Below are 57,284 nucleotides of genomic sequence, written 5' to 3'. Positions count from 1 at the left end.
TTTGGACGAGTATGATAATTTTGAGTGTATCAATACCACAAGCAACCCTTCTGATGGGTTAAACGATATTTTAAAGTATGCTCCTGATATTGTTTTTATCAATTTAAACAATGATTATGCTTCTGTATTTTTAATGATAACAGAAATGCATCAATACCTAAAAGAGCTGCCAATTTTTATTGGTATTGCCTCAACAAAAAACTACGCTTATGATGCTATAAAAAATGGCTTTTTTGATTATTGGCTACAACCCTTTAATGAATTTGAAATTCGCAAATCATTGTTAAAGCTTCAAAAAAAAATTCCAAAATCAAAGAAACCAATCACATTGTGTTTAAAATCTTACAATGATTTTCAGTATTTAAATACAAATGACATACTTTATTTAAAAGCGGATAATAATACCACAGAATTTTTCATGAAAGATGATACAATTATCAACGCCTATAAAACGTTAAAGACTTTTGAAAAATCGCTACCTGAAAACTTTATGCGTATTCACCAAAGCTATATTGTGAACACCAATTATGTTTCTCGTATAAACTTTGGCAAATCTATATGTACTATTAAAGCGGTTAAAGAAAATATTCCTTTCTCTAAATCTTACCGTGAGAATATGGAAAACCTTAAAGCTATCCTCTCAAAAAATACACTTTCTTCATTAAACTAAAGAATTCTCTCAAAACTAGGTCATATACTCATAGAACCTACTCAATTACTTAAACTTTAAAATACTGTACTCGCAACTCACGTAGCGATAGTACTTTGGTACTATAATAAACCAAAAACCCCTAAAAACACACAGTATGAAAAAAGTAACAAGTATTTTAGCAGTAGCAATAATGGCATTAGGTATGGCTACAGTAGCAATCGAAAACACAGCTGACGAGTTTGAATTTATGAACGATATTTCAAATGCATTGACATGTAACGATTGCGACGCTCCTCTAGGAGATAGAATTCCACCGAAAAAAATTGCATAGAGATAAAAAAAAATTAAATACAAAAAAAGCCTTTAACGTAAACGTTAAAGGCTTTTTTTATACCTTGGTTTTATTATAATATTAAAACACATTTTTGAATAAGTACTATTTATCATTAATATCATCTTTCCTACTACTAAGCCTTAGTTGTTCTAAAACTGAACCCGCAAAACAGCCTATAGAAGAAAAACAAGAAAATGACAGTATATCTATTTGGATAGATGAAAGTTATAATGCTAATCCAAAAAGAAAATTAGAATTACAAAATAAAGCCTTTCAACTAGTTAAGCATACGTCTAATGACACATTGAAATCCAGATATTTTTCAAGCCTTTCATTCAACCAACAATTTATTTCAGATAGTTTAATATTTCGTAAAATAAATAAAGAAGCCATATTAGTCAATAAGCAAATCAAAGATTCTACCGCTATAGGATATGCCTATTGGGACCTAGCGTATTTTTTTGATAACCATGTTGTAAAAGATAGTGCATTTTATTATTACTCAGAGGCACTCAACATTTTTACCGGTATTGGAGACAAAGCACTTATTGGTCGTATGTATTTATACATGGCCGGCATTCAAATGAAAATTAAAGATTATGTAGGCAGCGAAGCAAATACCATAAAAGCTATTGAACATTTTAAATCGATAAAGGACGAAAAACAAATATTCAGCAGTTATAATCTTTTAGGTATCGTTTTGAATGATTTAAAGGAATATGATAAATCCTTAGCTTATTACAACGAAGCCTTATTTTATCTAAAAAAGACTTCCTATTCCAATATTGACGAAGCCAGTCTAATTAATAACATTGGAGTTACCTATAGGAACAACAAACAGTACCCACAAGCAATTGAAAATTTTGAGAAAGTTTTAAGTACAAATAACTTGTTTGCTGAAAACCCCAATCTATACGGCAAGGCAATAAGCAACCTTGCAACTTCAAAATTGTATAACAAAGACACCATAGATGTTGAAAACCTTTTAATCAAAGCAATTGACATTAAAAAGAAAGAAAATGATTTAGGTAGTTTATCTACAAGTTATTATAATTACGCAGAATATAAGGCTTTTGCCAATGACACTTTAAGCGCTATAATTAAAGCCAAAGAATCTGAAAACTTAGCTTATGCCGGAAATTCAAATCAGCAGCTATTAAAAACTTGGCAATACTTAGCAATTTTAGACAAGCAAAATGCTTCAGAATATTTCAAAAAATTTACAGCGTTAAATGACAGTCTACAAACAGAAGAACGTAAACAACAAAATAAATTTGCACGTATACGTTTTGAAACAGATGAATTCATTGCAGAAAACATAGAACTTGAAAGTGAAAAAGAAACTTTATCAAAACAAAAACAAATTTGGATAGGCATAGCAACCGGTTTCTTTCTACTTGGTCTATCTATTTACATTATTATCAATCAGCGAGCAAAAAACCAAAAGCTTCGTTTTGACCAACAACAGCAGGCAAACAATCAAGAAATCTTCAACTTAATGTTAACGCAAAAACAAAAAGTAGACGAAGTTAAACGCCTAGAACAAAAGCGAATTTCAGAAGAGTTACATGATGGTGTTCTTGGCAAGATGCTTGGCGCCCGCATGATTTTAACCGGTTTAAATAAGCGGGCTACAGAAGAAGCTATACTAGAGAAATCAAAAGCACTTGGATCGTTACAAGAAATTGAGAATGAGATCAGATCTATTTCTCACGAGTTAAGTCATAGTGCATATCAAAAAATAAATAATTTTACCGATTCTGTCGAAACACTTCTTGCAAACAATAAAAACAAAGCAATTAAAACCTATTTCCATTTTAATGAAGACGAAAATTGGGATAGTTTAGCTGGTGATATAAAAATTAATGTTTACCGTATTATTCAAGAAACTTTTCAAAACGCTATAAAACACTCAAAATGCTCTTATTTTGAGGTTACTTTTTATAGAAATGAAGATGATTTTAATGTTATTATGAGCGATAATGGAATTGGATATAACGTAAACAAAGGAAAAAAAGGCATAGGCATAAGAAATATCACTTCTAGAATTAACAAGTTAAAGGGTACCTTTCATATTGATTCTAACGAAGGAAAAGGCACCACCATAACCTTAAATATTCCCATTAAAATAGATATTAAAGTAACTAGCAATAATAATCACTAGTTTCTAAACGTTTAGTAAATTACATTAGAATCGTAAACTATGAACACTGTACGAATTTTAGCGGTAGATGACCACGAAATGACAGCTTTAGGATATAAATATATCCTTGAAGACTCTGACTTTTCAGATTTTAATGTCAAGGTAGAAATTGCCACCAATTTTGAAAAAGGCAAAACAAAAATTGAAAATTCTAAGCGCGCAGTGCCTTATGATATTATTCTTCTGGATATTCAATTATTCTCACCAGAATCAAAAGACACAAGAACAGGAATTGATTTAGGAATTGTTGCACGAGCAGAAGTACCTAAATCTAAAGTTGTTTTCATGTCTTCTTATAGCGATAATTACAGAATCAACAATATTTTCAAAACCGTAAATCCTGATGGGTATATGGTTAAATCCGAAATTGATGAAATGTCTCTAAAAGCTATGGTAGAAACCATAGTAAACGAATCTCCATATTATACTGCAAGTGCTCTATCTGCTATACGCCGTAGAATGTCTACAGATATTGTTATTGATGAGCAAGATCAAAAAATTCTTTATCATCTCTCTCAAGGTATTCATACTAGGGATATTGCCCCACTTATTGGTTCTGCAAATACGACAGTTGAAGCAAGAAAAAGACAGCTTAAAGCTTTATTTGACGTTAAAAATGGTAACGATTTAGCTCTAATCAACGAAGCCAAAACTAGAGGTTTCCTTTAAAAACTGTTATTTTCAATTATTTGATTATCAGTAAATTACTAAAATAATTTTCATTTTATCATAATATCCTCCGAAATTCTAAGGTTTTCCTAGGTTAGATTGCGAAGTTAGAAAAGTATCTTTATGTAAAAGAATGCTATAAATTTCCACCTATATGCCTTTTAATTACGAAAATTTCATCAATAATTCAAAATTAGAATATACCAAGGATATTGTTGGTATAGATGAATTTCTAAGCTCAATTGGATTTCATTATTTCTCTAGCGTAAAGCTGAATAATAAACACATCACCTTCAATTCTATAAGTTTAGTTTTAGAGGTATCTTGTAATTTAGATTTACTGGAATTACTATCTCATTTTAATACGGGTAGATGGGGAAATAACGGAAGAGAAGAATCTCCATTACAAAGCGCCTTAGATATACTAGATTTAAATAATCAACACAATATTGATATCGAAGAACTTACATTCTTTTTAAATGACACAAGCATTGTTATAAAGCGCATCTACGATAAAAGTATACCATCTCAATTAAATGATATTCTAAAGCAGATCGCATTTAATTATGTGTTTTTAACAAGAGGTCTTACTCAAAAACCATACGAGATTTTCGTTCCTATATTTGAAGATATTATTGAGAATATAGATGCAAATGAAAATCAACTAAATACAGCTCCAAAATCTTATTCTGAATTTTGGGGAGTTTACCTTGATAAGGATGATGAAGCATCTATTTATGATGTTAATAAAAACACTTACGTAAGTGGAGATTTAGAGTTTTTATCAGAATAAAAACTCTAAATCTACTTTCAATTTTTAATTAAGCATTAAAAATTGGTCTTGTATTCATCATTGCATTTACTTTACCCCTAACTTCTTTTATTACAGTTTCATTTTCAGGATTTGAAATTACCTGATCTATGAAATCTACTACTTTTTCCATATCACTTTCAACCAATCCTCTGGTTGTAATAGCTGCAGTTCCAAAACGGATACCCGAAGTTACAAACGGCGATTTATCATCAAACGGCACCATATTCTTATTCGCTGTAATATCTGCTAAAACCAATGCTTTCTCAGCATCTTTTCCTGAAATGTCTTTATTTCTAAGATCAATTAGCATCATATGATTATCGGTACCATCTGAAATAATGTTGTAACCACGCTTTACAAAAGACTTAGCCATTGCATCGGCGTTTTTCTTTACCTGTGCAATATAAGTTGCATAAGAATCTGTTAAGGCTTCACCAAAAGCAATTGCTTTACCAGCAATAACATGCTCTAAAGGACCTCCTTGATTTCCTGGGAAAACTGCCAAATCCAATAAAGCGGACATTTTTCTTAAGTTTCCATTTTTCAACTTAATGCCAAATGGATTTTCAAAATCCGTACCCATTAATATTAAACCACCTCTTGGTCCTCTCAATGTTTTATGTGTAGTTGTCGTTACAATATGACAGTGAGGAATTGGGTTATTTAAAAGTCCTTTTGCTATTAATCCAGCAGGATGAGATATATCTGCAAGCAATATAGCATTTACACTATCCGCTATTTTTCGAAAACGCTCAAAATCCATATCCCTTGAATATGCAGATGCACCAGCGATTATTAATTTTGGTTGTTCTTTGGTAGCTACTTCTTGAATTTTATCATAATTTAATCTCCCGGTCTCCTTATCAACACCATAAAATACCGGAGTATACAATCTTCCCGAAAAATTAACAGGAGATCCATGCGTTAAGTGACCTCCGTGAGAAAGATCAAAACCTAAAATTTTATCACCTGGCTTTAAACATGCATGGTATACAGCTGCATTAGCCTGAGACCCAGAATGTGGTTGCACATTTGCATACGCTGCCCCAAATAACTCCTTAGCCCTATCTATAGCTAATTGCTCAACTTTATCTACTACTTCACACCCACCGTAATATCTTTTTCCAGGATATCCTTCGGCATATTTATTTGTAAGCACAGAGCCTTGAGCCTCCATTACTTGCGGACTAGTAAAATTTTCAGAGGCAATTAATTCAATTCCGTTGATTTGACGTTGCTTCTCTTCTTCAATTAGATTAAAAATTGTGGTATCGCGTTGCATGGTACTATATCTTTTAAATAAGTGGCAAAAATACAAATAGCGCACTTAATGAAATATAAAAAAGAACACAAACACATAACTTATTTATTAAAATAAGTTAATAACTATATCCTTTTTAGATGCTTATGATTTACTTGTATTGCGCAAGTCATCGAAAATATACTATTCCTCATCGCTTTACGTTTAATAAAAACCCTTTTATGGCACGGCTGTTGAATAGCTATTATAAATTCTAAAAATAATAGACATGAAAAAATTTCTACTATTTAGTTTTATCGGACTTCTACTATCGTGTAGTGGTGTCAAAAAAACGCAGGAGGCGCTTAACTCTGGTAACTACCAAACTGCTATAAATAAAGCAGTAATGAATATTGCGGAAAATAAGACCAAAAAAAGCAATCAGCAATACATAATTCTTTTAGAGGAAGGTTATAAAAAAAATACTGAGAGGGAGCTGCAGCATATTAAGTTTCTTAAAAAAGAAGGTAATGCCGCAAACTATGAGGAAATATATAATAGCTATAATAGATTACAATCTATTCAAGAGCGTATTCGCCCTTTATTGCCATTATATATTCAAGATGAAGGCAGAGATGCCAATTTCACCTTCAAGAATTATGATGATGATTTACTTGCTGCCAAATCTGAGTTGTCTGATTTTTTATACTCAAACGCTACTGCGTTATTGAAAGACGCCAATTATAAAACCGATTATAGAAAAGCTTACAACGACCTTAATTATTTAGACGAAATCAACCCAAATTATAAGGATGTTGCTTCTAAAATAAACGAAGCCTATCAAAAAGGGTTAGATTACATCATCGTAGAAATGATAAATAATACGGATCAAATTATACCTAAAAGATTAGAAGATGAGCTTTTAAATTTAAATACTTACGGATTAAATTCTAATTGGACGGAATACCACACCAATAGAATACAAAATCAATTGTATGACTACCAAATGGAAGTTTCTTTTCAAGACATCAATATTTCTCCAGAACAAATTAGCGAGAAACAAATAAGCAAGGAAAGACAAATAAAGGATGGTTATACTTTTGTTGAAGATCGTAATGGCAATGTAGTATCAGATAGTCTTGGTAATAGTATTAAGGTAGATAAGTTTAAAACCGTACGATGTGATTTCTATCAATTTACACAATTTAAAAGTGCACAAGTAACCGGAGTTGTAAGCTTCATTGATTTGAAGAAACAACAAAAGGTAAATCAATACCCATTATCAAGTCAATTCGTTTTTGAGCATGTCTATGCAAATTATGATGGTGATAAAAGAGCGCTTGACAATGAGTTGGTATCCCTTTTACAACTTGCAAGAGTACCATTTCCTAGCAATGAACAAATGGTTTATGATGCCGGAGAAGATTTAAAGAACAATCTCAAAAATATATTGAACAATCAACGTTTTAATTAAAAAAAAGCCCCGTAATAACGGGGCTTTTTTTATACATATTGTTCTAGCTGAATATCTGAAATGGCACTATGTGAATCATGTAAGACCACTACCCCATTTTTAATAATCAAAAGCTGAGGAGATTGGTGTACTACTCCAAATTCTGAAGCTACCGCATTAGACACATCTCTATTCGCCAACAAATCTAAAAAGTATAGATCTATTTGTCCATCTTCCAGACCATAACTGCTTTTAAACATATTTAGTACCATTCTACTTATACCACATGAGGTGGAATGCTTAAATATTACTTGAGGTCTACCATTAGACGCTGCTTTAATAGTACTTAATTGATCTACAGAATTTAAAGCCACCCAAGGAATGCCCGAAGAACTACCTTCATCTTCACTTTTAGAACCAAATAAACCACCAAATATTCCCATAAAATTCTTAATTTAATATTATCATTTCAACAAACCGAACCTGACTAATTGTCATTATATTTTTCTGATTTACAGCCATTATGTCTTGTAAATTCAATTGGTAAGATTGTTGACTAATACATATCAAAAGTATTACAATTAACTAAATCCGAAAGAATATGAATATAAATAATTTCACTATAAAATCACAGGAGGCTATTCAACAAGCCCAACTGATTGCCCAAAATAACGGACATCAGCAAATTGAGAACGAACATATATTTAAAGCACTTACCGAAGTTGAAGAGAATGTAATGCCCTTTTTGATTAAAAAACTAGGGATTAACTTTTCATTGGTTCAACAAATTGTAGAAAAAGAATTGTCAAGCTTTCCAAAAGTTGAAGGTGGAGATATTCAATTCTCTAGAGAAGCCGGTAAAACTTTGAACGAAGCAAGTATTATTGCTAAAAACATGGAAGATGAATATGTTTCCATAGAACACCTCTTTTTAGCCATTTTAAAATCTAAAAGCAAAATAGCCCAGATTTTAAAAGACCAAGGAGCTACAGAAAAGCATTTAATAGCAGCTATAAACGAATTGCGCAATGGCGAAAAGGTAACTTCACAAAGTGCCGAAGACAGTTATAACTCACTTAAAAAATACGCAAAGAACTTAAACGAACTGGCAGATAGTGGTAAACTTGACCCGGTTATTGGGCGTGATGAGGAAATTCGTAGAATCCTACAGATTTTATCAAGACGTACAAAAAACAATCCTATACTTGTAGGTGAGCCCGGCGTTGGTAAAACCGCTATTGTAGAAGGTTTAGCGCATAGAATTATTCAAGGCGACATTCCTGAAAACCTAAAGGATAAAGTAATTTATTCTTTAGATATGGGTGCTTTAATTGCAGGCGCAAAATATAAAGGAGAATTTGAAGAACGCCTAAAAGCCGTTATCAAAGAAGTTGTCAGCGCAGATGGCAACATTATCTTATTTATTGATGAGATACACACCTTAGTTGGTGCGGGTGGCGGTCAAGGAGCAATGGACGCAGCTAATATTCTTAAACCCGCTTTAGCAAGAGGTGAACTAAGATCAATTGGTGCAACTACATTGGATGAATACCAAAAGTATTTTGAAAAAGATAAAGCTCTTGAAAGAAGGTTTCAAAAAGTGGTTGTAGACCAGCCAGATACCGAAAGTGCCATCTCTATTCTTAGAGGTATTAAAGAGAAATACGAAGCGCACCATAAGGTTCGTATAAAAGATGAGGCGGTTATTTCCGCGGTAGAACTATCTCAACGCTATATCACCAATAGATTTTTACCGGACAAGGCTATTGACCTTATGGATGAAGCTGCTTCCAAACTTAGAATGGAAATTAATTCTAAACCTGAAGAGCTAGATGTTCTAGATCGTAAGATTATGCAGATTGAAATAGAAATTGAAGCGATAAAACGTGAAAATGACAAACAAAAACTTAAAATCTTAAATCTAGATTTAGCCAATATCAAAGAAGAGCGAAACGAAATTTTCGCTCAATGGGAAAGTGAAAAATCTGTTGTCGACAATATTCAGCAGACCAAACTAGATATTGAAAACTTTAAAGCTGAAGCCGAACGTGCCGAAAGAAATGGTGATTATGGTAAAGTAGCAGAAATTAGATATGGAAAAATTAAAGAAGCCCAAGAAAACCTTACTAAGTTACAAGATAATCTAGCTGAGCAACAACATGCGGGCACTTTAATCAAAGAAGAAGTTACAAGTGATGATATTGCCGAAGTTGTTGCTAAATGGACCGGTATACCTGTAACAAAAATGTTGCAGAGTGAACGCGAAAAATTGTTGAAGCTTGAAGAAGTACTGCATAAACGTGTTGTAGGTCAAGAAGAAGCTATTGAAGCGGTTTCAGACGCTATACGAAGAAGCAGAGCCGGACTGCAAGATTCTAAAAAACCTATTGGCTCATTTCTTTTCTTAGGAACAACCGGAGTGGGCAAAACAGAGCTTGCAAAAACATTGGCATCATATTTATTTGATGATGAAAATGCAATGACAAGAATAGACATGAGCGAATATCAAGAAAGACATTCGGTCAGTAGACTTGTAGGTGCACCTCCAGGATATGTAGGCTATGACGAAGGCGGACAATTAACAGAAGCTGTACGTAGAAGACCTTATTCTGTAGTGCTTTTAGATGAGATTGAAAAAGCACACCCAGATACGTTCAATATTTTATTGCAGGTATTAGACGAAGGTAGATTAACAGACAACAAAGGTCGTGTTGCAGACTTTAAGAATACAATTATCATTATGACTAGTAATATGGGAAGTGATATTATTCAGGATACTTTTGAAAATGCCGTAGATGTTTATAGCGCTACTGAAGCTGCAAGAGTTGAAGTGTTAGGTCTTTTAAAGAAGACAGTAAGACCAGAGTTTATAAATAGAATTGATGACATTGTCATGTTTACACCTTTAACCAAGGAAGACATCAAAGAAATAGTAAAACTTCAAATAGAGAGTTTAAAGAAAATGCTGGATAATCAGCAAATTACTTTAGATGCTACAGAAGAAGCTATAGCTTATTTGGCAGATAAAGGTTACGACCCACAATTTGGTGCCAGACCTGTAAAAAGAACTATCCAGAAAGAGGTTCTTAACAATATGTCCAAAGCATTGTTAAGCGGTGAAATTAAAGCGGATAGCGTTGTTTTACTAGATGCCTTCGATAATGGTTTAGTTTTTAGAAATCAAGAAGAAATAACAGTTTAATTTTTAAAAAATTGTTAGAAAAGCGTTCATATTAAATATATGGACGCTTTTTTTTATAAACAATATATACCATACAGTATAGATTATTTATATTCGCATTAAAACAGTCTATTATGTCAACCAAAGCCGAAAGAACAACCGCATTCATTATTGAGACTGTCGCGCCTGTATTCAACAAACACGGGTATGTAGGTACTAGTATGAGTGATTTAACCGATGCTACCAATTTAACCAAGGGTGCACTTTATGGTAATTTTGAAAACAAAGAAGCGCTGGCTTTAGCTGCATTCGAATTCAATAGAAGCTTATTGCTTACTGCTGTTGACGAGCATTTATCAATTGAAGGAAAGGCTATTGCTAAAATTGAAAATCTACTTGACTTTTATAAAAAATACGACATCTTTACTATGAAAATGGGTGGTTGCCCCATTTTAAATGTTGGTATAGATGCTCAACACAACAACAAGCTACTTGCTGCCGCAGCTAAAGAAACAATTAAGGAAATTGAAGGAAAAATAGCCTTAGTCTTTGAAAACGGCATAAATAACGGAGAGTTTAAACTACCAGTATCTCCATTACAATTTTCAAAACAATTATTTACGATTATTCAAGGTGCAATTTCAATGGCTACTATTACCAAGGATCGTAAATACTTATTGAATACGGTAACGTACTTAGATGTTCTAATTAAAAGAGAATTGAAGTAAACATTCTTATAGTAGTTTATTACTTATTAAGAAAAAGCCAAATACCGAAAAAGTATATTATTCGCCCGTTACCCTGAATATCCATAATTTATCAGTGTATTTTCCTCCAAGCTTAGAGTCCCTAGCTTCTCTGGCTTCTTTTATGAAATTGTATTTAGCCAAATACACATAATTATATTTATTCTTTTGTCTTAAGAACGATTTAGCATTGATTCCACGCTTTTGCATATCTGCAATAAAAGCGTTTAAGTACTTTTTAGTACCAAACACATTTGCTATCAAATAATACCCTGGTTCTAAAGAGCCTTCTTTGGTTACCTCCTCATACTTTTCACCAGCTCTAACTTTTACGACTTCATTTTTCATTGCCAATGCTTGACTTTGAGCAATAGAATCTTGTCTTCGTTGTTGAGCCAAGGCTAAAGCCGCTGCTTTATTTTTCTCTACTGTCGCTATAGAATCTTGCGTTTTTTGTTGCTTTAAAGCCTTAGCTGATGCCATAGCCTGTTCTGCTCTTGCATTTTCTATAGAGTCTCTTCGTCTTCTAATATCTCTTCTTGATTCTTTTACGACCAGTTTAGATGTACTTGTGGCATTTTGAATGGAATCTTTTATTCTATTACTTTCTATTAAAGCTAAACGCTCCTGCTTCTTTGATTCCCTTTTAAGAGCCAACTTTTCTGCCTTAGTCAGTTCGTTAGATACGATAACATTCTCCTCTTGCTTTACAAGGGCTTCTTCCTTTTGCTTTTTCTCCTCCGCAAGTAATTGCTCTTCAAGTTTTTCTTCTGGCGTTTGTAGTGTTCCCAATTTATAAGATGTCACCAATTCAAATGACGGGTCTTGACCTTTTAAATCTGAACTTGTACCCACTTCAACTAAGGCACCAAAAGATAATCTCTTAAAGAAACGTCCACCAACACCACCGGAGAATCCATAAAAACTATTATAGCCCGCTTGTGCCCAATATTTGTTTGTTGTCAACAATGTTGTCAACCCTATCTGATTATCCAACCCAGGAATGGTCTTATAATACAACATAGGTCTTAATACAGAACTATCATCTGAACTTAAAATACTAACTGGAATATCATAACTTACCAATGCTTGAAACATTCTATCCTCAGGACTTGTGTTGCGCTCATTGGAAGAGAAATTATAATCAAATAGATTTTCTGAAACCAAACCTATATTAAACCTATCAATACTCAAATTAACACCCGGTGCCATTTGCAAAATAAAATCATTTTCTGCGGAAGTCTGTATTGGGTTAGGTATAAAAAAACGATCGTCTGCCAACTTCTGTTGAAAAGCAAATACGTTTAAACCAACTCCTAAAATAACTCCCTCACTTAATTCTATAGTATGAGCATAATTAAGAGCTGCACCGGTATTTAAGAAAACACCTGTATTATGCTGAAAAAAACCAACACCTGCAGCAGATACATCATTTAATCTTGCTGTATAATTTAAAAATAGAGAAGTTGGGTCTGCATCATAAGATTGCCATTGCCACCTTGCCCACAATGCCACTGAAGAAGCATTATTACGGTCTAAGCTATAAGCAGGATTGATTAGACTACTATTATATTCAGTAATATTTTGCTGCCTAAAATCAGTAGGAAGTATGACCTCTTGGGCCTTAATACCTAGAACTACAAAACCAATAAGAAGCGCCCCACAAAATTTTTTCATATGCAAAAAAACAAAAAATAGACTATTTATAGTACTATTTTGAACTAATTTTAGTTATTAAATTAATACACCAAACAAAATTTCATGAAAGCATTAAAAATTGTTCTTTTAATTTTTCTGGCAATCAATCTTTCTTGCAAAGATGAGCCAGTAGTTGAAACATCGCAAGAAGAAACTTCAATTTCGACTTTTTATCTTATCAGACATGCTGAAAAAAATAGAAATAATCCTGATGATTCTGACCCTGAACTCAACCAAAAAGGCTTGGGAAGAGCTATGCATTGGGCAGAAATTCTAGCCGACACAGAATTAAACGCTATTTATTCTACAGACTATAACAGAACCGCAATGACCGCTGCACCTACCTCGGTAAAGCAAAACATTGATGTACAGTATTATGACCCTAGCACCATTGACATCGCCCAGTTTAAAAGCGATAACTTAAACAGTAATGTTTTAATTGTTGGACACAGTAACACTACTCCTGAATTTGTTAATAAACTAATCGACGAACAAAAGTATTTTGATATTGATGATAGCGAAAACGGAACTTTGTTTATCGTTAAAATCATAAACGGCATATCATCCGTAGAAAAACTTATTTTCAATTGTAACTGCCCAGATTAAAAAATCAGTAAACAATATCGTTAGCAATAACTTTTAAAAGGCTAAGACATTCATTGAAATGTTCTTACTTTTGCCTGTAATGCAGAATACTATAAACATTAAGAACAAAAGAGCTCGTTTTGAATACGAGCTTTTGGATAAATATACAGCCGGTATCGTTTTGGCAGGTACCGAGATTAAGGCTATAAGAGAAGGACGAGCTTCTATATCAGAAAGTTTTTGTGAATTTAACGATAGAGATGAGCTATTTGTTATCAATATGCAGATAGATGAATATTCTCATGCATCATACTTTAACCACAAACCAAAAGCTGCTCGTAAATTACTTTTACAAAGAAGAGAACTTAAAAAACTTAGCAAAGAAGTAAATACCTCTGGTTTAACTATTGTACCGCTTCGTGTATTTGTAAACGAAAGAGGTTTTGCAAAAATGCAAATTGCATTGGCCAAAGGTAAAAAGCTTTACGATAAAAGAGAGTCCATTAAAGATCGCGACAACAAGAGGGACCTTGATCGTATTAAAAAGAATTTCAACGGCTAGTTTTTATTTTCCAGCAAGGGCACAAACCTGAATGAACCGTATTCTGTCTTTGAAAATTCTTTTTCAGTAGTTCTCACGAACAATGTCATTATTTGTTCTTCAAAACCAATAGGTATAACTAACCTACCCCCTACTTTTAATTGCGATAACAAAGCCTTAGGTACTGCCGGCGCCCCGGCCGTTACTATTATACGATCAAAAGGAGCTTCTTTAGGTAAACCTTTATAACCATCACCAAAGATTACTTGCTTAGGTCTGTACCCCATTTTTTTAAAAAAGATACTGGTCTTTTTAAATAATTCTAACTGTCTTTCAACTGTATAAACCTTAACTTTTAATTTTAAAAGTACTGCTGTTTGGTAGCCGCTACCAGTACCAATTTCTAATACTTTCTGCCCTTGTTCAAGTTCTAATAATTCAGTTTGAAATGCAACGGTGTACGGGTGAGAAATTGTTTGGTTTGCAGCAATGGGAAATGCTTTGTTTTGATAGGCATGCCCCTCAAAACTACTATCCATAAACAAATGTCTAGGTATTTCTCTAACGGCATCCAGAACGTTTTTATCAGCTATTCCTTTGTCTATCAATACTTGCGCTAAATGGTTGCGCATGCCCCTGTGTTTTAAGGTATCTTTCAATGGTAGTCGGTTTGTCCTTCAAAGTTAATAAAGTTCTTTAAACGACGGAAGAACCAACAAAAACTTATCCTTATTTTTTCTAAAATTGAAATCCTGCATAGGATAAAACTACCTAACTATGCGTATTTTTGGGAAAAACGAAACAAATGTTAAAAGTTGGTGTTTTGGGAGCTGGGCATCTAGGTAAGATACACCTTAGACTTCTAAACGAATCTAAAAAATATGAACTAGTTGGTTTCTACGATGCCGATAGTTCTAATGGAGAAAAAGTTAGTTCTGAATTTGGATATACATATTTCAAAAGTCTAGACGAATTAATTGATGCTGTAGACGTTGTTGATATTGTTACCCCTACTCTTTCTCATTACGATTGTGCAAAAAAAGCAATTGAAAAAAGTAAACATATATTTATAGAAAAACCTATTACTCACACTCTTGAAGAAGCTAATTCCTTACTTGATTTAGAAGAGAAACATGGAGTAAAAGGACAGGTAGGACATGTTGAACGTTTTAACCCTGCATTCACTTCTGTTAAACACGCAATAAAAGAGCCTATGTTTATTGAGGCCCATAGATTAGCCGAGTTTAATCCCAGAGGTACTGATGTTCCTGTTGTATTAGATTTAATGATTCATGATATCGATGCTATTTTAAGTGTAGTAAATTCTGAAGTTATACAAGTAAATGCTAGCGGAGTATCTGTAATAAGTCAATCTCCAGATATTGCAAATGCTAGATTAGAATTTGCCAACGGATGCGTAGCAAATTTAACGGCCAGTAGAATTTCTTTAAAGAACATGAGAAAATCACGCTTCTTTCAAAAAGACGCGTATATATCCGTAGATTTTCTTGAAAAGAAAGTTGAAGTTGTTAAGATGAAAGATGCCCCTAAAGAACCTGGAGATTTTGACATGATACTACAAAACGCCGAGGGTATAAAAAAACAGATTTATTTTGAAAACCCGTCTATTGAGACGAACAATGCCATTTTAGATGAGCTAGAATCTTTTGCAGACGCAATCAATGACAACACAACTCCGGTAGTAAGTTTAAAACAAGGTACTCAAGCACTAAAAGTTGCATTACAAATTATTGCAGCCTTTAATCCAAATAAAATATGAAAACAATTGCAGTTATAGGTGCAGGTACAATGGGTAACGGAATTGCCCACGTATTTGCCCAAAACGGATTTCAAGTCCACCTAATAGATGTTTCTAAAGAATCCTTAGATAAAGGTCTTGCTACCATATCAAAGAATCTTGACCGTATGGTGGCAAAAGAAAAAATAAGTGAATCGGACAAAGAAGGCACACTTAATAATATTACGTCTTTTACAGCATTGAAATCTGGTGTTTCAAAAGTAGACCTTGCTATTGAAGCCGCCACAGAAAATGTAACGATTAAGCTTAAAATTTTTAAAGAGTTAGATGAGGTTTGTGATGCAAATACCATTTTAGCCTCTAACACTTCTTCAATATCTATTACACAAATTGCCGCAGCTACCAGTAGACCTGAAAAGGTTATTGGAATGCACTTTATGAATCCGGTACCGATAATGAAATTGGTTGAAATAATTCGTGGTTATAGCACCTCTAACGAGACTACAGATGCAATTATGGAACTTTCCAAAAAATTAGGAAAGACCCCTACTGAAGTCAATGATTACCCTGGTTTTGTGGCAAATAGAATTTTAATGCCCATGATTAATGAAGCTATTGAAACGTTACATCATGGCGTTGCAGGTGTTGAAGAAATAGACACGGTAATGAAATTAGGCATGGCACACCCTATGGGACCATTACAATTAGCTGATTTTATTGGGTTAGACGTTTGCCTTTCTATACTGAACGTAATGTATGACGGATTCAAAAATCCGAAATACGCTCCATCACCATTACTTGTAAATATGGTTATGGCAGGTAAGAAGGGAGTAAAATCTGGAGAAGGGTTTTATGATTATTCAGAAAGTAGAAAGGCGGAAGTAGTATCTGACCAGTTCACTAAATAAAGCATATTAGAATTGAAATTTATATGTCTATAAAAGAAAATCTATTAGCCATTAATAAAACCATCCATGATACAGTAACCCTAGTTGCCGTTTCTAAGACAAAACCTATGTCATATATTCAAGAAGCATATGATGAAGGACAGCGTATTTTTGGAGAGAACAGGGTTCAAGAAATGACAGAAAAGTGGGAGAATTTGCCAAAAGACATAGAGTGGCATATGATTGGTCACTTACAGCGTAATAAAGTCAAATATATGGCTGAGTACGTTTCTTTGGTTCATGGTGTTGACAGCCCAAGGTTATTGGCAGAAATAAATAAACAAGCGGAAAAACATAATCGTATTATTTCATGTTTGCTTCAGGTGCATATTGCCGAAGAAGACACAAAATTTGGGTTTAATGAAGAAGAACTACTTGAATTGGTAGACAACGAACAATTTAAGGCTTACAAAAATGTAAAAATTGTTGGCCTCATGGGTATGGCTACCTTTACCGATAACCTTGAACAGATTCGTAAAGAGTTTAGCGGTTTAAAATCGCTTTTTACAAAACTTAAAAGTAACTATACTGATTTTACTACGCTCTCTATGGGTATGAGCGGTGATTATAAAATCGCAATTGAAGAAGGCAGTACCATGGTACGTATAGGAAGTAGTATCTTTGGGTCTAGAAATTAATATCTAAAACACTACCACCCCATAAATTATATTATAATACATGTACGCAATTTTAGATATTGAAACTACTGGAGGAAAATTCAATGAAGAGGGAATCACTGAAATTGCTATTCACAAATTTGATGGACAAAAAGTCGTTGATAAATTTATAAGTTTAGTAAATCCTGAAAGGGAAATACAACCGTTCGTGGTCAAACTTACTGGTATTAATAGTAAAATGCTTAGAACGGCACCTAAATTTTATGAGGTAGCCAAACGAATAATAGAAATTACGGAAGACACCGTCATTGTAGCCCATAATGCCCAGTTCGATTATAGAATTCTAAGAACCGAATTTAGGCGTTTAGGATATAATTTTGAACGCAAAACCCTTTGTACCGTAGACTTATCAAAGCTTCTTTTACCAGATGCGGAATCGTACAGTTTAGGTAAATTGGTACGATCTCTAGGCATACCGGTAAGCGATAGACACCGCGCCAATGGAGATGCCTTGGCAACCATAAAACTTTTTAAATTATTGCTTGCCAAAGATTCTGAAAAAATAATCATCAAAGACACTATCAGAAAAGAAACTCAAGGTGAACTTTCTGAAAAGCAATTGGATATCGTACGAGACTTACCGAACAAAACCGGAGTCTTTTACATGCATAATAAAGATGGAGACATTATTCACCTTAGCAAATCCAGCGATATAAAAAAGAGGGTCAACCAGATTTTTACCAAGACCAATGATAAGTCTAGAAAATTAACCAAAGACACTAAAAAAGTTACTTTTGAACTTACAGGCAATGAACTTGTTGCAATTTTAAAGGAACACGAAGAGCTCTTAAAGCTCAGACCTAAATACAGCTCCATTCCTAAAAAAAGAATGTATAGTCACGCTATATGCAAAAGCGTTAACGAGAATGGTTATTTTTCTTTAGATATTAAACCTTACAGAGAATGTAAAGATCCCATAGGGCTTTTTAACGGTGTTTTCAGTGCTAAGAATTATTTATATAAAATTACCAAGGAATTTGAACTATGCGAGAAAGTAAACGGTATTAGTGAAGCTCGTAATAATTGTTCTAGCTATGATGATGGCAAATGCAAAGGCGCCTGTGTCAATAAAGAAGAAGTACAAGAATACAATAAACGCGTGATAGCTGCAACTACTCAAAATAGTATTAAAGCCAACAAAGTTGTTGTCGTAGACAAGGGTAGGGAAATTGGCGAGCAAAGCGCAATTTTACTTAAAAATGGCTCTTTAGTAGGCTTTGGTTTCTATGATTTAAACTATCAAATAAATAATATTCATATCTTAGAAAGTATTATTACACCAATGAACGGTACTCATGATGCTAATTACCTTATTGAATCTTATTTAAGAAAGAAACGTGTACTTAAAATAATTGAAATAAACGATTAGTTTGAAGGAAGACGAAAAACTATCACCTTGGAAGCATAAAATTCATGAAATAATTTATGAAGCAGATACCCCTATGGGTAAATTGTTTGATATTATTCTCTTCATAATAATCATTTTCAGTGTTATTCTTATCATGCTAGAAAGCGTTAAAGCTATTGACGCAGAATATCATGAAATTCTATTTGTACTTGAATGGATTGTTACTATTTTCTTTACCATTGAATATATAGCACGAATTATATCCATAAGAAAACCAAGTGCCTATATTTTCAGTTTTTATGGTATCATAGATTTTTTATCAACTATTCCATTATATATCTCCTATATTTTTGCAGGTTCACAAGTACTATTAGCCGTCCGCGCATTTAGATTATTACGTGTTTTCCGTATTTTAAAATTAGCACGTTTTCTTGGTGAAGCATCTCAATTAAAAAGAGCCTTAAAAGCTAGTAGGGCAAAAATTACGGTATTCTTATTTGCCGTACTCATTGCCTCTGTAATGATGGGAACACTTATGTATTTAGTAGAAGGTGACGAAGCAGGATTTACAAGCATACCTACAAGCATATACTGGACTATTGTTACACTTACTACGGTTGGTTACGGTGATATTGCTCCTATAACACCACAAGGTCAAGCCATTGCTACAATTATTATGCTATTAGGTTATGGTATCATTGCCGTACCAACAGGTATGGTTACCGCTGAATTTTCAAAACAAAACAGGGACAATGCCTCAAATCTAAAAGAATCTGGCAGTTACGTTCATGTTAATACGCAATGCTGCCCTACTTGCAGCAAAGAAGGTCATAGAGATGATGCTACCCATTGTTATAACTGTGGATCTATATTAAATGAATAAAACTCTTATATCCGTAGTTGGGCCAACTGCCATTGGCAAGACCAAATTGGCAATAATTTTAGCTCAACATTATAATACCGAGATCATTTCAGCCGATTCAAGGCAGTTTTTTAAAGAAATGAATATTGGTACCGCAGTACCCAGTTTAGAAGAGCTATCGCAAGCAAAACACCATTTTATACAGCATAAAAGTATTACGGAAGAATATACCGTAGGTGATTTTGAAAGAGAAGCCATTCATAAATTATCAGAGCTATTCAAAGTTCATGATATTGTAATTATGGTTGGTGGCAGCGGTCTTTATGTTAATGCCGTTACGGACGGACTTAATAATTTCCCAACTGTTGACCCATCTATTCGTGAAGATTTAAACGCCGAACTAGCAGATAAAGGCATGGAAGTTTTACAAAATAAATTAAAACAATTGGACCCTACATATTTTGAAAAGGTGGATATCTTTAATCCTCAGAGAGTAATCAGAGCATTAGAGGTTACCATTGGTAGCGGTACACCCTATTCATCGTTTTTAAACAAACCAAAAGCAAAAAGAGAATTTAAAGTTCTTTCTGTTGGACTGAAAGCTGAACGTCCATTAATCTATGAACGCATTAACCAACGTGTAGATCTTATGGTCAAAGCAGGACTCTTAGACGAAGCCAAAAACTTGATTGAGTACAAAGACTATAATGCTTTACAAACAGTTGGCTACAAAGAGCTTTTTAAGTATTTTGATGGCGAATGGACTTTGGATTTTGCCGTATCTGAAATTAAGAAAAATACACGAAGATTTGCCAAAAGACAACTCACCTGGTTTTTAAGAAATAAGGATACCAAATGGGTTGAATATGATTATAACCCTAAGACCCTTTTACCAGAAATTGATAATGAAATTGTAAATTTAAAACATGGTTAAAAAACAAATCTTATACTTAATGGGTGTTTCCGGAAGTGGTAAATCTACCATTGGTCAACTGTTAGCAGAGAAATTACAATTTCCTTTTTTTGATGGAGACAGTTTTCATCCAGAAGCGAATGTCAAGAAAATGAGGGAAGGTCACCCATTAAACGATGATGACCGCCAAGGCTGGTTAGAAAAGCTTAATGAGGTAGGTATAGAAAATTTAGCTACCGGAGCTGTAATTGTTTGCTCGTCCTTAAAAGAAAAATATAGAACCATACTAGGTAAAAATTTAGAAGATAAACATCAATTTGTTTATTTAGAAGGCAGTTTTGAACTTATTGAATCTCGACTTAACAAACGAGAAAATCATTATATGCCTAAGGGTTTATTGCAATCTCAATTTGATGATCTTGAAACTCCAAAAGATGCGCTAACAGTTTCTATAGACCAAACTCCTGATAATATTGTAAAGGATATTATCGGAAAATTATAAAGCAAAAAAAGCATCCCGGTAGGATGCTTTTTTATATATAGTTCTTAGGAAAATTATTCTCCTTCAGTCTTTACAACTAAACGGAAACCTTCACCATGTATGTTCAAAATTTCAACGGTATCATCAACTTTAAGATACTTACGTAATTTAGCAATGTAAACATCCATACTACGAGATGTAAAGTAGTTATCATCTCTCCATATCTTCGTCAACGCTAGTTCTCTTGGCATCAAATCATTTTCATGTAAAGCCAATAGACGCAATAACTCATTCTCTTTTGGAGAAAGTTTAATTGATTCCTCTTCTTTATATTTCAAGAATCTTAATTTAGAATTCAAGTGAAAACCACCAATTGTAAATTCAAATTTCTTACTATCCGCCAATCCGTTAGATGCTTTTCTTTGAAGAATTGCTTTTAATTTCATAAGTAAAACTTCAGAATCAAAAGGCTTGTTCAAATAATCATCTGCACCAGCTTTATATCCTTTAAGAACATCTTCCTTCATTGTTTTTGCCGTCAAAAATACTATGGGAACATTCTCATTCTTTTCACGTATTTCTTTCGCTAACGTGAAGCCGTCCTTGTAAGGCATCATAACATCTAAAATGCAAATGTCATAATTATCCTTCTTGAACTTCTCAAAACCTTCCATTCCATTCTTTGCCAAAGTGACGTCAAAGTCATTCATTGACAAATAATCCTTCAATACAATCCCAAAATTTGGGTCATCCTCTACTAAAAGTATTTTCTTGTTTATTGTTTCCATATATTTTTATATTAATGGCAGTTTTATGTAAAATGTACTTCCTTTTCCTTTTTCACTTTCGGCATATACTTCGCCTTGGTGGTCTTCTACTATTTTTTTAACGTATGACAATCCTAATCCATGCCCTTTAACGTTGTGCAAATCTCCTGTGTGTTCTCGATAGAATTTTTCAAATACTTTCTTGACCACAGCCTTACTCATACCAGCACCTTGATCTCTTACTTTTATAATGATATAATTCTTAGCTCTTTCTGTAAACACATCAATTTTGGGTGCCTCTTCAGAATACTTAATTGCATTATCCAACATATTTACAACTACATTGGTAAAATGCATTTCATTTGCCAATACCTCACATCTTTCAGCATCTAAATGTGTATGTATATATCCTCCCCTATCATCTACTATTAATTGTACGTGAGTAATAGCATCTTCTATAATGTCGTGAACATTAACCCTATCCTTACTAATATCAAGCTGATTTTTTTCAAGTTTAGAAATTCTTAATACATTCTCTACTTGAGCATGCATTCTTTTATTCTCATCTCTAATCATCTGTAAATACCGTAAAACCTTTTCTTGATCTGTTATTATCTTCGGGTTTCTAATCGCTTCAACAGCAAGATTAATAGTCGCAATGGGAGTTTTGAACTCATGTGTCATATTATTAATGAAATCTGTTTTTATTTCAGATATCTGCTTTTGTCGTATCAACTGATAAATTGCACCCGCATAGGCTACCACTATAATAATGGTAAACAATAACGACAACAGTGCCAGACCTAAAATGGACTGTACCAAGAATCGTTTTTTCTTCGGAAAGGAAATTAATAAATCGAAATTTGAAACTCCCTCAAAGTCTACAAACATTGGAGATTTGTAAATATTTGATTCAGCATACTTGAATTTAGAGGATTTTACCTTGGTCGGCAGGCCATTACTATATACCCCATATTCAAATGCAATATCAACACCTCTATTCTCTAACTCTCTTTTTAAAAGTAATTCTATTTCTTGCTTGGAAACACGCTTATGTATAGGTACACGCTTGGCATGAACCATAAACATTTCTTCCATGGCAGCCTTTTCCATTTTGTTAAGACCTCCAATCTTTTCAATCCTTTGAATAGGATTAAAACGAGGCGTATTAGTTTCTAGATCAAAATCTTTTCTAAAAATTGAGGTTGTTCGTTTACTGGTAAAATTTTTAATGATAGTGGTATCCGCACCATCACTACTATCAAAGAACGTAGACGAAATACCATAATCTTCTTCTAATATACCGTGTTCATACAGTAATATTTCATTAGAATTGATATCCCTATCAATAAAGAAAAAATTAGTGAGCTGAGCACCTTTGAGCTCTCCTCCAATACTATCCTTTGCATGTAAATACCTATCAAAGTAGTTTTTAGATTCTCTTTCGGTAATTTTATTGGTGACACTGTTTAATGCTTCTGAAACACTGCTAGAGAATTGTTCTTCTCCGCTATCTATGGATTTACTGATCCAGAAACTTTGAACGAAAATCAGACCAATAAGTGAAAGGCTCATTAAAACCACTAAGAGCACAAATAACTTTTTGTTCATTGGGTGTTAAAATTAAAGATTTAACAGTTAGAGGTTAGTACGTTTAACCTAACCTTAACAAAAATGTTAAAATTGCTAAATAACTAGCAGTCAGCAAGGATAGATGCATGAACTTTAAGAACTTTTTCCCTGGTTCTATCTAAGTCTATATTTTCAATTACAATATTGGTCAGTTTCAATTTAGTTTCGTCATCAAGTTGATTGCTCATGCGGGCTTCAACTTGTTCCCTTGTACTTTCATCTCTATGCAAAACTCTGGCTATACGTACTTCTTTAGGTGCTGTTACCAAAATAACCTTATCATACAATTCTTGCGCCCTATTTTCAAACAAAAGGGCCGTTTCTTGAATTACGTAAGGTGAGTCTTGTTCTTTTGTCCAGTCAACAAAGTCTTGCCTTACTACCGGATGAACAATACCGTTCAATTTTTGAAGTAATTCTTTGTCTTTAAAGACCTTACTAGCAATGAATGATCTATTCAACCTACCATCTACATAAGCTTCTTCTCCCAAAAGCTCAACCAGTTGCTTATGAATTAGTTCTGAATTATTCATTAGATACTTTGCGCGTTGATCAGAATCATAAACCGGAACGCCTAACTCATTAAACATACCTGCTACTGTAGACTTACCACTACCAATACCACCTGTTAAACCAATTACTATCATTCTCTACGTAGTATAAATTCAACTTCATTTGTACTGATTACGGCATTGTTTAAAGTTCTTGGGTATTTTACCAATTTCACCGATAATCTATTATCTGTTTCTTTTGTGACTTTAGAATAATCTGCCTCTACCGAAAAATCTTCTGCTTCTAATTCTTTCAAATGCTCTAAAGTACCTTGACAACGGACTTCAACAATTTCTGGAAAAGTACGAACCTTTATATTTTCTGGCAGATTAATTACATCTACAGGAACTTGTATCACCTGCTCAGAAAACTTAACCACTTTACCTGAAATCATTACTGTTTTATTGGCAAATGTTGTCCCTTTCAATTGTTTTGGCAACTGTAAATCAATTTCATTTGAGAATGAAGTATTTATATAATCAGACTTAAATAATGTTGTTCTTATTTGCTTAATGGAATCAATTTGACTCTTAGGTCCTGAAATTTGAATTGAATCTGGCTCAATTTCAATCTCACCCTCAAGAATATAGTTTGAAGCAAAGGTGATATCCAGCAAAGCTTTCACTGGAACTTTTTTTACGTCTAACGATGTAAAATCAAAATATATAGCATCGCTTTCAAAATCCATCAACGTACTGTAATTATTGAGCTGAGATTCTAATTGAATTTTAATTTGATCTTCTGTTAAATAATAGGTATCATCCTTATGGATAACCTTACTTACATCTAACTGAATATGCTTTGGTTTTAATTCATAACCTAAAAACTGAAATCCCGCTGCTTGAAGTCTTACTTGAATTTCATCTTTTGGCGTATTTGCCAATAAAAACTCTTCTGGTATATTAATATACTCTATTTGAAAAGTAGTGTTGCTCGTATACGTAAGCGATAATTTATTAATTAACCACGCTAGAGAAGCACACAACAAGAACACAAGAAAGACTTTTACCTTTCTTTTCTTTAGTCCTGTTTTTATCCACTCTATTAAACGTTCCATTAACTCACTCTAAAAAATAATTTAGGAAATATTTCCTCTGGTTTTTTACTTGAGGAATTAATATACAAGGTAGATTTTAAAAATCCATATCCATATCCAAAAAATTGTATCGCTGTTGCAACTAAAGATAATAATGCCACTTTCAAATTGCGAGTTTTAACAATCGCGTCCACAAACAATACTGAAAAATATAAAGCATACAAATACAACGGTACTGCAAAACCTAATGCCGCCAATATAATTGAAATTATTAATCCTAAACAAAATACAGTAGGAAACCAATAGGTAATCTTTTTAGTTTCAGGATGCCATTTATTCAATATTGGGCGAACCATACCGAATTTATTTACCTGAATATAAAATTTGTTCCAATCTATTCGCCTTTTATGATATACAAATGCTTCTGATATCAATTTAGTCTTATATCCACTATTCCAAATGCGTATCGTTAGATCTGGATCTTCACCTGGGTGAATATTTCCGTATCCGCCTACATTTTCAAAAGCTTCTTTAGATATACCCATATTAAAGCTTCTAGGCTGAAATTTATCTACCGCCTTCTTACCACCACGAATTCCTCCAGTGGTCAAAAAAGAGGTCATAGCATAATTTATTGCTTTTTGGACCGTAGAAAAAGATTCATGCGCCGCATCTGGACCGCCATAACAATGCACATAATCTTCTTGCAAACTCTTCTCTGCAGCCACAAGGTACTGCGGTGGCAAAATACAATCAGAGTCTAACACGATAAAGTAATTGCCTTTTGCCCTGGCCATTCCGTAATTACGGGAATCACCAGGACCAGAATTAGGCTTCTTGTAATAAGAAATTGCCAAAGTATCTACATAGTCACTTATAACTTCTTCAGATGAAATTGCAGAACCATCTTCGACGATTACAACCTCAAAAGTTTTGTCATAAGTCTGTAAACGCAGACTATTCAACAGCTCCTTTATTTCGTTGGGTCTATTGTATACGGGAATGATAAAAGAAAACGACAAGTCCATTTTTACGCTCCTTTAATGAATAGGCTCCAATGAAATTGGAATATTAAAATCTTGATTAAAACTTCTCTATAACTTCTTGACTAACTCCTGTATTAGAGAAACCACCGTCATGAAACAAGTTCTGCATGGTTACCTTCCTTGTAAGGTCAGAGAATAATGTTATGGTATAATCAGCACAATCTTGAGCTGAAGCATTACCTAAAGGAGACATTTTTTCTGCATAGCTGATAAAACCATCAAAACCTTTTACCCCTTGTCCTGCAGTTGTTGCCGTTGGTGACTGAGAAATAGTATTTACACGTACATTTTTCTCTTTACCAAAGAAATAACCAAAGCTACGGGCAACGGACTCTAAATATGCTTTATTGTCTGCCATATCATTGTAATCAGGGAAAGTTCTTTGTGCCGCCATATAAGTCAAAGCAACTACACTACCCCACTCGTTCATTGCATCTGCTTTGTAAAGTGATTGTAATACTTTATGAAAAGAAAGTGCAGAAACATCCCATCCTTTTGCTGTGAAATCGTATTTCTCATCTGTATAAGCACGACCCTTACGCACATTTACCGACATACCGATAGAATGCAATACAAAATCAATTTTTCCTCCTAAAATTTCAACTGCCTTTGCTACTAAATTATCCAAGTCTTCAACACTAGTTGCGTCTGCAGGTATAATTTCTGAACCGGTTTCTTTTGCCAATTGATCTATTTGACCCATTCTCATGGCAATTGGGGCGTTTGTCAATACAAAAGTACCACCTTCAGCGTGTACCGTTTGTGCTGTTTTCCACGCAATAGAATTCTCGTCTAATGCTCCAAAAATAATTCCCCTTTTACCTTTTAATAAGTTATATCCCATGATGGTTGATTCTATAGTTAGATTTAAAATTCAAAGATATCTAAAATATGTTAATAGCGAATTGATGTACTACTTAAAAACCTTAAAACAACAGTCTTAATGCAAAGACATAACTTCTTTATTAAAGAAGAGCAATTACATAATCTAAATAAGTTGTGATTTATATATTTGAAGATGCGCTTAAAAGTTCTTTTGCATGTGCCATTGCAGAATCTGACAAATCTTTTCCGCTTAACATATGAGCCAACTCCACCACTCTTTCATCATCTGTCAATTGTTTTAAATTCGTCATGGTGCGTTCTTTACCTTCAGTTTTAAAAACTTTGAAATGATTGTTTCCTTTTGATGCTACTTGTGGCAAATGTGTGATAGAGAATACTTGAAGATCAGCACTCATATCTTTCATAATATCAGCCATGCGGTCAGATATTTCACCAGAAACACCTGTGTCAATTTCATCGAACATAATTGTTGGGAGCTTTTCATACTTGGCAAGTATTGATTTGATTACCAACATAATTCTAGATAATTCTCCACCAGATGCTACTTTCTTTAATTCGCCATAACTACCACCCCTATTGGCGGTAAATAAAAATGAAAGTTCATCTTTACCCGTGGTCGTAAATGCCTGTGCAGCACTTATTTTTATTTCAAAGGATGCACTAGGCATACCTAATAGACCTAAGTCCGACTCTAATTTTTTCTTTAATTGCGGTATTACCGAATTTCTCTTTTCTCGTAAAACAATTGCTTTCGACTCTAAAACAGACTGCATTTCTTCAATTTCCTTTGTCTTAGCAGCAATATTATCTTCTAAGTTGGCTGTTTCAAAAACTTTATCGGCAAGATCATTTTTAATAACAATCAATTCTGCAATGTCACTTACATTATGCTTTTTCAACAAATTATACAGCAACTGTAATTTATTGTTTACTTGCTCCAACTGATCAGGATTTGCCTCAACACCTTCTTGTAATCGTTGTAATTCTGAACTGACATCATCCAATTCTATCATGACTGATTTTACACGATCGAACAAATCTTTATAGTTTGTACCAAAATCAACCAACTTTGAAAGTGATTGGCGCATTTCCGCCACCAAGGGCAGAACACCAATTTGTTCATCATTGAACAACTGATTTCCTTTAGACAACTGCTCCATAATCAACTCCACATTGTTCAACTGTTCATATTCTTCTTCCAGCTCTTCGACAACCCCTACTTTCAATGGCGCTTTTTCTAACTCTTCTAGCAAAAATGTATTGTAATCCTGCTCTTTGTTGGCAGTGCTCTGTACTTCAATAAGTTTCTCTAATTCTTTCTGGGCTTTACGATAAGCTTTTAAATCTCTTCTATATGCCGTTAATCGTTTTTGATTGTTTGCCAGAGCATCTACTAATTTTAACTGAAAGTCATTTTCAGTAAGTTGCATGGTCTGGTGCTGAGAATGAATATCAATAAGGTTTTCACCCAATGTCGACAAGACCCCTAAAGTAACGGGAGTGTCATTAACAAATGCCCTAGACTTTCCACTTGGTAAAATTTCACGTCTTATGACCGTACTATCATCATAGTCCAAATCATTTTCTTCAAAGAAACCCTGAAGTCCGTAAGTATCAATTTTGAAAGTACCCTCTATAATACACTTCTGATCCTTAACCCGTAATGAAGATAAGTCCGCACGTTTACCAAGTACCAAAGATAAACCACCAAGTAAAATAGATTTACCGGCACCTGTTTCACCGGTAATAACCGTGAAGCCTTTGTTGAAGTCTACTTCTAGACGATCAATTAATGCGTAATTAGAAATGGAAAGGGTTGAAAGCACACGTTAGAATTTTAGATTCACAAAGGTAATCTATAATTCCGTTTTGTAAAATGGTTCAATATTTAATATCGTTCCAAGTTGTAGCGTATAATGGGGCAATTTTATTCAGCGTTTCTTTTAGCTTTACAATATCAACTTTTGGACCATCAGAGAAAATATTCTTTATCTCTTCTGATTTTGCATCAAAGAACGTTGAAATCAAAAAGGCATTTGGCCTTCTATTGATCATCGTTTGGAAAAGATTCATAGTGCCTGCAATTACTTGTTTGCCCGTACTATTGTTATCCGGTAAAATATCAAGCCCTTTTCTATGATAGTTATACATAGCAATACGATATTCTCTGTAGGTATTTGACAATAAGTTATCTATTAATTCAAATCTACTTCTGTTAGAATCCGCAGATTGGCTCCATCCGGCAGAATTACTGCCCTGTGCCTGTGTTACTATATTCTGTGCCTTTCTATAGAACTCTGTTCCACCTTCCAAAGAAAAAGTATCCGCATCCAACCCTAATATTACATAAACATAATAAGCCATTACGCTCACTAAATTAGACTCGAACTGATTTTCATTGAAAATCATGGGCTGAAACTCTATGTATTGAAAATTGAAAGCATTGTCTTTGTAATTAAATACAGGCGTAGAGTAAGATGTATTGTAAACCGGTCTTGATGACTGTATTTGAATATTACCACTAAAACTATTTGATTCGTAAGATGTAATAGTAATGAACATTTGAGCATTTACCCTTTCGTTCTCTTTATACACCCTATTTGTCCATTTCGTTTTATTGACAAAATCATTCAAAGAACGTTCCAATGTCTTAAAAACTTGCTGATCACCCTGAGTAAGCTGATCAGAATTGACTGTAACCGCACAAACTAATTCTTGAGCATTTACAACTAAACTAATAAATGTAAAAAGTAATAGAAATACTGCCTTACGCATATCGTCTTTTAATAATTTCATTGAAGATATCCACGGCAACTTCTGCCTTGGTCTTTAGTTCAAACGTAGTAATGTTAGAATTGGTATCTATAAATGAAATTTTATTGGTAACCCCACCAAAACCAGCGCCTTTATCTCGCATTGAATTCAGTACGATGGCATCCAGATTTTTGCGTTTTAGTTTCCCTTTTGCATTTTCAATTTCGTTTTCGGTTTCTAGAGCAAAACCGACCAAGAATTGATGCTTTTTATGATCACCGAAGGTTTTCAATATATCTTTATTCTTCACTAACTCGATAGTAAAGTTATCTTCGGATTTTTTAATCTTTTGTTCTGCAATTGTCTTAGGTCTATAATCCGCTACTGCTGCCGCACAAATTACAATATCAGAAGTTTCATAATATTTATGCGCATTTTGATACATATCATCAGCAGAAACAACATTAATAACTTGAATAAGATCATGGGTAACGGATAAATGCGTAGGTCCAGTAACCAAATTCACTTCAGCACCTAGACTTGCGGCTGTTTTAGCAAGCTCAAACCCCATTAACCCTGAAGAATGGTTACCTATAAAACGTACAGGATCAATAGCTTCATACGTTGGTCCTGCAGTAATCAAAACCTTCTTACCTGACAATGGTAACCCTACCGACAACTGCTTCTTAATAAAACTTATAATATCTTCTGGCTCTGCCATTCTACCTTCGCCATGCAAACCACTTGCAAGTTCTCCACTAGTTGCAGGAATAATCGTATTACCATATGACGTAAGTGTATCTAAAGAAGTCTTTGTACTTGGATGCTTATACATATCCAAATCCATTGCAGGAGCAACAAAAACAGGACATTTTGCAGATAAATACGTAGCCATTAAAATATTATCGCAATTACCTGTTGCCATTTTAGACATGGTATTTGCGGTAGCCGGCGCAATCAACATTAAGTCTGCCCAAAGCCCCATTTCTACGTGATGATTCCAATCTACCGTATTTTCCTCTGTCTTTACAAAATCAAGAACAACGGGATTTTTAGCCAAGGTGGCAAGCGTAAGTGGGGAAACAAAAGAGCTGGCGCTATCGGTAAGTATGACCTTAACGTTAGCGCCAGCTTTTATAAATAAACGAACTAAGAATGTTGTTTTATAAGCGGCAATTCCTCCGGTTATTCCTAAAAGAACATTTTTGCCGTTCAACATATTTCTTAAGCGTCTTTTTCTGTATTTCTATGGTAGATTTTATCCATCAACCACTCTTCTACTGCCATAGCATGTGGCTTAGGTAATTTTTCGTAAAACTTAGAAACCTCAATTTGTTCTTTGTTTTCAAAAACCTCTTCCAAACTGTCACTATATGTAGCAAACTCCTCTAATTTCTCTAAAAGCTCTTTCTTAATTTCAGAATTGATCTGAACAGCACGCTTTGCAGCTATTGAAATAGCCTCGTAGATATTTTCAGTAGGTTCATCAAACTCATTACGGTTAATAGTTACCGTAGATACCGATGCCTTTGAGTTTTTTAAATCGTTCATATTCATAATTAAATTATTTATTTTGATTCAACGGTCTGCGGTTGCATACGTTGTAATTCTTTATCAATTTTTTCAATTAAATTTGTAGCTTCTTTATCAAATTTAGATTCTGGAAACTGCTTTTTCAATGCCGCATGTGCAGCCTTAGCCTTCATTAAACGTTCTTCCTTTAACTGCTCAAAACTGTTTACAGCCATATGAGTCAACGCTTCAACCTTTACAAACATTGCCTCTTCCCTAAACGGAGAACCAGGATTATCTGACACAAAGTTATCACTAGCCGCTACAGCAGATTTAAGCATATCATAATTAAACTCTCCTAATTTGTTGTACTGCTTTAATATCTCAAACGCTTTTTCTTCTTTTTTTGTTGTAAGCTCTTGCGCCATGGCATTTGCTTCTGCATAATATTCAGATTCTGAATACGTATTTATGAAATTCTGTATTTTCAATAAGGCCTTATCAGTATCGGTCTGATCTAAAGAATATTCAGGAGACAATTCATAGAAACTTTTTGCCCCTAAAAATGTTGCTTCAACCACCTTATCACTTTTTGGATAAGATTTTACAAAACGCTCAAACTGATAGCCCGCCATATTGTAATCTCCACGCATAAAGTAGCTATTGGATAAGAAGAACATAACTCTTTCTCCTTGAGGCTTACCTACATATTTAGGTGCTATTTGCTCAAGTAATCTATTTGCTCTTCTGTAATCACCTTCTTCATAGAAAGTTTCGGCCATGTCGTATTTCGCTTTTACATCATCATTCTTAAGCACCTTTTGGTACTCGCTACAAGATTGTAAAGCAATGGCAATCAATAGTACTGGGAAAACTCTCCTCATCTTAAAAAATATTTTGCAAAATTAGTGATTATCAATGGATTTAAAAAACATTTTAAACCAATAAAAATACAGGCTTTACACTACAAGAATGTCCTACTAAGTAAAGATTTAACGAATATTTATGCTGGTATGCGTATCATAGATTCCATAAAAGAAACAATTCTATGCTTTAAAGCTTCACTTGCAGTAATTAATGGCAGTCTAACCAAAGGGTTGGCTAAGCCTAAATATTCGAATACAACTTTAATCCCTGCCGGGTTGCCTTCTTCGAAAATCAACTTCATACCATCTTGCATTTTATAATGATAGCTGTAGGCTACTTCTGTATTACCATTTAAACCTTCGTGAATCATTTTAGAAAATTCTTCTGGCAAACCTTGACCAATTACAGAAATAACGCCATCACCGCCAGCAACTATTGTTGGTAACGCGGTAATGTCATCTCCAGAAAGTACTAAAAAGCCTTCTGGTCTTTTAGAAATTAGTTCTTGCACTTGGGTCATATTACCACAAGCCTCTTTTACCGCTACGATATTATCAAATTTCTTTGCTAGGCGAACTACGGTTTCAGGTAACATGTTACTACCCGTACGACTTGGTACATTGTATAAAATTATTGGTAATGGTGATGCTTGAGAGAGGGCTGCAAAATGCTGATAAATACCTTCTTGAGTTGGTCTATTGTAATATGGAGAAACAGATAAAATGGCATCATACGCAGATAAATCTGAAGTTTGCAACTCTTCTACCAACGCCATAGTGTTGTTACCACCAATACCTATAACCAATGGTAAAGCACCTTGGTTCGCTTCTTCAACGGTACGCATAACCAATTGCTTTTCTACTTTTGAAAGGGTAACAGATTCTGCGGTAGTACCTAACACTACCAAGTAATCTATATTGCCCTCTATATTAAAAGCTACAATTTTTCTAAGAGCCTCTACATCTACCGATCCATCTACTTTAAAAGGCGTAATTAACGCTACCCCTGCTCCCCTTAAATCTTTCATAATTAAATCTCTTTAAAAATGCCCAAGTACTTTTTCAATTCTTTTTTAAATATTTGAAAGTCCTTTAACGGCGTATCTAACATTAAATCATTGTAAGTAGGCCCAACTTCCTTGAAGCCTACTTTTAAACGAGCCTTCGCCTTCACCGACATTAAATTCAACAACAGACTATCCTCATTATAATAATTCACCAAAAGATCATATTCTCTTCCTAAAAATTCAAGGGCATAACTGTTTTCAATTTCACCGTTCCACCCTAAGTCCTTATCTGAAAAAACCGGAGTGGCATATGGCGAGTTTTTATCATAAAAACGCTTATATCCAATTATTTTAACTGCATTTGGGTTCAAAGACAACTCTTCTTGAAACTGAAAAAAAACTTCAGATTTCTCAAATTTATCTAAATCCACAATACAACCTACAGAACGTATTCCTTTAGCCTCACGAGTTACAGCAGCTGGTGTTGCCAACAGCTGTTTTAATATTTTACGGCCTGATTTCCGTTTAAACTTGTCCTTAATTCCTTTTAAAAACATGTATTTTTACATTTAGACAAATGTAAATAATATCCCTGCAACTATATGGCGAAGTTAAAACACTTTGGTATTTTAAATATAAAACATTATGTTATATTTATAACATTACTGAATTTAGTATCCTGTAAAAACACTCCTGAACACCTCACTGAACTGACTGGCAAGCAGATAGCAATTGACACCAATTATACTTCAGTTGACAGTATTCAAAAATTTATTCAGCCGTATCATGAACGTGTTGAAAGTATTTTAGATAGTACTTTGGCATATGCTCCCTATGTTATTTCAAAAAACGATGGTAAATTCAATACTACAGCTGGTAATTTAATGGCAGATATTGTATTGCATGAGACGAATCCTATTTTTAATAAACGCACGGGCAATACCATTGACATGGTGCTTTTAAACCATGGTGGTATAAGATCAATTATCTCGAAAGGAAATGTAACTTCCAGAACTGCTTATGAGGTTATGCCTTTTGAAAACTCGGTCGTTGTCGTAGAACTAAAAGGATCATCATTATTAAAAATGGTAGATTATCTTATAAAGTCCAAAAGAGCCCACCCCGTGGCCGGTATGCAACTTATTTTAAACAAAGACAATTCGGTTAAATCTTTTACAATTGACGGAAAACCTTTAGATAAGGACAAATCTTATTATGTAGCCACATCTGATTACTTGGTTACCGGTGGCGATAACATGAACTTTTTTAAAGATGCTCTATCTAAAACTGAGACCGATTATAAAATACGTAATGCCATGATAGATTTCTTTTCTAAAGTGGACACCCTTGCCCCAAAAGTAGATTTAAGATATTATCAATTACAGTAATATGGAAAGAAGAAAATTTATTCGAAATACTGCAGCATCTTCTAGTCTTCTAACCCTTGGTGGGTTAGGACTAAGTTCTTGTAATGCATCTAAAAAGAAACATATTATTATTTTACACACCAATGATGTTCATAGTCATGTAGATGCTTTCCCTAACGATCATGCAGATTTTCCCGGATTGGGTGGTTTGGCGCGCAGAGCGGGTTTGGTTGATAGTATTAGAAAAGAAAATCCACATACTTTTTTGTTTGATGCCGGTGATATCTTTCAAGGTACTCCATACTTTAACTTTTACGGTGGCGAGCTAGAATTTAAATTAATGAGCATGCTTAATTATGATGCCACTACTATTGGTAATCATGATTTTGATAATGGTATTGATGGGTTATTAGCTCAAATGCCTTACGCTAAATTTAATTTCATTAGTGCTAATTACGATTTTTCCAATACAGTTTTAGACGGATTAACACAGCCTTATAAAATTTATGAGAAAGACGGAATTAAAGTTGGTGTATACGGATTAGGAATTAAGTTAGACGGACTGGTAACAAAACAGCTCTATAAAGAGACCGTATTTCTTGACCCTTATGAACTGGCTACCGATATGGAAACCAAACTTAAAGAAGAAGAAAAATGCGATTTGGTCATTTGCCTTTCTCACTTAGGGTATGAATATAGCTCTCAAAAGCCAGATGATTTAAAACTTGCTAAAAGGACTAAATACACCGATTTAATTATTGGTGGTCATACCCACACATTTTTGGACAAACCCACCATTGTTACTAATGCTGCTGACCGTGATGTATTGGTAAATCAAGTAGGATGTTTTGGAGTAAACCTTGGTAGAATTGATTTTTATTTTGACAACAGCACTGTTAACGCAAACGGTTACACAATTCAAGTCTAAAAAAGAGACCTCTTATGCTTTACTATAAACGTTGCTCTAGCGATAACCAAAACTTCAAAGAATTAGTAGCTTTACTTGATGCCGATTTAGCATTAAGGGATGGAGATGAAAATGCTTTTTATGCACAATTCAATGGTATTGATGCTTTGAAAAACTGTGTTGTCTTTTATTCGGATGAAACCCTTGTTGCCTGTGGTGCTTTTAAGGAGTTTAGCAAAGACTCCGTAGAAATAAAACGAATGTACGTACAACCCGATTTTCGTGGTAAGGGTATTGCCTCTAAAGCACTAATAGTATTAGAAGAATGGGCAAAAGAATTAAACTACTCACACGCCGTTCTTGAAACTGGACTACGCCAGCCTGAGGCCATTGCACTCTACAAAAAGAATAATTACATCGTTATCGATAACTACGCCCCTTATGAGCATATGAAGAATAGTGTTTGTTTTAAGAAGGTTCTATGAAATTTTCCGGTATACAATTTAGATTTTAATACTTCTATTTCACAAAAATTAATCAGAACTATCAAATCGTTTTAAATGCTTAAGGCTACACTACATTCATTAAAACACCACTACGCATATTTTGCGTATTCAACTTCTATTAACTGAAAATCTAGTAAAATTCACCGATTATTTTTTTGAGATTTCAACAAATACACTTGATTATATCGCCATAGCGGCTATACCTTTCTTCGGAATGTTATACAATACAACCCGAACAGAATTTAAGTTAAAAGAATTATATATTGATATTTCAACCGTGCTTCTATTTGTTTTATTATCAGTTGGAACGGGGCTTTTTATTATGACATATTCCGCTAAACATTTTAATTCTTTAATACCTGAATATTTACTTGGTGAACCTTTTGAATTATACTCTACTCTATTAATTTCTATTGGTCTAATAATGCCCAATTTCATCATCAAGCTTGTTAAAAATAAATTCTAACTAATCTTCATATCTCAAATCCTCAAAAAAAGTACCTCTTAAAATTAATCTCGTAATTATACCCGCCTATAAATACCATATTCACATTTCTTAGCCGTTACGGCACTATTAAGTTGTAATTAAATGATTTTCAGCTAATTAATTTCTACCTTAGATATTCATCTAAATTAAAATTTATGCAAGTTGACAGTTCACAGGAAAAATATTCTATCAAGAACAACACTAAGTTGAACACTTTAGAAAAGCACAATGAATTGAAAAATGGTAAAGAGATGATTTTTGAAAAGAAAACTCAAATTATCGGTAGCCTTTACTAATTCTTTCTTTATATCATTTTGTAAATAATTTCTGAATGAGTTGCTGTAACAATTCTGAAAATTGGTTATCTCTTATGAAAACCAAACCATGAAAAGAATTTTTACAGCAATATTTACATTAGTATCTATTTACAACTACGCGCAATCAAAAGCGGAATATCTCAAAAATAACCGCATTGATATTACCAATAGGGAATTCAAATTTCCGCAACAAGATTTTAATATCATTGGTTTTGGTGCATATCACGGTAGTGCTAAAACAGAAACAGTTGAGCATTCCCTTCTTACTTCTTTAACTAAAGAAGGCATCATTGAATACTATTTACCTGAGACCGATTTTAGCCTTGGTCACTTCTTCAATACCTACTTACAAACCGGTGATACATTATTATTAAAAGACTTGGTAAGCAACTATGGCATGCGAGTGCCACAGGAACGCAGTGTAGAAACCTATCAAAAATGGAAAAACCTTAAAATCTTAAACGATCAACTACCTAAAGAAGATAAATTGACCGTTATAGGTATTGATCAATTGGTAACCTATAAATACACTGCTAAACATATTTTAGAACTACTAAATACCGACCATATAAAACACCCTGCTGTAAAAAAATTAGAACAGATGGTCGCTTTAGATACTACAGATTATTCGCCTTATTACAATAGTTACTCTAAAGGGATCATGAAGGCTTTTGTAACATACTATGAGACAAATTCTTCAGTATTTTTAAATTCTATGAAGAACAGCTATGTTTTTGAACATATTATTCAAGATTTAAAGTATTCATTCAATCCTAAGACAAACAGAGAGGAAGTGATTTATAATAATTATGTTCACTTAGATTCGCTCTATAATTTTAAGAACAACACACAATTTGCAAGATTCGGATTCTTTCATTTAGAGAAGGAACGAGAAGGCAATAATCCGTCATTTTTTACGCAACTTATTGAAAACAAAGTGTACAAGAAAGAGAGAATTATATCTATTATTGGCTATTTAACAGAAAGCCGAGTACTCTGGGACCATGTGTATGATGACGAAGGAAACTATAAATCTTACACCACAGAAGGCGGATTTGGTATTGGCGATTATGAAAAGGAATATTTTTTAGGTATTGACCACTTAAAAAATACTAAAATATCTGACATGACCATGTTTAAATTAAATTCTACAAACAGCCCATATAACGACAAAACACCCGATTTAATTGAGGTTGTTATGCAAGATGACACATCTAACGAAGATGCGGTAAGAGGAAAATCTACAACGGAGTTTATTGATTATGCTATTTTAATATCAGACTCAAAAGCGAATACCCCAATTGAGGAAATGAAGTAAACTACCTTAGACTTAAAATTTACTTACTCTTATCTAATTGCATAGCAAATTGATTTAACTGATACATAAGCACTTTGCTTATATTTATACCTGAAATTTTGTAAAATTCACTTATTAAATGAAATTACACTTCCTGATTTTTTTGGTCATATGTATTACTTCCTGCAAAAACGAAAAAAAATCAGCCGTCACAGCTAAATTAGAAAAGAAAAGCAATCATACCAATAAGTCCGAATTTCAAACTATCATAGATAGTTCTAACGTTATTGGTTCTATCTTAATTTACGACCCCAGTCAAGATACTTACTATTCCAATGACTTTGACTGGGCTACACAAGGTAATTTACCGGCTTCTACATTTAAAATAGCCAATACTATCATAGGGTTAGAAACCGGTGTTATTAAAAGTGACAGCACAATCTTTAAATGGGACGGTGAAGATAAATGGTCATCTCTTTGGGAACAAGATTTAGTATTACGTGATGCTTTTCAATATTCATGCGTACCATGTTACCAAGAAGTGGCCGCAACTATTGGAACAAAACGTATGACTGAGTACGTTAAAAAATTACACTACGGAAATTTAAAAATTGATACAACAAATATTACCAATTTTTGGCTAGAAGGTGATTCTAGAATAAGCCAAATACAGCAAATAGATTTTCTAAAACGCTACTACGATGACCTACTACCAATATCAGCGAGAACAAAAAGTATTATGCAAGATGTTATGTTAGTTACAAAAACAACCAACTACAACCTCAGCGGTAAAACAGGATTATCTAACAACAATAACCATTACAACGGCTGGTTTGTTGGCTTTATAGAAGCTAAAGACCAAGTGTATTTCTTTGCTACTAATTTAGAACCTAAAACAAGTAAAGTAAACCTAAAAGATTTTATAAATACCAGGAAAGAAGTTACGCTTGCTGCTTTGAAAGAATTAAACTTCATACCATAAGTAAACTACTATTTTAAGTCTTGAAACAAATAGTAGCATTTGTATGATTTCAATTAAAATAGACCGCTATGCTTGGTATAATGATTAATTTTACCATCTAACATTTTAACAAAACAAACATGAAAATTATAGGTATAGGCAAGAATTACGTAGTTGACAAATCTGAAATTGACGGATTAAAGAATGATGTGCAACTCATTTTTACAAAACCAGATTCTTCGCTAGTCACTGACAGTAAAGATGTAGTGTTTCCTGCTATTACCAACCAATTAATATATGAGGTAGAATTAGTTGTTAAAATTGGAAAGACCGCTAAAAATGTTGCACTGGAAGATGCAAATTCATTCATATCTGAAATAGGTATTGGTATTGATTACACTGCAAAAGATGTACTTACGGCAAGTAGAGATAAAAAAGGACCATGGGCACTGGCCAAAGGCTTTGACGGTGCATCACCTATAGCTGGTTTTAAACCGGTAAGCGATTTTCCCGAATTAGATAATATCAATTTTGATTTGGTAATCAACGGAGAAAAAAAACAGGTTGGTAATACTGGTTATATCATTTATAATTTTGCCGAAATCATCAGTTTTGTTTCTACATTTATGACATTGAACCCAGGCGATATGATATTTACAGGAACCCCTGCCATAGGTGCCGGTGAAACATTTAAAGGCGATCATTTACAAGCTTCTATTGAAGGAGAGCTATTGCTAGATTTTAAAATGATTTAAATAATAAATTTATAGATCACGATTTATAGTTGCATTACATGTGTATATATAAATCGTGATTATATATCATTAACAAATAAATGTACTTGAAAATCAATTTTGATAATATTGATTATTTAAAACTTGGAAATGAGCGACAACAAAAGGCTTATACCGATATTATACAGCATAAAATTCTAGAAATCCTTAAACCGTACCATCCAATTGTAACAGGTACAATACCCATTGAAATAGATTTACCTGAAAGTGATATTGATATTATTTGTAAATGTAAAGACCATAACGAATTCAAGTCTGTTGTAACTCATCACTTTTCTAAAATGCAAGGCTTTCATCTCTACACAAGAAAGCAGAACGACAAAAAAGTTACTATTGCCGAATTTAGGACAGAGAATTTTTTGATTGAACTATTTGCACAAAACATTCCCACCAAGCAACAAAACGCCTACTTGCATATGATTACTGAACATGCAATTTTACAAGAAAAAGGGAACAGCTTTCAACAAGAAATTATAAAACTAAAAGCTAGCGGTTTAAAAACAGAACCTGCATTTGCTAAACTATTAGGACTAAAAGGAGACCCTTACGAAGAGATTTTAAAGTTGCAACGGAAATAGACGAATTAGCATCTTATTTCAACGCCTTAAACTGCGTTGGACTTACCCCTACATTCTTTTTAAAAAATCTAGAAAAACTACTGATGGATTCAAAACCTAATTCAAAAGCCAGTTCCTTTGTGGTAATTTCACTTTTTATCAGTTTTCGTTTGGCTTCTGTAATCTGCCTTTGCTGAATAATTTGCTTTGCCGTTAAACTTAATTTATCCTGTAGCACTTGATTTAATCGTTTTGTACTAATTCCTAATTTATTTGAATAGTATTCGGCATTGGTTTCGGTAAGAAAATTCACTTCCATTAATTCTAAAAACTGAAATACTCTTTTCTGATGAATGTCTTGAGGTAGTAACTCTTCATTCTGAAATCTAATTAGATTTAACAATAACACCTTCAACAAGGTTTTAAGCATAATATACGACACTGTATCGCTATGGTATTCATCTTTCAGTAATTCAATAATTTTAATTATTTGATTTACTTCTTTTACCTCTTTAATATGAAACTGTGGAAATTTGTTGAATAACGACATTACATCTAAAGCATATTCTACATCATCTTCATCAATTAAATCGCGTTCAAAGTTTAATAAAACTCCATTTACGCCTTGTATATCTTCGGTTTTAAAAACCTCATTTAAAGGCTTAAAATGAACAATTAAGTCATTTTTAGTATGTTGTTCTAAAAAAATACCCATCGAATTATCCGACAATAAATTGTCGTTAGACTCGAATTGTAAATCGATTTTAACTTTTTTCTTCCAGTCGCGCAATACCTCTACTTTTATAGCTGACTATAAAAGTAAAAAGAATTATAACAATACTAGTTTTTGTTTATTTTTTGAAATTTATAGTAGATAAACACACCGATCAATAAGGCTAAACATGAAGTAACTATATATATAACTGCGTAGTTATTAGATATATATTCAATGAATGTGGAAAGAAATTGACCTCCAAAAACAGCCATAGAATAAAGACCTAGATTCTTTCCTTGATTTTGTACATTACTTGCCTCTATCATCATGTGGTTTAATAAAGGAATGGTAAACCCAAAGCCTATACCAATAAATATCGCCGTAAGTACCAATAATGGAATAGCCAACGAAGTAGCCAATACCAAATAACCTAACATAAAGAAAATAAAACCCAACGCAACTGTTTTACCAGCACTAAGTAGTTTCACCATTCTAGGCATTTGACTTGCTGTAATTATAGCTACCAAAGAAATAAAAGCCATAAGGTACCCCGTTTCGGACTCGGTAAAATTAAAGGTTGACGGTAAATACAAGGGTAATGTAACAAAGCCGATAAAAAACAGCATCATTGCCAAAAGAGAAGCATAAAATATAACACGTACTTGTTGTTTATCTTTCTTAGTAACCTCAGCAACAGTTCCTACATTATCAAGCTTATTTGTGATTTTAGGTAATGTTTTAAAAACTAATAGCAAGCAAACCAAAGCCAACAGATAAATGTAAAAGGGATACTGCCAGAACAACTCACCCAGAACACCTCCAATGGCTAAAAAAACAACACCTCCTAATTCAATGGACATAGCCTGCCAAGCTATCATTTTCATACGTGCCTCACCTTCAAATTTCGCTGCAATATATGCGGTAACAGAAACTTGTACCCCCACTGTAGCTCCGCCTAATAAAAATCTATCTAAGATTAAAAGATATTGGTTGTCTATAAATGCCCCTATAACCCCTAAAACTGCATAAGGAATTAAACTAAATGTTAATAGTTTAAGTGCACTCATTTTAGTTAACAACCTACCAATAAAAGGTGCAAATACTACTACACCTAAAGATGGTAACGTAATTAACCAACTGGGCGAAAAACTTAAATTTTTATAGTCTACAATACCAGATAAGGCTGGTGCTATAACCGTACCTACCATTATGGTTAAACTACTAACGAAGAGTAGTGTGAAAATTGCAAAGTTTGATATTTTTTTCATACTGCAAAGTTCAAACATAATCGTTTGAAGCACTTTACCAATTTGCTAAATAGGTAATCCAAAATGGAAACTCTTAACTACAAATACAATTACATGGGAATTTTAAAAAAACAAAAAGTTAAACCGATAAAATTATGTACTATTTTTCCTATTTTAGAGTTAGTATTTTTTAATCAAAACCTATCTAAAACTCTACCAATGAAAAAATCAATTAATCTATTACTTCTAGTCGCTATTACTGCGTTTCAATTTTCATGTTCTAGTGATGATAATGATAACGAGGCAAGCTTGAATCCAAAAAGTTTTACCTCTTGTGATTTAGGGGATTTTACTCCTACTAGCACTAAAATTTGTTTCAATGGTGCAGATTTTGCATTACCTAATGAAACAATTACATTCGCTACGGAGTTTAATGCTCGCGTAGCAACTATCACATGGACTATTGAATCTGGAAATATAGAAATTATTAATATTGATGAAAGTGCAACTGGTTCTACTTTAAAATCTATAGCTACCATTAAATTTAATTCAGACTTTAATGGAGATGCAGTTTTAAAAGTAACAGCTAAAGACTCTAAGGGAAGCGCAGAGTTTACTCACGTAGTGGCATTGGATGAAACAAATTAGAATTCACCTTAATTTCTAAGTATAAATTCCACAATTACCTTAAGCTCTTCGTCTAAGCTAATTGCGGGATATTCTTTTTTCGCTAAACCGTACCAATACCCTGCATTAAAACGATCACCTTCTTTTCTGTGCAAATAGGCATGCAACCAACTACCTAAAGCATTGTGCATGTCTTGAGCTAAATCATGTGAAGCCTCCCAATTACCTTTGGCATCATACCAGGCTGCTTTTAGTCCGTCACGCCATTCTTTTGGCACATGAGACAACTCTAAACTCTTTTCGAATTCTAAATAGTTCTTCGGTATCATTTTACTACACGTTTTATTAGCCTCTCTACAGTTAATCCTTGTCCTATAATAGAGAATACCACCACTATGTACGTAATCACTAAAAATGCATCTCTATGCATATCGTCAGATAAGCCTAATGCCAACGCAATGGATATACCTCCACGTAATCCTCCCCAAGTCATTACCAAATTGGTTCTAGGCACAAAGTCTAATTTCTTCTCAAAGAATTTAATGGGAATCAACAGGGATAAATAACGACAAATTAATACTAACGGTATTGCCAATAACCCGGCAATTACATATTCTGTTTTAAAGGATAACACAAGCATTTCCATTCCTATTAAAACGAACAGTAATGTATTTAAAAGAATATCTAAAAGCTCCCAAAATTTATCTACATACGTCTCTGTAGTTTCTGACATGGCAGAATTACGTACGGTGTCATTACCTACTACTAAACCAGCAGCTACCATTGCCAAAGGCGCAGACAAATGGAATTTCTGCGCTATTAAAGTACCTACCATAACTGTTGCCAAGGTGATGATTACTTCTATATCATAATCATCTATAGATTTCATAAGTTTCCATGTTCCCCAACCTAGGGCTAAACCAAGAGCCAATCCGCCAATAACCTCAACTCCGAAAAGTTCTACAATATCTAACGGACTTACAGCTACCTCAGTAGCCGATGCCAGTTGAAATATAGTCAAGAATACAACTACCCCTACCCCGTCATTAAACAATGATTCACCTACAATTTTGGTTTCCAATGCCTTTGGTGCTCCTGCCTTTTTTAATATTCCCAATACGGCAATAGGATCAGTAGGTGAGATTAACGAACCAAACAATAAGCAATAGATAAATGAAATTTCCATACCTATTAGCTGCAATAAATAATACATACTAGTACCAACTAAAAAGGTCGATACCAATACACCCAAGGTAGAAAACACCAATATTGGCCAGCGCTGCACTTTTAATTGTTCAAAATTGGTATGTAACGCTCCTGCAAACAACAGAAAACTCAACATAATATCTAGCAGTACAGATTTAAAATCTATTTGGGTAATGATATAACGTTCTGCATTGATTAACGTATCATCAATATAACCTATTAAAAAAACTGCCAACGTAAAGAGAATTGTAATCAGCATTAAGCCAATACTATTAGGCAGTTTTAGAAAGCGGGCATTTATATAGCCAAAAATTGCCGATAGAAATACTAATACTGAAATTATTGTAAAAACGTCCATAGTTGTTTATGCTAACATGTTTATAAAATCTTGCTCACTGATAATAGGTATTTCCAGCTTCTCTGCCTTTGTACGTTTACTAGGTCCCATTTTATCACCAGCAACCAAAAAAGAAGTCTTAGAAGATATAGAAGATCCTACTTTACCGCCGTTATCCTCTATTTTCTTTTTAAGTTCATCTCTACTTAAAATCTCAAATACTCCTGAAACTACAAAAGTTTTCCCTGCTAAAGTATCGGTCTGGTTTTGCAATTTTTCTGCAGATATTTCTAATTGCACTCCATAACTACGTAATCTTTCTATGGCATCTATATTCTTCTCGTTGGCAAAAAAGTCTATAACGCTTTGCGCTATTCGCTCACCTATTTCATCTACCGAAGTCAAATGCTCAAGTGTAGCTTCTTTTAATGCGTCTATATTCTTATATGCTTTTGCCAATTTCTTAGCTACCGTCTCTCCTACAAAGCGAATACCTAAGGCGAATAAAACACGCTCAAAAGGTACTTTTACAGATTCTGATACTCCTTTAACCAAATTCTCGGCGGACTTCTCTGCCATTCGCTCTAGCGGTAACACATCTTCTTTGGTGAGTTTATACAAATCTGCATAATCGTCTATTAGACCTTCTTTAAATAGCAACTCTACTGTCTCACCACCTAATCCTTCTATATCCATTGCCTTTCTAGAAATAAAATGCTGAATACGCCCAGTTATTTGTGGCGGACATCCATATTCATTAGGGCAATAATGTTTGGCATCACCTTCTGTTCTAGTAAGCTCTGTACCACATTCGGGACACTGATGAATGTACGTTGTGGGTTCTGAATCTGCTGGTCTTTTAGTTAAATCTACCGCTATAATTTTAGGAATAATCTCTCCTCCTTTTTCAACGAATACAGTATCACCTACCCTAATATCTAATTTTGCTATCTGGTCTGCATTATGTAGAGAAGCTCTCTTTACCGTTGTACCTGCCAATAACACCGGTTCTAAATTCGCCACAGGAGTTATTGCCCCTGTGCGCCCTACTTGATACGTTATTTCATTGAGCGTTGTAGAAACTTGTTCTGCCTTGAACTTATATGCCATTGCCCATCTAGGAGCTTTTGAGGTAAAACCTAATTCTTCTTGATTCTGAAGACTATTTACTTTGATTACCACTCCGTCAGTTTCATAAGGCAATTCGTGTCGCTTAACATCCCACTCTTCTACAAATGCCATTACTTCATCTGTGGTCTGGCAAAGCTTTGCAACGGTTGGCACCTTAAAGCCCCATTCACGGGCTTTCTCTAACATATGAAATTGCGAATCAATATTCAGGTTTCTACCAACTATACTATACAGCAAACAATCTAAAGGTCTTTGTGCAACTGCACTACTGTCTTGTAACTTTAAACTACCAGATGCCGTATTTCTTGGGTTCATATACGGATCTTCGCCATTTGCTATACGTTCTTCGTTCATTTTCATGAATCCGTCAAACGGCAATACTATTTCTCCACGTATATCAAACTTATCAGGGTAATCCCCTTTTAATTGAAGTGGTACAGATTTTATAGTTTTAATATTATTGGTAACATCATCTCCCTGAATTCCGTCTCCACGTGTAACCGCCTTTACCAGTTTCCCATTCTCATAAGTTATACTGATAGATGCACCGTCATATTTTAGCTCACATGTAAACGCTACCGGAACATCACCTAGATTACGCTGAATACGTTTTTCCCAATCTTCTAAATCTTCTTTGGAGTATGAATTATCTAAAGAATACATTCTATGTTCATGAACTACAGTTGCAAAATTCTTAGTAATCATACCACCCACACGCAAAGATGGTGAACTGGCATCATAGAATTCCGGATGCTTTGCTTCCAACTCCTGTAATTCTTTCAACTTCATATCAAAATCATAATCTGAAATGGTCGGGTTATCCAACACATAGTAATTGTGATTATGCTCTCGTAATTCTTTTCTTAATGCTTCTATTTTTGCTTTCATATGCCTTAAAGCTGCTCTTTATTAATCCATTTTGGTGTTGGTAACGGAATGTAATTTTCCATTTTCTCTAATAATGCATCTATATCATCATCTACCAAAATAGTATTTATATGTTCTTGTTTTACAAATCCCTTTGCAACCATGTCATGCATCATTTTTAAAAGGGAATCATAAAATCCGTTTGTATTTAATATTCCTATCGGATATTGATGTAGTCCCAATTGTGACCACGTCAACATTTCAAAAAACTCTTCTAAGGTTCCAAATCCGCCAGGTAGCATTACTATTCCGTCAGATAGCTCATGCATCTTTAATTTGCGTTCATGCATATTTTGAGTAACAATAAGTTCTGTCAACTCCTCATGCACCACTTCTTTCTTTTTAAGAAATACAGGAATTACCCCTACTACCTTTCCGTCATTATTTAAAACACCTTCCGCTACTTTTCCCATGATGCCAATTTTGGCTCCACCATATACTAGCTGAATATTGTTCTTCGCGAAAGTTTCACCCAATTCATATGCTTTTAATCCAAAGTCTGAATCAACACCTTCACTACTACCACAAAACACTACAATACTTTTCATTCTCTTACTCCTTTTATCATGCGGTTATTACCAAACATATCTTTTCTTAAGCTTATAGTCTTAAATTTAGATTCTTTTAATATTTGTTTTGTTTCTTCGCCTAAATACTGATTGATTTCTAGATACAGACAACCATTTTCATTTAAATGTTTAGCTGCAAAATTGACAACTGCTTTATAAAACTTCAACGGATCCTCATTAGGTACAAAGAGCGCTAAACTAGGCTCATGATTTATTACATTATTCTGCATTTCTGCCTTTTCCAATTCTCTAACATAAGGCGGATTAGATATTATGACATCAAACTTTCGCTCTAATCCCTTTGCTGAGGTTTCTTTATCCAGAGATAGTATATCTGCCAGTAAAAACGTTACATCAGCATGAAGTAATTTATTGTTTTCTTTTGCAACCGCTAAGGCATCTACAGAAATGTCTAAGCCAAATACATCAGCTTCAATAAGATTTTTATCTAAAGAAATAGAAATACAGCCGCTTCCCGTACCCATGTCTAAAATAGTTAAAGATTGATTTAGTTCTTTAACATCATCCAAAATCCACCGAACCAATTCTTCGGTTTCGGGTCTTGGTATCAACACATGCTTATTAACCTTAAAATCTAAGTCCATAAAATGGGCAGTACCGGTAATATGCTGAATAGGTTTTTCTAATTTCAACTCTGAAAGAGCACCGAATATGGCGGTTTCCTGTTCTTTATCTAAATTTAATTCTGGCTGCATTACCAAAACAAAACGTTCTAAATTAAAATAATGCTCAATTAGTAAATAGAAAAAACTATTCACCTCGTCCTTACCATAAATAGCATCTAATTCTAAATGGAATATATTTTTTATTTCCCTTAATAACACAGCTACAATTTTTTAAGCATAAATACAGGACAAGAATAATGACCCGTATCTCCCATTCTATCATCTATATATTCAAAGCCCATTTTCTTGTACAATTTTTGGGCAGCTTCCATATTAGGCAGCGTCTCTAAATAACAAGAATCAAAACCATACTCTTTAGCTTTATTTAAACAAACGCTTATCATTTTATACCCTAAACCCTTACCTCTTGCCTCTTTCAAAAAATACATTTTCTGAAGCTCACTTACATTACCTTCAAAATTATCTAATTGAGCTACACCTGCACAACCTAGAATAGAACCATTTTCTTCTGCCACAAAATAAGTTGCCTTAGATTTTTCATAGTGCTCAAACATTTTATCTAACGAAGGGTCTTCATATGCTGTCCCAACTTTTGGAACACCCATATCTGCTAATACCTGTCGTATAACTTTGGCTACTTGCGGGTTATCTTCCCTTCTAATTTCACGGATAATGACATTTTCCATATGAATAAGACAATAGGTTTTAAAGTACTATTTTTGAGGTGTGAAGATACGTGATATGCGTATAATGTTAAAGTTTTGATGTCCATTAATAATCTAGACCCAAAAAATTCAATGCCGTTAAATAAAGATGCTCTTTCTACCGACGAAACTTATATGCTTCGTTGTTTGCAAATAGCAAAGAACGGACTAGGCTTTACAGCACCCAACCCAATGGTAGGAGCTGTAATTGTTCATGACAACAAAATTATAGGCGAAGGGTATACAAGTGCCTATGGCGGCTCTCACGCTGAGGTAAACGCCATTAATTCTGTTTCTGATGTTTCTCTTTTAAAGTCATCTACCATATATGTTACTTTAGAACCATGTTCTCACTACGGTAAAACTCCGCCCTGCGCAGATTTGATTGTGAAAATGGGAATACCTAGAGTTGTTATAGCTTTAAAAGACCCACATGAAAAAGTAGCTGGTAAAGGAATTAAAAAATTAGAGGATGCAGGTTGTACAGTGCAAGTAGGTATTTTACAAAAAGAATGTGAAGAGCACCACAAACGTTTTCTTACCTTTTTTATTAAAAAAAGACCATATATTATTTTGAAATGGGCAGAAACGGCTGACGGATTTATTGCTCCAGATTCTACAAAACGTGGAGAAGAAAAGAAACCTTATTGGATTACCAATACCAAATCACGACAATTAGTACATAAGTGGAGAAGTGAGGAAGCTGGTATTTTAGTAGGCACCAATACAGTTTTAGCGGACAACCCGCAATTAAACTTAAGAGATTGGGCAGGTAAAACTCCTACCCGAATTATACTAGACAGAAAACTAAAAATCTCTAAAGATTTTCATGTACTCGACGGAAAACAAAACACTATAGTTTGCACCGAATTAGCCGATAGCGACAATTTCGTAGAAGGCGTAAACTACAAAGTCTTAGATTTTAGCACCAATCTACCACAACAATTGTGTAAAGTGATGCACGAAGAGCAAATACAAAGTGTCATAATTGAAGGTGGATTGCAAACACTACAAAGTTTTATTGAAGCCGGACTTTGGGACGAAGCACGAATTTTTAAAGGAGCAAACACTTTCTCTAAAGGTATTACCGCACCAAAAGTAACAGGGCGCACACTGAAACACATTCAAATTTTAACCGACCAACTAACCATAATACGTAATGATTAAAAACATCATATTTGATTTTGGTGATATCTTCATCAACTTAGATAAAAAAGCACCTTTATTAGAAATGGCAAAATTTGGGTTTACCGAATTGACCCCTGAGTTAGATACCATTTTTAAGGAATATGAAATGGGTTTAATGGAATCTGATGAGTTTATTGACCAACTACAGGCTATTTTCAATAACGCATCTAGAGAACAGATTAAAGATGCATGGAATTCCATTATTTTAGATTTTCCTGAGGAACGCTTAGAATTCATTGAAAAATTAAAAAACGATAATAAATACCGATTGTTTTTATTAAGCAATACCAACGACCTACATATTGATAAAGTAAAAGAGTCTATGGGGTTAGAACGTTTTAACCGATTTAAAAACTGCTTTGAGGTGTTCTACTTATCCCAACAAATGAAAATGCGTAAACCTAATGCAAATATCTATGAAAAGGTTCTTGCCGATAACAGCTTAATTGCAGCAGAAACTTTTTTTATAGATGACACTAAAGAAAATACAGATAGCGCCTCTAAACTGGGTATTAAGTGCTGGAATCTGCAAGTTGGAAAACAAGATGTACTAGAAACCTTAAGCCATCTTTAAATGATGTATTTAGCGCTTAGCATTCTATTTTCAAGCTTAATTTTTGTCATTTTTAAATTGTATGCCAAATATCAGGTTCAGACAATTTATGCGATAATTACCAATTATTTTGTTGCCTGTACGGTTGGGCTTATCTATTACAATGAGCCTATAGATTTTGCAGCAATACCACAGAAAAGTTGGTTTTGGGGGAGCATAGCATTAGGTCTTCTTTTCATACTGATATTTAACCTAATGGCGGCGACCTCTCAGAAACTAGGAGTATCTGTCGCATCGGTCGCTACAAAAATGTCTCTTACCATTCCGGTGCTATTCGGAGTATTCTTTTACAAAGAATCACTTGGACTATTAGAAATTATAGGAATTATTTTAGCCTTATTAGCTGTTTACTTTACTTCCCTAAAAGAGAAAAAAATAAAAGCTGAGAAATGGGCTTTTGCCCTACCGGTTTTAGTCTTTCTTGGTTCTGGTACTATTGATACCAGCATAAAGTATTTTCAAGATGCGCATATGCCCGAAGAGGAATATGCATTATTTTCAGCTACGGTTTTCGCTGCGGCAGGTCTATTCGGTTTATTTTTCATCGGATTCAAATCTACGCAGCAACGGCTTAAAATTAATTTCAAAAATATACTTGGCGGTATTTGTTTGGGTATACCAAATTATTTTTCCATTTTCTTTTTACTAAAAGCGTTGCAACACCCTACCTGGAACAGTGCATCGGTTTTTACCATTAACAATGTTGCTATTGTAATGTTCTCAACTTTACTAGGTATTTTACTATTTAGAGAACGACTAACGACCAAAAACTGGTTTGGAATAGGATTAGCTATATTTAGCATTATTCTCGTTGCATTTGGTCAGCAAATAATGACTTTTCTATAAATTCAATAATCGAATGGATACCTACAAAACTATCTCTAAACCATCTGAACCTATTTTGTTCAAAGAGCGAAAGAGTAAGTTTTACGGCTATTGCTTTCCGGTTTCCAATGAAGACACTATTAAAGAACACATAGAAGCATTAAGAAAAGAATACCCAACAGCCAATCATGTGTGTTATGCCTGGCAAATGGGTGTAGAGACAAAATCATATCGTGCTAATGATGACGGCGAGCCAAACAATTCTGCCGGCATGCCTATTTACGGTCAATTACAATCTTTTGACGTGACCAACACCTTAGTTGCCGTAGTCCGAATTTTTGGAGGAACAAAACTAGGCGTTGGCGGACTCATAAGTGCGTACAAAGAAGCAGCCAAGTTAGCTTTAGAAAATGCCGTTATTATAACCAAGGTATTACAAAAGCAATTATCGGTAACTTTTGATTATTCAGAAATGGATATTGTAATGCGTTTGGTAAAAAAACATCAATTGCATATTGTATCTCAAGATTTACACCTAAAATGCAAAATGATACTCGCTATCAATAAAAGTGATTTCGAAAAAACTATGCTGCTTTTAAAAGCACATCATAAACTAGAAATAAAAGAAATTGAATAGATTTTAATATCCCAATTTATCTAAAAGTAGTTGCGGACATCTAGTGGGTCTTTTGCGCTCCATATCCATAAAAACTAGAACCGTATTTGCAGTAGCCAGTAATTCTCCTGCTTCATTTGTAATTTCATAGTCAAATTCAATTCTAACAGCTGGTTTCTTGTTCAAAATAACTTTAACTGTTATTAAGTCATCATACAAAGCTGACTTCAAATATTTTATAGATAAACTAATTACCGGAAGCATTATTCCACCTTCCTCCATGCTTTTGTAAGAAATACCCAACGCCCTTAACCATTCAACTCTTGCCAATTCTAAGTATTGAGCATAGTTGCCATGATACACAACCCCCATCTGGTCTGTTTCTGAATATCTAATTCGAAAAGAAATTTGGTTTGTTCGCATTTATTTCAAGTAAAAAGTATATATTTAAAAGCTCCCCTTTAGAGTAAGCGAACATGAGAAAAAAAAAGGTCAAATTCAATGACAATCGATTTTTTTTTTCAATAATTTGTTCACATATTTGCCCAAGTTGAAAGAGAACCTATAATGATTTTTTTATAATCACCTATAGCTCAACACTAACCATTAAAAGAGTATAATTTATTATGAGTGTTACTGCAAATTCCGTATGGAAAAACTGTTTGGTGTTTATTAAGGATAATATCCAACCGCAGGCATTCAAAACATGGTTTGAGCCCATTAAACCAATTAAGCTTTCAGAAAACGCATTAAGTATTCAAGTACCTAGTAAATTCTTTTACGAGTGGCTAGAAGAACACTATGTTAAACTTTTAAAAGTAGCCTTAACAAAAGAGTTAGGTGAATCTGCAAAGTTGGTCTATATCATTAGAATGGAAAACACCTATGGCAACAAAGAACCTTTTACAGAAAAGATTCCTAGTTCTAACAGAGGTGCTATGGCTGCTCAAGAAATGGATGTGCCAATTAAATCTAAAAATCCAGAGTTACGTAATCCGTTCGTAATACCAGGTATTAGAAATATAAAAATTGAATCACAGTTAAACCCTAATTATAACTTTGACAACTTCTTAGAAGGTGATTCTAACCGTTTGGCAAGATCTGCCGGTATGGCGGTAGCAAACAAACCAGGTGGCACATCATTTAATCCGTTATTGGTATTCGGTGGTGTTGGTCTTGGTAAAACACACTTGGCACATGCTATTGGTGTGGAAATAAAAGATAAATATCCTGAACGTACAGTTCTTTATATATCTGCAGAGAAATTTACACAACAGTATATTGAATCTGTTAAGAAAAATACTAGAAATGACTTTATTCATTTCTACCAGTTAATAGATGTATTGATTATTGATGACGTACAATTCTTATCAGGTAAATCTGGTACACAAGATGTATTTTTCCATATTTTCAACCATTTACACCAAAATGGTAAACAAGTAATTCTTACGTCTGACAAAGCTCCTGTAGATATGCAGGATATTGAGCAACGTTTGCTTTCTCGTTTTAAATGGGGATTATCAGCAGAATTACAGAGTCCGGATTATGAAACAAGAATCTCTATCTTAAAGAACAAATTATATAGAGATGGTGTAGAAATACCCGAAGACATCATAGAATATGTTGCTAAACATATTAAAACCAATATTAGAGAATTAGAAGGCGCTATCATTTCTTTGATTGCACAGTCTACTCTAAACAAAAGAGAAGTTACTATTGAACTTGCCCAACAAGTTGTAGAAAAATTCGTGAAGAATACCAAGCGCGAAGTTTCTATTGACTACATACAAAAAGTAGTTTCTGATTACTTTGAAATGGATGTTGCCACTTTACAATCTAAAACAAGAAAAAGGCACATTGTACAAGCAAGACAATTAGCAATGTTCTTTGCCAAGAAGTTTACAAAAGCTTCATTAGCAAGTATTGGTTCACAAATTGGAAAGCGCGATCACGCAACCGTTTTACATGCATGTAAGACTGTAGACAATTTAGCAGAAACCGATAAGCAGTTTCGCAAATACATTGATGATTTAACTAAGAAATTTTCTTAAAACTTACTTTGCATGAAAGTGTTGATGGTTTGCCTAGGTAACATATGTAGGTCTCCGTTGGCAGAAGGCATTTTAAAAAGCAAAGTTAACAGTGATCAAGTTTATGTTGATTCGGCAGGAACCGGAGGTTACCATATAGGTAATGCACCCGACCCAAGATCCATTAAAGTAGCTAAAGAGCATGGCTTGGACATCAGTTCACAAGTGTGCAGAAAATTCGGTGTTTCAGATTTTAATGCTTTTGATGTGATATATGCTATGGACAAAAGCAACTATAACAACATTATAAGCTTGGCTAGAAATAAGGAAGATGCGGACAAAGTGAAGTTATTATTAAATGAAATTAGCTCATTTGACGAAGAAGTTCCTGATCCCTATTATGATGCTGTAGAAGGGTTTGAAAATGTATTTCAAATGATCGACCAAGCTTGCAATGTAATAGCTGCTAGATTAGAAAAATAATAGATGAGTACACAAAACGGAAAAATAGGTAAGGTATATTTAATTCCTACAACTCTTGGCGATATGCCGCCTTTAGAGGTTCTACCCATTTCAATTAAACAGACTATCGAAAGGCTTGATCACTACGTTGTTGAAAATGAAAAAACCGCTCGTCGTTTCATAAAGAAAATTAGCCCCAGAAAATCGCAACCAGACTTAAAACTATTTGTTTTAAACAAGTTTACAGAAGCTACTGAAATTCCCAGTTTTCTGAATCCGTGTTTAGAAGGATTTGATGTAGGCATACTTTCTGAAGCTGGTTGCCCAGGTATTGCCGACCCAGGTGCCGCAGTAGTTAAAATTGCACACGATAAAAATATCCAAGTAATACCTTTGGTAGGCCCCTCTTCTATTCTACTGGCCTTAATGGCAAGCGGCATGAACGGTCAAAATTTTGCTTTTAATGGATATTTACCTATTGATAGCTCTGATCGCAAAAAATATATCAAGAATTTAGAACGAAGATCTAAAGAAGAAAATCAATCTCAAGTATTTATTGAGACTCCCTACCGTAATAACAAAATGTTAGAAGAGCTTATTAAAACTCTAGCCCCTAATACAAGAATTTGCGTAGCTGCAGATATTACTTTACCTACGGAATACATTAAAACTAAGACAGCCATAAATTGGAAAAGAGAAAATGTAGACCTACACAAAAGACCTGCTATATTTATTATTAAGGCATAAAAAAACCTTGACAAACAAATGCCAAGGTTTCCCATTTTCATATTTACCAAAACTCTTATATTCTAGGATTACGTTTTGCTTCTACCATAGAAACATCATAACCTGCAAATTTTTTCATGTAATTAGAAATACTAGTACCGTAACCATCTGATAGCTCGATACGCCCGTGAGATCTTAGATACAATTTTACGTTACCAGGTCCTGCTAAATGAGCAGCTGCTAGAATACCAGATTCGGTAATCTGTATACCCTTCATGTTTACACCTACGTAACGCTTAATATCTTTTCTAAGAATCCACTTATTTCGAGATGTATTTACCTGAAATACTTTTTCTTGCAACACCGGGTTGTTCAAAAACTGATTACCGTCATAAACGCCAACCAATTCAAGCGTACCAATTCCGAATTGATATTTACCCATATAACCATAAGTATTGGTCACAAAATAGTTACCCTGAGATTCTTTAAAAGCTAATGCCTCTTTAAAACCAATAAATTGACTACCAAGAAAGGGGGGAGCGATTTGATAATTTGCCAATAAAGCCTCTTCTTTAGGATAAGAAACCAAAATTGGCTCCTTCACTTTTAACTGCCTAGGTACTTCAACGCTAAATGGCTTAAATCCATAACCAGATAAAACAAAAATCACAATCAGAGGACAACTTGCTAATATCCATCTTCTCATATCATATATTTCTTAAGACTTACGGCGACTACTATTTGCCTGCTTAAATTTCTGCGGCAAAGGTAGACCTGATTTTGTGAGACTTTAAGAAGGTTCTGTTAAAAGAATACAGATTTAGTTAAGAAGTTCTAAAATTCGGATGAAAGCTTACCTATTGATTTTCTGAGCGTTAATCCATCGGATGTACTGCGCTTTATTTCGGTTATGTTGCGCTAAATTCTCTGCAAACATGTGATAACCGAACTTTTCAACATTTGCCACAAAATAGTAATAATTGTGTTTTTTAGGATTTAAAACAGCATCTATGGCAGTAATATCAGGCATTGCTATCGGCCCTTGTGGTAAACCAGCATATTTATAAGTATTATATGGAGAATCCATTTCTAGATCTCTATACAAGACTCTTTTAATTATGGTATCGAAATTACCGGTTTCTTTCTTTATGGCATAAATAACAGTAGGATCTGCCTGTAATAACATTCGCTTTCTTAACCTATTCAAATATACACCGGCAACGGTAGGTCGCTCATCAACCTTTGCGGTCTCCTTATGAACTATAGACGCCAAAGCAATTACCTCATTAGGTTTTAAACCAAGAGCACTCGCTTTTTCTTTACGGGTAGCTGTCCAAAAACGATTGTATTCTTTTAGCATTCTAGCTCTAAATGACTCCGCAGAAGTATTCCAAAAGAACTCATAGCTATTAGGAATATATAAAGAAATCTTATTAGCCTCATCAAATCCGTTTGCCTTTAAAAATTCTTTATCATTAAATGCGGTAACCAATGAAATACTATCAGCCTCTATCTGACTAGCAATTCTTCCCGCTAAATCATTAATATTTTCTTGATTATTAAAAGAGACTTTGACAGGTAAATTTCCACTACGCAAAGAATTTACAATTTGATTATTGTTCATCCCCTTCCCTATTCTATATCTTCCCGCCTTAATATTATCTAAATATCCTTTTCTATCAGCCGCAGAAACAAATGAATCAAAATCTTCTAAGACCGGAGAAAGCTGTTCTTTTAAATTATCAATTGTGGCATCAGAAGGTATAAATACTATAGCTTCCTCATTTTCAAAACTAGTATTTGGAGTGAAAATTGTTTCGTAAACAGTGTAAGCAAAAATTCCACCGCCAATAAAACCTACGAGTATTACACCCAATAAAATACGCTTGATGTTCATTAATTATTTATTTTTTGCAATAATACTTCATTCTTATAGGTATCCTTAAATCTTACCCAATCTTTCTTGATTCCTATTTCTTGAAATCCCATCTTTTTAAACAAATGGAGGCTAGGAGCATTTTCTTCTAAAATATTAGCGTAAACTTGCTTTAAGCCTAACACATCAAACAAGTAATTACACAAAAGCGCAATTGCCTCTGCCCCTATTCCTTTATTTCTTTGCGCTTCATCTAATACCACAATACCAATACCTGCCCTATTATGATTTGGCTCAAAATCAAAAACATCAATTAAACCAACAGTGTTATATTCATTTGTACATATCACCAACCTTAATTGTTTAACATCATAAATATCTCTGTGAGCACTATCTAAATACAATTGCAACACATCTTTCGAATAAGGCGTAACCGTACCACTTACTTCCCAAACTTTAGTATTATTCTCGATTTTGTACAAAAAATCAAGGTCCCTCTGCTCTAAGGCTCTTAGATATATTTG

63 protein-coding genes (2 of these 63 running past the window's edge) are annotated in these 57,284 nt (G+C 34.0%); 33 read left to right on the top strand and 30 right to left on the bottom strand.

The window, feature by feature from the left end; genetic code table 11:
• The 5 genes from PXD56_RS07560 to PXD56_RS07540 all read left to right on the top strand — a co-directional run.
• Positions 1-670 carry the 3' portion of a LytR/AlgR family response regulator transcription factor gene (locus tag PXD56_RS07560; protein ID WP_276492729.1) on the top strand. The gene continues 62 nt to the left of window position 1, outside the view, so the window shows 670 of its 732 coding nt (coding positions 63-732); the start codon falls outside the window, past its left edge; its stop codon occupies positions 668-670.
• Between the two features lie 136 nt (positions 671-806).
• Positions 807-983, top strand: coding sequence for a hypothetical protein (locus PXD56_RS07555; RefSeq protein WP_276492728.1), 177 nt, complete (start codon positions 807-809; stop codon positions 981-983).
• 94 nt (positions 984-1,077) lie between these two features.
• Positions 1,078-3,150, top strand: coding sequence for a tetratricopeptide repeat-containing sensor histidine kinase (locus PXD56_RS07550; protein ID WP_276492727.1), 2,073 nt, complete (start codon positions 1,078-1,080; stop codon positions 3,148-3,150).
• Positions 3,151-3,189: 39 nt separating this feature from the next.
• A complete protein-coding gene (locus PXD56_RS07545; RefSeq protein WP_276492726.1) occupies positions 3,190-3,858 on the top strand; it encodes a response regulator in 669 nt (222 codons plus the stop codon).
• A 154-nt stretch (positions 3,859-4,012) separates the two neighbouring features.
• A complete protein-coding gene (locus PXD56_RS07540; protein ID WP_276492725.1) occupies positions 4,013-4,651 on the top strand; it encodes a hypothetical protein in 639 nt (212 codons plus the stop codon).
• A 28-nt stretch (positions 4,652-4,679) separates the two neighbouring features.
• Here PXD56_RS07540 and glyA read toward each other — a convergent pair whose 3' ends face one another.
• Positions 4,680-5,954: a serine hydroxymethyltransferase gene (glyA, locus tag PXD56_RS07535; RefSeq protein WP_276492724.1), complete on the bottom strand. Its 1,275-nt coding sequence runs from the start codon at positions 5,952-5,954 to the stop codon at positions 4,680-4,682.
• Between the two features lie 247 nt (positions 5,955-6,201).
• Here glyA and PXD56_RS07530 point away from each other — a divergent pair, with 247 nt between their 5' ends.
• On the top strand, positions 6,202-7,386 hold the full coding sequence (locus PXD56_RS07530; protein ID WP_276492723.1) for a hypothetical protein: 1,185 nt from the start codon (positions 6,202-6,204) through the stop codon (positions 7,384-7,386).
• Positions 7,387-7,415: 29 nt separating this feature from the next.
• Here the strand turns inward: PXD56_RS07530 and ytxJ are convergent, their stop codons facing one another.
• Positions 7,416-7,808, bottom strand: a complete 393-nt coding sequence (gene ytxJ / locus PXD56_RS07525; protein ID WP_276492722.1) for a bacillithiol system redox-active protein YtxJ — start codon at positions 7,806-7,808, stop codon at positions 7,416-7,418.
• Between the two features lie 158 nt (positions 7,809-7,966).
• On the opposite strand from ytxJ, the gene clpB reads away from it, so the two are divergent.
• A complete protein-coding gene (gene clpB / locus PXD56_RS07520; RefSeq protein ID WP_276492721.1) occupies positions 7,967-10,567 on the top strand; it encodes an ATP-dependent chaperone ClpB in 2,601 nt (866 codons plus the stop codon).
• 113 nt (positions 10,568-10,680) lie between these two features.
• Positions 10,681-11,274, top strand: a complete 594-nt coding sequence (locus PXD56_RS07515) for a TetR/AcrR family transcriptional regulator (RefSeq protein ID WP_276492720.1) — start codon at positions 10,681-10,683, stop codon at positions 11,272-11,274.
• Between the two features lie 57 nt (positions 11,275-11,331).
• Here PXD56_RS07515 and PXD56_RS07510 read toward each other — a convergent pair whose 3' ends face one another.
• Positions 11,332-12,969 carry a PorP/SprF family type IX secretion system membrane protein gene (locus PXD56_RS07510; protein ID WP_276492719.1) on the bottom strand — a complete coding sequence of 546 codons (1,638 nt, stop codon included), beginning with the start codon at positions 12,967-12,969 and terminating at the stop codon, positions 11,332-11,334.
• An 84-nt stretch (positions 12,970-13,053) separates the two neighbouring features.
• Here PXD56_RS07510 and PXD56_RS07505 point away from each other — a divergent pair, with 84 nt between their 5' ends.
• Both PXD56_RS07505 and smpB read left to right on the top strand, forming a co-directional pair.
• On the top strand, positions 13,054-13,596 hold the full coding sequence (locus PXD56_RS07505; protein WP_276492718.1) for a SixA phosphatase family protein: 543 nt from the start codon (positions 13,054-13,056) through the stop codon (positions 13,594-13,596).
• A gap of 79 nt (positions 13,597-13,675) precedes the next feature.
• Complete coding sequence (gene smpB, locus PXD56_RS07500) at positions 13,676-14,137, top strand: SsrA-binding protein SmpB (protein ID WP_276492717.1); 462 nt, start codon at positions 13,676-13,678, stop codon at positions 14,135-14,137.
• On the opposite strand, the gene PXD56_RS07495 is transcribed toward smpB, so the two are convergent.
• Positions 14,134-14,775, bottom strand: a complete 642-nt coding sequence (locus PXD56_RS07495) for a protein-L-isoaspartate(D-aspartate) O-methyltransferase (protein ID WP_276492716.1) — start codon at positions 14,773-14,775, stop codon at positions 14,134-14,136. The genes smpB and PXD56_RS07495 overlap by 4 nt on opposite strands.
• Positions 14,776-14,921: 146 nt before the next feature.
• Here PXD56_RS07495 and PXD56_RS07490 point away from each other — a divergent pair, with 146 nt between their 5' ends.
• The 7 genes from PXD56_RS07490 to PXD56_RS07460 are packed head-to-tail and all read left to right on the top strand — an operon-like array spanning position 14,922 to position 21,124.
• The gene (locus tag PXD56_RS07490) at positions 14,922-15,896 is read left to right on the top strand and encodes a Gfo/Idh/MocA family protein (RefSeq protein ID WP_276493272.1); all 975 of its coding nucleotides are present in this window, start codon (positions 14,922-14,924) and stop codon (positions 15,894-15,896) included.
• Positions 15,893-16,783 (top strand): 3-hydroxybutyryl-CoA dehydrogenase, encoded by an 891-nt coding sequence (locus PXD56_RS07485; protein WP_276492715.1) that lies wholly within the window; start codon positions 15,893-15,895, stop codon positions 16,781-16,783. The genes PXD56_RS07490 and PXD56_RS07485 overlap by 4 nt, the downstream gene beginning before the upstream one ends.
• 23 nt (positions 16,784-16,806) lie before the next feature.
• Positions 16,807-17,460, top strand: coding sequence for a YggS family pyridoxal phosphate-dependent enzyme (locus tag PXD56_RS07480; protein ID WP_276492714.1), 654 nt, complete (start codon positions 16,807-16,809; stop codon positions 17,458-17,460).
• A gap of 40 nt (positions 17,461-17,500) precedes the next feature.
• Positions 17,501-18,868, top strand: a complete 1,368-nt coding sequence (locus tag PXD56_RS07475) for an exonuclease domain-containing protein (RefSeq protein ID WP_276492713.1) — start codon at positions 17,501-17,503, stop codon at positions 18,866-18,868.
• Between the two features lies 1 nt (position 18,869).
• The gene (locus tag PXD56_RS07470) at positions 18,870-19,730 is read left to right on the top strand and encodes an ion transporter (protein ID WP_276492712.1); all 861 of its coding nucleotides are present in this window, start codon (positions 18,870-18,872) and stop codon (positions 19,728-19,730) included.
• On the top strand, positions 19,723-20,643 hold the full coding sequence (miaA, locus tag PXD56_RS07465) for a tRNA (adenosine(37)-N6)-dimethylallyltransferase MiaA (protein WP_276492711.1): 921 nt from the start codon (positions 19,723-19,725) through the stop codon (positions 20,641-20,643). The genes PXD56_RS07470 and miaA overlap by 8 nt, the downstream gene beginning before the upstream one ends.
• Positions 20,636-21,124, top strand: a complete 489-nt coding sequence (locus PXD56_RS07460) for a gluconokinase (protein WP_276492710.1) — start codon at positions 20,636-20,638, stop codon at positions 21,122-21,124. Before miaA ends, PXD56_RS07460 begins: the two co-directional genes overlap by 8 nt.
• Positions 21,125-21,177: 53 nt before the next feature.
• Here the strand turns inward: PXD56_RS07460 and PXD56_RS07455 are convergent, their stop codons facing one another.
• The 13 genes from PXD56_RS07455 to PXD56_RS07395 form a co-directional block, all read right to left on the bottom strand.
• Complete coding sequence (locus PXD56_RS07455; protein WP_276492709.1) at positions 21,178-21,891, bottom strand: response regulator transcription factor; 714 nt, start codon at positions 21,889-21,891, stop codon at positions 21,178-21,180.
• Between the two features lie 6 nt (positions 21,892-21,897).
• A complete protein-coding gene (locus PXD56_RS07450) occupies positions 21,898-23,481 on the bottom strand; it encodes a sensor histidine kinase (protein WP_276492708.1) in 1,584 nt (527 codons plus the stop codon).
• An 83-nt stretch (positions 23,482-23,564) separates the two neighbouring features.
• Complete coding sequence (gene coaE / locus PXD56_RS07445) at positions 23,565-24,149, bottom strand: dephospho-CoA kinase (RefSeq protein WP_276492707.1); 585 nt, start codon at positions 24,147-24,149, stop codon at positions 23,565-23,567.
• On the bottom strand, positions 24,146-25,111 hold the full coding sequence (locus PXD56_RS07440; RefSeq protein ID WP_276492706.1) for a CdaR family protein: 966 nt from the start codon (positions 25,109-25,111) through the stop codon (positions 24,146-24,148). The genes coaE and PXD56_RS07440 overlap by 4 nt, the downstream gene beginning before the upstream one ends.
• Positions 25,111-26,118 (bottom strand): glycosyltransferase family 2 protein, encoded by a 1,008-nt coding sequence (locus PXD56_RS07435; RefSeq protein ID WP_276492705.1) that lies wholly within the window; start codon positions 26,116-26,118, stop codon positions 25,111-25,113. Before PXD56_RS07435 ends, PXD56_RS07440 begins: the two co-directional genes overlap by 1 nt.
• A 55-nt stretch (positions 26,119-26,173) precedes the next feature.
• Positions 26,174-26,980, bottom strand: a complete 807-nt coding sequence (locus PXD56_RS07430; protein WP_133672896.1) for an enoyl-ACP reductase FabI — start codon at positions 26,978-26,980, stop codon at positions 26,174-26,176.
• 160 nt (positions 26,981-27,140) lie between these two features.
• A complete protein-coding gene (gene recN / locus PXD56_RS07425) occupies positions 27,141-28,808 on the bottom strand; it encodes a DNA repair protein RecN (RefSeq protein WP_276492704.1) in 1,668 nt (555 codons plus the stop codon).
• 55 nt (positions 28,809-28,863) lie between these two features.
• Positions 28,864-29,757, bottom strand: a complete 894-nt coding sequence (gene porD, locus PXD56_RS07420) for a type IX secretion system protein PorD (RefSeq protein WP_276493271.1) — start codon at positions 29,755-29,757, stop codon at positions 28,864-28,866.
• A complete protein-coding gene (coaBC, locus tag PXD56_RS07415; RefSeq protein WP_276492703.1) occupies positions 29,750-30,955 on the bottom strand; it encodes a bifunctional phosphopantothenoylcysteine decarboxylase/phosphopantothenate--cysteine ligase CoaBC in 1,206 nt (401 codons plus the stop codon). The genes porD and coaBC overlap by 8 nt, the downstream gene beginning before the upstream one ends.
• Before the next feature lie 5 nt (positions 30,956-30,960).
• Positions 30,961-31,287 carry a DNA-directed RNA polymerase subunit omega gene (locus PXD56_RS07410; RefSeq protein WP_036158283.1) on the bottom strand — a complete coding sequence of 109 codons (327 nt, stop codon included), beginning with the start codon at positions 31,285-31,287 and terminating at the stop codon, positions 30,961-30,963.
• Positions 31,288-31,304: 17 nt separating this feature from the next.
• Positions 31,305-32,132: an outer membrane protein assembly factor BamD gene (locus tag PXD56_RS07405; protein WP_276492702.1), complete on the bottom strand. Its 828-nt coding sequence runs from the start codon at positions 32,130-32,132 to the stop codon at positions 31,305-31,307.
• Positions 32,133-32,251: 119 nt separating this feature from the next.
• Complete coding sequence (gene dapA / locus PXD56_RS07400; protein ID WP_276492701.1) at positions 32,252-33,142, bottom strand: 4-hydroxy-tetrahydrodipicolinate synthase; 891 nt, start codon at positions 33,140-33,142, stop codon at positions 32,252-32,254.
• A 2-nt stretch (positions 33,143-33,144) separates the two neighbouring features.
• Positions 33,145-33,678 (bottom strand): DUF6913 domain-containing protein, encoded by a 534-nt coding sequence (locus tag PXD56_RS07395; protein ID WP_276492700.1) that lies wholly within the window; start codon positions 33,676-33,678, stop codon positions 33,145-33,147.
• A 45-nt stretch (positions 33,679-33,723) separates the two neighbouring features.
• On the opposite strand from PXD56_RS07395, the gene PXD56_RS07390 reads away from it, so the two are divergent.
• The 3 genes from PXD56_RS07390 to PXD56_RS07380 are packed head-to-tail and all read left to right on the top strand — an operon-like array spanning position 33,724 to position 35,880.
• Entirely contained in the window at positions 33,724-34,509 is a 786-nt protein-coding gene (locus tag PXD56_RS07390; protein ID WP_276492699.1) for a 5'-nucleotidase C-terminal domain-containing protein, read from the top strand.
• Position 34,510: 1 nt separating this feature from the next.
• The gene (locus PXD56_RS07385) at positions 34,511-35,416 is read left to right on the top strand and encodes a bifunctional metallophosphatase/5'-nucleotidase (protein WP_276492698.1); all 906 of its coding nucleotides are present in this window, start codon (positions 34,511-34,513) and stop codon (positions 35,414-35,416) included.
• A 14-nt stretch (positions 35,417-35,430) separates the two neighbouring features.
• Positions 35,431-35,880: a GNAT family N-acetyltransferase gene (locus PXD56_RS07380; protein ID WP_276492697.1), complete on the top strand. Its 450-nt coding sequence runs from the start codon at positions 35,431-35,433 to the stop codon at positions 35,878-35,880.
• Between the two features lie 201 nt (positions 35,881-36,081).
• On the opposite strand, the gene PXD56_RS07375 is transcribed toward PXD56_RS07380, so the two are convergent.
• A complete protein-coding gene (locus PXD56_RS07375; RefSeq protein WP_276492696.1) occupies positions 36,082-36,342 on the bottom strand; it encodes a hypothetical protein in 261 nt (86 codons plus the stop codon).
• A gap of 201 nt (positions 36,343-36,543) precedes the next feature.
• Between PXD56_RS07375 and PXD56_RS07370 the strand changes: the two genes are divergently transcribed.
• The 5 genes from PXD56_RS07370 to PXD56_RS07350 all read left to right on the top strand — a co-directional run bounded on the left by PXD56_RS07370 (position 36,544) and on the right by PXD56_RS07350 (position 40,335).
• Positions 36,544-36,684, top strand: coding sequence for a hypothetical protein (locus PXD56_RS07370; protein WP_276492695.1), 141 nt, complete (start codon positions 36,544-36,546; stop codon positions 36,682-36,684).
• Positions 36,685-36,772: 88 nt separating this feature from the next.
• Positions 36,773-38,023: a hypothetical protein gene (locus PXD56_RS07365; RefSeq protein ID WP_276492694.1), complete on the top strand. Its 1,251-nt coding sequence runs from the start codon at positions 36,773-36,775 to the stop codon at positions 38,021-38,023.
• A 118-nt stretch (positions 38,024-38,141) separates the two neighbouring features.
• Positions 38,142-38,984, top strand: a complete 843-nt coding sequence (gene blaOXA, locus PXD56_RS07360) for a class D beta-lactamase (protein WP_276492693.1) — start codon at positions 38,142-38,144, stop codon at positions 38,982-38,984.
• A gap of 119 nt (positions 38,985-39,103) precedes the next feature.
• The gene (locus tag PXD56_RS07355) at positions 39,104-39,718 is read left to right on the top strand and encodes a fumarylacetoacetate hydrolase family protein (RefSeq protein ID WP_276492692.1); all 615 of its coding nucleotides are present in this window, start codon (positions 39,104-39,106) and stop codon (positions 39,716-39,718) included.
• 80 nt (positions 39,719-39,798) lie between these two features.
• A complete protein-coding gene (locus PXD56_RS07350; protein ID WP_276492691.1) occupies positions 39,799-40,335 on the top strand; it encodes a DUF4269 domain-containing protein in 537 nt (178 codons plus the stop codon).
• 13 nt (positions 40,336-40,348) lie between these two features.
• On the opposite strand, the gene PXD56_RS07345 is transcribed toward PXD56_RS07350, so the two are convergent.
• Positions 40,349-41,104, bottom strand: coding sequence for a helix-turn-helix domain-containing protein (locus PXD56_RS07345; protein WP_276492690.1), 756 nt, complete (start codon positions 41,102-41,104; stop codon positions 40,349-40,351).
• A gap of 50 nt (positions 41,105-41,154) precedes the next feature.
• Positions 41,155-42,297: an MFS transporter gene (locus PXD56_RS07340; protein WP_276492689.1), complete on the bottom strand. Its 1,143-nt coding sequence runs from the start codon at positions 42,295-42,297 to the stop codon at positions 41,155-41,157.
• A 198-nt stretch (positions 42,298-42,495) separates the two neighbouring features.
• Here PXD56_RS07340 and PXD56_RS07335 point away from each other — a divergent pair, with 198 nt between their 5' ends.
• Complete coding sequence (locus tag PXD56_RS07335) at positions 42,496-42,924, top strand: hypothetical protein (protein WP_276492688.1); 429 nt, start codon at positions 42,496-42,498, stop codon at positions 42,922-42,924.
• A gap of 8 nt (positions 42,925-42,932) precedes the next feature.
• Here the strand turns inward: PXD56_RS07335 and PXD56_RS07330 are convergent, their stop codons facing one another.
• From PXD56_RS07330 to PXD56_RS07305, 6 genes are read right to left on the bottom strand one after another with little or no spacing between them, the layout of a single operon-like run.
• The gene (locus PXD56_RS07330) at positions 42,933-43,232 is read right to left on the bottom strand and encodes a hypothetical protein (protein WP_276492687.1); all 300 of its coding nucleotides are present in this window, start codon (positions 43,230-43,232) and stop codon (positions 42,933-42,935) included.
• Positions 43,229-44,467 carry a cation:proton antiporter gene (locus PXD56_RS07325; RefSeq protein WP_276492686.1) on the bottom strand — a complete coding sequence of 413 codons (1,239 nt, stop codon included), beginning with the start codon at positions 44,465-44,467 and terminating at the stop codon, positions 43,229-43,231. The genes PXD56_RS07330 and PXD56_RS07325 overlap by 4 nt, the downstream gene beginning before the upstream one ends.
• Before the next feature lie 6 nt (positions 44,468-44,473).
• Entirely contained in the window at positions 44,474-46,465 is a 1,992-nt protein-coding gene (gene ligA / locus PXD56_RS07320; RefSeq protein ID WP_276492685.1) for an NAD-dependent DNA ligase LigA, read from the bottom strand.
• 5 nt (positions 46,466-46,470) lie between these two features.
• A complete protein-coding gene (locus tag PXD56_RS07315; RefSeq protein WP_276492684.1) occupies positions 46,471-47,052 on the bottom strand; it encodes an LOG family protein in 582 nt (193 codons plus the stop codon).
• Positions 47,049-47,918: a peptide chain release factor N(5)-glutamine methyltransferase gene (gene prmC, locus PXD56_RS07310; protein WP_276492683.1), complete on the bottom strand. Its 870-nt coding sequence runs from the start codon at positions 47,916-47,918 to the stop codon at positions 47,049-47,051. The genes PXD56_RS07315 and prmC overlap by 4 nt, the downstream gene beginning before the upstream one ends.
• Positions 47,919-47,920: 2 nt before the next feature.
• Positions 47,921-48,406, bottom strand: coding sequence for a GNAT family N-acetyltransferase (locus PXD56_RS07305; protein ID WP_276492682.1), 486 nt, complete (start codon positions 48,404-48,406; stop codon positions 47,921-47,923).
• A gap of 111 nt (positions 48,407-48,517) precedes the next feature.
• Here PXD56_RS07305 and ribD point away from each other — a divergent pair, with 111 nt between their 5' ends.
• Genes ribD through PXD56_RS07285 form a run of 4 tightly spaced genes read left to right on the top strand, consistent with a single transcriptional unit; the run spans position 48,518 to position 51,687 of the window.
• The gene (gene ribD, locus PXD56_RS07300) at positions 48,518-49,591 is read left to right on the top strand and encodes a bifunctional diaminohydroxyphosphoribosylaminopyrimidine deaminase/5-amino-6-(5-phosphoribosylamino)uracil reductase RibD (protein ID WP_276492681.1); all 1,074 of its coding nucleotides are present in this window, start codon (positions 48,518-48,520) and stop codon (positions 49,589-49,591) included.
• Positions 49,584-50,186, top strand: a complete 603-nt coding sequence (locus tag PXD56_RS07295; protein ID WP_276492680.1) for an HAD-IA family hydrolase — start codon at positions 49,584-49,586, stop codon at positions 50,184-50,186. Before ribD ends, PXD56_RS07295 begins: the two co-directional genes overlap by 8 nt.
• Positions 50,187-51,071, top strand: coding sequence for a GRP family sugar transporter (locus PXD56_RS07290; RefSeq protein WP_276492679.1), 885 nt, complete (start codon positions 50,187-50,189; stop codon positions 51,069-51,071). It begins immediately after the preceding gene.
• 13 nt (positions 51,072-51,084) lie between these two features.
• The gene (locus tag PXD56_RS07285; RefSeq protein ID WP_276492678.1) at positions 51,085-51,687 is read left to right on the top strand and encodes an IMPACT family protein; all 603 of its coding nucleotides are present in this window, start codon (positions 51,085-51,087) and stop codon (positions 51,685-51,687) included.
• Between the two features lie 3 nt (positions 51,688-51,690).
• Here the strand turns inward: PXD56_RS07285 and PXD56_RS07280 are convergent, their stop codons facing one another.
• A complete protein-coding gene (locus PXD56_RS07280; protein ID WP_276492677.1) occupies positions 51,691-52,089 on the bottom strand; it encodes an acyl-CoA thioesterase in 399 nt (132 codons plus the stop codon).
• A 203-nt stretch (positions 52,090-52,292) separates the two neighbouring features.
• Here PXD56_RS07280 and dnaA point away from each other — a divergent pair, with 203 nt between their 5' ends.
• From dnaA to PXD56_RS07265, 3 genes are read left to right on the top strand one after another with little or no spacing between them, the layout of a single operon-like run.
• Positions 52,293-53,717, top strand: coding sequence for a chromosomal replication initiator protein DnaA (dnaA, locus tag PXD56_RS07275; protein ID WP_036154940.1), 1,425 nt, complete (start codon positions 52,293-52,295; stop codon positions 53,715-53,717).
• A gap of 12 nt (positions 53,718-53,729) precedes the next feature.
• Positions 53,730-54,179: a low molecular weight protein-tyrosine-phosphatase gene (locus tag PXD56_RS07270; RefSeq protein ID WP_276492676.1), complete on the top strand. Its 450-nt coding sequence runs from the start codon at positions 53,730-53,732 to the stop codon at positions 54,177-54,179.
• 3 nt (positions 54,180-54,182) lie between these two features.
• Positions 54,183-54,905, top strand: a complete 723-nt coding sequence (locus PXD56_RS07265) for an SAM-dependent methyltransferase (RefSeq protein WP_276492675.1) — start codon at positions 54,183-54,185, stop codon at positions 54,903-54,905.
• Between the two features lie 55 nt (positions 54,906-54,960).
• Here PXD56_RS07265 and PXD56_RS07260 read toward each other — a convergent pair whose 3' ends face one another.
• The 3 genes from PXD56_RS07260 to PXD56_RS07250 all read right to left on the bottom strand — a co-directional run.
• Complete coding sequence (locus PXD56_RS07260) at positions 54,961-55,590, bottom strand: hypothetical protein (protein ID WP_276492674.1); 630 nt, start codon at positions 55,588-55,590, stop codon at positions 54,961-54,963.
• Positions 55,591-55,737: 147 nt separating this feature from the next.
• Positions 55,738-56,781, bottom strand: a complete 1,044-nt coding sequence (mltG, locus tag PXD56_RS07255) for an endolytic transglycosylase MltG (RefSeq protein ID WP_276492673.1) — start codon at positions 56,779-56,781, stop codon at positions 55,738-55,740.
• Positions 56,781-57,284, bottom strand: partial view of a GNAT family N-acetyltransferase gene (locus tag PXD56_RS07250; RefSeq protein ID WP_276492672.1) — the 3' portion only. The gene runs 21 nt beyond the window's last position; 504 of the gene's 525 nt are visible here — the last part of the coding sequence; the start codon falls outside the window, past its right edge — the gene reads right to left on this strand; the stop codon is at positions 56,781-56,783. The genes mltG and PXD56_RS07250 overlap by 1 nt, the downstream gene beginning before the upstream one ends.

It is taken from the genome of Maribacter zhoushanensis (assembly GCF_029350975.1).
Taxonomy (GTDB): domain Bacteria; phylum Bacteroidota; class Bacteroidia; order Flavobacteriales; family Flavobacteriaceae; genus Maribacter; species Maribacter zhoushanensis.
This window is presented reverse-complemented; position numbering and strand designations above follow the sequence as displayed.

What these genes read in the sequence shown, in the direction of transcription:
- PXD56_RS07555 (WP_276492728.1), top strand. Translation starts at nt 807, where the DNA reads ATGAAAAAAGTAACAAGTATTTTAGCAGTAGCAATAATGGCATTAGGT.
- PXD56_RS07545 (WP_276492726.1), top strand. Translation starts at nt 3,190, where the DNA reads ATGAACACTGTACGAATTTTAGCGGTAGATGACCACGAAATGACAGCT.
- PXD56_RS07540 (WP_276492725.1), top strand. Translation starts at nt 4,013, where the DNA reads ATGCCTTTTAATTACGAAAATTTCATCAATAATTCAAAATTAGAATAT.
- glyA (WP_276492724.1), bottom strand. Translation starts at nt 5,954, where the DNA reads ATGCAACGCGATACCACAATTTTTAATCTAATTGAAGAAGAGAAGCAA.
- PXD56_RS07530 (WP_276492723.1), top strand. Translation starts at nt 6,202, where the DNA reads ATGAAAAAATTTCTACTATTTAGTTTTATCGGACTTCTACTATCGTGT.
- ytxJ (WP_276492722.1), bottom strand. Translation starts at nt 7,808, where the DNA reads ATGGGAATATTTGGTGGTTTATTTGGTTCTAAAAGTGAAGATGAAGGT.
- clpB (WP_276492721.1), top strand. Translation starts at nt 7,967, where the DNA reads ATGAATATAAATAATTTCACTATAAAATCACAGGAGGCTATTCAACAA.
- PXD56_RS07515 (WP_276492720.1), top strand. Translation starts at nt 10,681, where the DNA reads ATGTCAACCAAAGCCGAAAGAACAACCGCATTCATTATTGAGACTGTC.
- PXD56_RS07510 (WP_276492719.1), bottom strand. Translation starts at nt 12,969, where the DNA reads ATGAAAAAATTTTGTGGGGCGCTTCTTATTGGTTTTGTAGTTCTAGGT.
- PXD56_RS07505 (WP_276492718.1), top strand. Translation starts at nt 13,054, where the DNA reads ATGAAAGCATTAAAAATTGTTCTTTTAATTTTTCTGGCAATCAATCTT.
- smpB (WP_276492717.1), top strand. Translation starts at nt 13,676, where the DNA reads ATGCAGAATACTATAAACATTAAGAACAAAAGAGCTCGTTTTGAATAC.
- PXD56_RS07490 (WP_276493272.1), top strand. Translation starts at nt 14,922, where the DNA reads ATGTTAAAAGTTGGTGTTTTGGGAGCTGGGCATCTAGGTAAGATACAC.
- PXD56_RS07485 (WP_276492715.1), top strand. Translation starts at nt 15,893, where the DNA reads ATGAAAACAATTGCAGTTATAGGTGCAGGTACAATGGGTAACGGAATT.
- PXD56_RS07480 (WP_276492714.1), top strand. Translation starts at nt 16,807, where the DNA reads ATGTCTATAAAAGAAAATCTATTAGCCATTAATAAAACCATCCATGAT.
- PXD56_RS07475 (WP_276492713.1), top strand. Translation starts at nt 17,501, where the DNA reads ATGTACGCAATTTTAGATATTGAAACTACTGGAGGAAAATTCAATGAA.
- miaA (WP_276492711.1), top strand. Translation starts at nt 19,723, where the DNA reads ATGAATAAAACTCTTATATCCGTAGTTGGGCCAACTGCCATTGGCAAG.
- PXD56_RS07460 (WP_276492710.1), top strand. Translation starts at nt 20,636, where the DNA reads ATGGTTAAAAAACAAATCTTATACTTAATGGGTGTTTCCGGAAGTGGT.
- PXD56_RS07455 (WP_276492709.1), bottom strand. Translation starts at nt 21,891, where the DNA reads ATGGAAACAATAAACAAGAAAATACTTTTAGTAGAGGATGACCCAAAT.
- PXD56_RS07450 (WP_276492708.1), bottom strand. Translation starts at nt 23,481, where the DNA reads ATGAACAAAAAGTTATTTGTGCTCTTAGTGGTTTTAATGAGCCTTTCA.
- coaE (WP_276492707.1), bottom strand. Translation starts at nt 24,149, where the DNA reads ATGATAGTAATTGGTTTAACAGGTGGTATTGGTAGTGGTAAGTCTACA.
- PXD56_RS07440 (WP_276492706.1), bottom strand. Translation starts at nt 25,111, where the DNA reads ATGGAACGTTTAATAGAGTGGATAAAAACAGGACTAAAGAAAAGAAAG.
- PXD56_RS07435 (WP_276492705.1), bottom strand. Translation starts at nt 26,118, where the DNA reads ATGGACTTGTCGTTTTCTTTTATCATTCCCGTATACAATAGACCCAAC.
- PXD56_RS07430 (WP_133672896.1), bottom strand. Translation starts at nt 26,980, where the DNA reads ATGGGATATAACTTATTAAAAGGTAAAAGGGGAATTATTTTTGGAGCA.
- porD (WP_276493271.1), bottom strand. Translation starts at nt 29,757, where the DNA reads ATGCGTAAGGCAGTATTTCTATTACTTTTTACATTTATTAGTTTAGTT.
- coaBC (WP_276492703.1), bottom strand. Translation starts at nt 30,955, where the DNA reads ATGTTGAACGGCAAAAATGTTCTTTTAGGAATAACCGGAGGAATTGCC.
- PXD56_RS07410 (WP_036158283.1), bottom strand. Translation starts at nt 31,287, where the DNA reads ATGAACGATTTAAAAAACTCAAAGGCATCGGTATCTACGGTAACTATT.
- PXD56_RS07405 (WP_276492702.1), bottom strand. Translation starts at nt 32,132, where the DNA reads ATGAGGAGAGTTTTCCCAGTACTATTGATTGCCATTGCTTTACAATCT.
- dapA (WP_276492701.1), bottom strand. Translation starts at nt 33,142, where the DNA reads ATGAAAGATTTAAGGGGAGCAGGGGTAGCGTTAATTACGCCTTTTAAA.
- PXD56_RS07395 (WP_276492700.1), bottom strand. Translation starts at nt 33,678, where the DNA reads ATGTTTTTAAAAGGAATTAAGGACAAGTTTAAACGGAAATCAGGCCGT.
- PXD56_RS07390 (WP_276492699.1), top strand. Translation starts at nt 33,724, where the DNA reads ATGGCGAAGTTAAAACACTTTGGTATTTTAAATATAAAACATTATGTT.
- PXD56_RS07385 (WP_276492698.1), top strand. Translation starts at nt 34,511, where the DNA reads ATGGAAAGAAGAAAATTTATTCGAAATACTGCAGCATCTTCTAGTCTT.
- PXD56_RS07380 (WP_276492697.1), top strand. Translation starts at nt 35,431, where the DNA reads ATGCTTTACTATAAACGTTGCTCTAGCGATAACCAAAACTTCAAAGAA.
- PXD56_RS07375 (WP_276492696.1), bottom strand. Translation starts at nt 36,342, where the DNA reads ATGATGAAATTGGGCATTATTAGACCAATAGAAATTAATAGAGTAGAG.
- PXD56_RS07370 (WP_276492695.1), top strand. Translation starts at nt 36,544, where the DNA reads ATGCAAGTTGACAGTTCACAGGAAAAATATTCTATCAAGAACAACACT.
- PXD56_RS07365 (WP_276492694.1), top strand. Translation starts at nt 36,773, where the DNA reads ATGAAAAGAATTTTTACAGCAATATTTACATTAGTATCTATTTACAAC.
- blaOXA (WP_276492693.1), top strand. Translation starts at nt 38,142, where the DNA reads ATGAAATTACACTTCCTGATTTTTTTGGTCATATGTATTACTTCCTGC.
- PXD56_RS07355 (WP_276492692.1), top strand. Translation starts at nt 39,104, where the DNA reads ATGAAAATTATAGGTATAGGCAAGAATTACGTAGTTGACAAATCTGAA.
- PXD56_RS07350 (WP_276492691.1), top strand. Translation starts at nt 39,799, where the DNA reads ATGTACTTGAAAATCAATTTTGATAATATTGATTATTTAAAACTTGGA.
- PXD56_RS07340 (WP_276492689.1), bottom strand. Translation starts at nt 42,297, where the DNA reads ATGAAAAAAATATCAAACTTTGCAATTTTCACACTACTCTTCGTTAGT.
- PXD56_RS07335 (WP_276492688.1), top strand. Translation starts at nt 42,496, where the DNA reads ATGAAAAAATCAATTAATCTATTACTTCTAGTCGCTATTACTGCGTTT.
- PXD56_RS07330 (WP_276492687.1), bottom strand. Translation starts at nt 43,232, where the DNA reads ATGATACCGAAGAACTATTTAGAATTCGAAAAGAGTTTAGAGTTGTCT.
- PXD56_RS07325 (WP_276492686.1), bottom strand. Translation starts at nt 44,467, where the DNA reads ATGGACGTTTTTACAATAATTTCAGTATTAGTATTTCTATCGGCAATT.
- ligA (WP_276492685.1), bottom strand. Translation starts at nt 46,465, where the DNA reads ATGAAAGCAAAAATAGAAGCATTAAGAAAAGAATTACGAGAGCATAAT.
- PXD56_RS07315 (WP_276492684.1), bottom strand. Translation starts at nt 47,052, where the DNA reads ATGAAAAGTATTGTAGTGTTTTGTGGTAGTAGTGAAGGTGTTGATTCA.
- PXD56_RS07305 (WP_276492682.1), bottom strand. Translation starts at nt 48,406, where the DNA reads ATGGAAAATGTCATTATCCGTGAAATTAGAAGGGAAGATAACCCGCAA.
- ribD (WP_276492681.1), top strand. Translation starts at nt 48,518, where the DNA reads ATGCCGTTAAATAAAGATGCTCTTTCTACCGACGAAACTTATATGCTT.
- PXD56_RS07295 (WP_276492680.1), top strand. Translation starts at nt 49,584, where the DNA reads ATGATTAAAAACATCATATTTGATTTTGGTGATATCTTCATCAACTTA.
- PXD56_RS07290 (WP_276492679.1), top strand. Translation starts at nt 50,187, where the DNA reads ATGATGTATTTAGCGCTTAGCATTCTATTTTCAAGCTTAATTTTTGTC.
- PXD56_RS07285 (WP_276492678.1), top strand. Translation starts at nt 51,085, where the DNA reads ATGGATACCTACAAAACTATCTCTAAACCATCTGAACCTATTTTGTTC.
- PXD56_RS07280 (WP_276492677.1), bottom strand. Translation starts at nt 52,089, where the DNA reads ATGCGAACAAACCAAATTTCTTTTCGAATTAGATATTCAGAAACAGAC.
- dnaA (WP_036154940.1), top strand. Translation starts at nt 52,293, where the DNA reads ATGAGTGTTACTGCAAATTCCGTATGGAAAAACTGTTTGGTGTTTATT.
- PXD56_RS07270 (WP_276492676.1), top strand. Translation starts at nt 53,730, where the DNA reads ATGAAAGTGTTGATGGTTTGCCTAGGTAACATATGTAGGTCTCCGTTG.
- PXD56_RS07265 (WP_276492675.1), top strand. Translation starts at nt 54,183, where the DNA reads ATGAGTACACAAAACGGAAAAATAGGTAAGGTATATTTAATTCCTACA.
- PXD56_RS07260 (WP_276492674.1), bottom strand. Translation starts at nt 55,590, where the DNA reads ATGAGAAGATGGATATTAGCAAGTTGTCCTCTGATTGTGATTTTTGTT.
- mltG (WP_276492673.1), bottom strand. Translation starts at nt 56,781, where the DNA reads ATGAACATCAAGCGTATTTTATTGGGTGTAATACTCGTAGGTTTTATT.